53 protein-coding genes (1 of these 53 running past the window's edge) are annotated in these 57,671 nt (G+C 68.9%); 5 read left to right on the plus strand and 48 right to left on the minus strand.

Translation table 11 applies throughout. From position 1 onward, the window contains the following. On the plus strand, positions 1 to 462 hold a 462-nt coding region (locus ACWIE7_RS06790; protein WP_454068847.1), incomplete at its 5' end, for a glucose-6-phosphate dehydrogenase assembly protein OpcA. 54 nt (positions 463 to 516) lie between these two features. Beyond that, complete coding sequence (gene pgl, locus ACWIE7_RS06795; RefSeq protein ID WP_454068848.1) at positions 517 to 1,239, plus strand: 6-phosphogluconolactonase; 723 nt, start codon at positions 517 to 519, stop codon at positions 1,237 to 1,239. A gap of 129 nt (positions 1,240 to 1,368) precedes the next feature. On the opposite strand, the gene secG is transcribed toward pgl, so the two are convergent. The 41 genes from secG to ACWIE7_RS07000 form a co-directional block, all read right to left on the minus strand. Continuing rightward, entirely contained in the window at positions 1,369 to 1,602 is a 234-nt protein-coding gene (secG, locus tag ACWIE7_RS06800; protein WP_230928899.1) for a preprotein translocase subunit SecG, read from the minus strand. A gap of 126 nt (positions 1,603 to 1,728) precedes the next feature. Beyond that, entirely contained in the window at positions 1,729 to 2,514 is a 786-nt protein-coding gene (gene tpiA, locus ACWIE7_RS06805) for a triose-phosphate isomerase (protein WP_454068849.1), read from the minus strand. Positions 2,515 to 2,541: 27 nt separating this feature from the next. Then, complete coding sequence (locus ACWIE7_RS06810) at positions 2,542 to 3,759, minus strand: phosphoglycerate kinase (RefSeq protein WP_454068850.1); 1,218 nt, start codon at positions 3,757 to 3,759, stop codon at positions 2,542 to 2,544. A gap of 139 nt (positions 3,760 to 3,898) precedes the next feature. Next, positions 3,899 to 4,915: a type I glyceraldehyde-3-phosphate dehydrogenase gene (gene gap / locus ACWIE7_RS06815; RefSeq protein ID WP_344991234.1), complete on the minus strand. Its 1,017-nt coding sequence runs from the start codon at positions 4,913 to 4,915 to the stop codon at positions 3,899 to 3,901. A 119-nt stretch (positions 4,916 to 5,034) separates the two neighbouring features. Beyond that, positions 5,035 to 6,018, minus strand: a complete 984-nt coding sequence (whiA, locus tag ACWIE7_RS06820; protein ID WP_344991432.1) for a DNA-binding protein WhiA — start codon at positions 6,016 to 6,018, stop codon at positions 5,035 to 5,037. 23 nt (positions 6,019 to 6,041) lie between these two features. Further along, a complete protein-coding gene (locus ACWIE7_RS06825; RefSeq protein WP_344991231.1) occupies positions 6,042 to 7,031 on the minus strand; it encodes a gluconeogenesis factor YvcK family protein in 990 nt (329 codons plus the stop codon). 7 nt (positions 7,032 to 7,038) lie between these two features. Then, a complete protein-coding gene (gene rapZ, locus ACWIE7_RS06830) occupies positions 7,039 to 7,911 on the minus strand; it encodes an RNase adapter RapZ (protein ID WP_454068851.1) in 873 nt (290 codons plus the stop codon). Between the two features lie 4 nt (positions 7,912 to 7,915). After that, a complete protein-coding gene (uvrC, locus tag ACWIE7_RS06835) occupies positions 7,916 to 9,997 on the minus strand; it encodes an excinuclease ABC subunit UvrC (RefSeq protein WP_454068852.1) in 2,082 nt (693 codons plus the stop codon). Positions 9,998 to 10,003: 6 nt separating this feature from the next. Beyond that, positions 10,004 to 10,516: a PH domain-containing protein gene (locus ACWIE7_RS06840; RefSeq protein WP_454068853.1), complete on the minus strand. Its 513-nt coding sequence runs from the start codon at positions 10,514 to 10,516 to the stop codon at positions 10,004 to 10,006. Then, positions 10,513 to 10,989, minus strand: a complete 477-nt coding sequence (gene ribH, locus ACWIE7_RS06845; protein ID WP_230928890.1) for a 6,7-dimethyl-8-ribityllumazine synthase — start codon at positions 10,987 to 10,989, stop codon at positions 10,513 to 10,515. Before ribH ends, ACWIE7_RS06840 begins: the two co-directional genes overlap by 4 nt. After that, positions 10,986 to 12,266, minus strand: coding sequence for a bifunctional 3,4-dihydroxy-2-butanone-4-phosphate synthase/GTP cyclohydrolase II (locus ACWIE7_RS06850; RefSeq protein ID WP_454068854.1), 1,281 nt, complete (start codon positions 12,264 to 12,266; stop codon positions 10,986 to 10,988). Before ACWIE7_RS06850 ends, ribH begins: the two co-directional genes overlap by 4 nt. 75 nt (positions 12,267 to 12,341) lie before the next feature. Then, the gene (locus tag ACWIE7_RS06855; RefSeq protein ID WP_454068855.1) at positions 12,342 to 12,965 is read right to left on the minus strand and encodes a riboflavin synthase; all 624 of its coding nucleotides are present in this window, start codon (positions 12,963 to 12,965) and stop codon (positions 12,342 to 12,344) included. Beyond that, on the minus strand, positions 12,965 to 14,044 hold the full coding sequence (gene ribD, locus ACWIE7_RS06860; protein WP_454068856.1) for a bifunctional diaminohydroxyphosphoribosylaminopyrimidine deaminase/5-amino-6-(5-phosphoribosylamino)uracil reductase RibD: 1,080 nt from the start codon (positions 14,042 to 14,044) through the stop codon (positions 12,965 to 12,967). The genes ACWIE7_RS06855 and ribD overlap by 1 nt, the downstream gene beginning before the upstream one ends. A 2-nt stretch (positions 14,045 to 14,046) precedes the next feature. After that, positions 14,047 to 14,715 carry a ribulose-phosphate 3-epimerase gene (gene rpe, locus ACWIE7_RS06865; RefSeq protein ID WP_454068857.1) on the minus strand — a complete coding sequence of 223 codons (669 nt, stop codon included), beginning with the start codon at positions 14,713 to 14,715 and terminating at the stop codon, positions 14,047 to 14,049. Positions 14,716 to 14,814: 99 nt separating this feature from the next. After that, a complete protein-coding gene (locus tag ACWIE7_RS06870) occupies positions 14,815 to 16,338 on the minus strand; it encodes an RsmB/NOP family class I SAM-dependent RNA methyltransferase (RefSeq protein WP_454068858.1) in 1,524 nt (507 codons plus the stop codon). Continuing rightward, entirely contained in the window at positions 16,335 to 17,288 is a 954-nt protein-coding gene (fmt, locus tag ACWIE7_RS06875; RefSeq protein ID WP_452098911.1) for a methionyl-tRNA formyltransferase, read from the minus strand. Before fmt ends, ACWIE7_RS06870 begins: the two co-directional genes overlap by 4 nt. A gap of 2 nt (positions 17,289 to 17,290) precedes the next feature. Continuing rightward, positions 17,291 to 17,845 (minus strand): peptide deformylase, encoded by a 555-nt coding sequence (def, locus tag ACWIE7_RS06880; RefSeq protein WP_454068859.1) that lies wholly within the window; start codon positions 17,843 to 17,845, stop codon positions 17,291 to 17,293. Positions 17,846 to 17,930: 85 nt separating this feature from the next. Continuing rightward, the gene (locus tag ACWIE7_RS06885) at positions 17,931 to 19,976 is read right to left on the minus strand and encodes a primosomal protein N' (protein WP_454058434.1); all 2,046 of its coding nucleotides are present in this window, start codon (positions 19,974 to 19,976) and stop codon (positions 17,931 to 17,933) included. Between the two features lie 43 nt (positions 19,977 to 20,019). After that, positions 20,020 to 21,234: a methionine adenosyltransferase gene (gene metK / locus ACWIE7_RS06890; protein WP_452098914.1), complete on the minus strand. Its 1,215-nt coding sequence runs from the start codon at positions 21,232 to 21,234 to the stop codon at positions 20,020 to 20,022. 96 nt (positions 21,235 to 21,330) lie between these two features. Next, a complete protein-coding gene (coaBC, locus tag ACWIE7_RS06895; protein ID WP_452098915.1) occupies positions 21,331 to 22,545 on the minus strand; it encodes a bifunctional phosphopantothenoylcysteine decarboxylase/phosphopantothenate--cysteine ligase CoaBC in 1,215 nt (404 codons plus the stop codon). A gap of 26 nt (positions 22,546 to 22,571) precedes the next feature. Next, positions 22,572 to 22,856 (minus strand): DNA-directed RNA polymerase subunit omega, encoded by a 285-nt coding sequence (rpoZ, locus tag ACWIE7_RS06900; RefSeq protein WP_061228655.1) that lies wholly within the window; start codon positions 22,854 to 22,856, stop codon positions 22,572 to 22,574. Positions 22,857 to 22,946: 90 nt separating this feature from the next. Beyond that, positions 22,947 to 23,546 carry a guanylate kinase gene (gene gmk, locus ACWIE7_RS06905; protein WP_454068860.1) on the minus strand — a complete coding sequence of 200 codons (600 nt, stop codon included), beginning with the start codon at positions 23,544 to 23,546 and terminating at the stop codon, positions 22,947 to 22,949. A 7-nt stretch (positions 23,547 to 23,553) separates the two neighbouring features. Beyond that, positions 23,554 to 23,877, minus strand: a complete 324-nt coding sequence (gene mihF, locus ACWIE7_RS06910) for an integration host factor, actinobacterial type (RefSeq protein ID WP_182633042.1) — start codon at positions 23,875 to 23,877, stop codon at positions 23,554 to 23,556. Between the two features lie 418 nt (positions 23,878 to 24,295). Continuing rightward, a complete protein-coding gene (pyrF, locus tag ACWIE7_RS06915) occupies positions 24,296 to 25,147 on the minus strand; it encodes an orotidine-5'-phosphate decarboxylase (RefSeq protein WP_452098917.1) in 852 nt (283 codons plus the stop codon). Next, positions 25,144 to 28,506 (minus strand): carbamoyl-phosphate synthase large subunit, encoded by a 3,363-nt coding sequence (gene carB, locus ACWIE7_RS06920; protein ID WP_454068861.1) that lies wholly within the window; start codon positions 28,504 to 28,506, stop codon positions 25,144 to 25,146. Before carB ends, pyrF begins: the two co-directional genes overlap by 4 nt. Next, entirely contained in the window at positions 28,506 to 29,717 is a 1,212-nt protein-coding gene (carA, locus tag ACWIE7_RS06925) for a glutamine-hydrolyzing carbamoyl-phosphate synthase small subunit (RefSeq protein WP_452098919.1), read from the minus strand. The genes carB and carA overlap by 1 nt, the downstream gene beginning before the upstream one ends. Then, positions 29,714 to 30,262, minus strand: coding sequence for a PH-like domain-containing protein (locus tag ACWIE7_RS06930; protein WP_452098920.1), 549 nt, complete (start codon positions 30,260 to 30,262; stop codon positions 29,714 to 29,716). Before ACWIE7_RS06930 ends, carA begins: the two co-directional genes overlap by 4 nt. After that, entirely contained in the window at positions 30,259 to 31,575 is a 1,317-nt protein-coding gene (locus ACWIE7_RS06935; RefSeq protein WP_452098921.1) for a dihydroorotase, read from the minus strand. Before ACWIE7_RS06935 ends, ACWIE7_RS06930 begins: the two co-directional genes overlap by 4 nt. Then, entirely contained in the window at positions 31,572 to 32,513 is a 942-nt protein-coding gene (locus ACWIE7_RS06940) for an aspartate carbamoyltransferase catalytic subunit (protein WP_454068862.1), read from the minus strand. The genes ACWIE7_RS06935 and ACWIE7_RS06940 overlap by 4 nt, the downstream gene beginning before the upstream one ends. Continuing rightward, positions 32,510 to 33,100, minus strand: coding sequence for a bifunctional pyr operon transcriptional regulator/uracil phosphoribosyltransferase PyrR (gene pyrR / locus ACWIE7_RS06945; protein ID WP_452098923.1), 591 nt, complete (start codon positions 33,098 to 33,100; stop codon positions 32,510 to 32,512). The genes ACWIE7_RS06940 and pyrR overlap by 4 nt, the downstream gene beginning before the upstream one ends. 69 nt (positions 33,101 to 33,169) lie before the next feature. After that, positions 33,170 to 33,796: a transcription antitermination factor NusB gene (gene nusB / locus ACWIE7_RS06950; protein WP_454068863.1), complete on the minus strand. Its 627-nt coding sequence runs from the start codon at positions 33,794 to 33,796 to the stop codon at positions 33,170 to 33,172. 2 nt (positions 33,797 to 33,798) lie between these two features. Continuing rightward, positions 33,799 to 34,362, minus strand: a complete 564-nt coding sequence (gene efp / locus ACWIE7_RS06955; RefSeq protein ID WP_230928871.1) for an elongation factor P — start codon at positions 34,360 to 34,362, stop codon at positions 33,799 to 33,801. Between the two features lie 73 nt (positions 34,363 to 34,435). Then, positions 34,436 to 35,536 carry a M24 family metallopeptidase gene (locus ACWIE7_RS06960; RefSeq protein WP_452098925.1) on the minus strand — a complete coding sequence of 367 codons (1,101 nt, stop codon included), beginning with the start codon at positions 35,534 to 35,536 and terminating at the stop codon, positions 34,436 to 34,438. Next, positions 35,533 to 36,660 (minus strand): 3-dehydroquinate synthase, encoded by a 1,128-nt coding sequence (aroB, locus tag ACWIE7_RS06965; RefSeq protein WP_452098926.1) that lies wholly within the window; start codon positions 36,658 to 36,660, stop codon positions 35,533 to 35,535. The genes ACWIE7_RS06960 and aroB overlap by 4 nt, the downstream gene beginning before the upstream one ends. 169 nt (positions 36,661 to 36,829) lie before the next feature. Further along, complete coding sequence (locus tag ACWIE7_RS06970; RefSeq protein ID WP_454068864.1) at positions 36,830 to 37,381, minus strand: shikimate kinase; 552 nt, start codon at positions 37,379 to 37,381, stop codon at positions 36,830 to 36,832. After that, positions 37,378 to 38,592: a chorismate synthase gene (aroC, locus tag ACWIE7_RS06975; RefSeq protein WP_452098928.1), complete on the minus strand. Its 1,215-nt coding sequence runs from the start codon at positions 38,590 to 38,592 to the stop codon at positions 37,378 to 37,380. The genes ACWIE7_RS06970 and aroC overlap by 4 nt, the downstream gene beginning before the upstream one ends. A 46-nt stretch (positions 38,593 to 38,638) precedes the next feature. Further along, positions 38,639 to 39,490, minus strand: a complete 852-nt coding sequence (locus tag ACWIE7_RS06980; RefSeq protein ID WP_452099062.1) for a shikimate dehydrogenase — start codon at positions 39,488 to 39,490, stop codon at positions 38,639 to 38,641. A 16-nt stretch (positions 39,491 to 39,506) separates the two neighbouring features. Continuing rightward, positions 39,507 to 40,616, minus strand: a complete 1,110-nt coding sequence (locus ACWIE7_RS06985) for an endolytic transglycosylase MltG (protein WP_454058447.1) — start codon at positions 40,614 to 40,616, stop codon at positions 39,507 to 39,509. A 156-nt stretch (positions 40,617 to 40,772) separates the two neighbouring features. After that, positions 40,773 to 41,273, minus strand: coding sequence for a Holliday junction resolvase RuvX (gene ruvX / locus ACWIE7_RS06990; protein ID WP_295648208.1), 501 nt, complete (start codon positions 41,271 to 41,273; stop codon positions 40,773 to 40,775). Then, on the minus strand, positions 41,270 to 43,930 hold the full coding sequence (alaS, locus tag ACWIE7_RS06995; protein ID WP_454068865.1) for an alanine--tRNA ligase: 2,661 nt from the start codon (positions 43,928 to 43,930) through the stop codon (positions 41,270 to 41,272). Before alaS ends, ruvX begins: the two co-directional genes overlap by 4 nt. 127 nt (positions 43,931 to 44,057) lie before the next feature. Further along, entirely contained in the window at positions 44,058 to 45,425 is a 1,368-nt protein-coding gene (locus ACWIE7_RS07000; RefSeq protein WP_454058449.1) for a replication-associated recombination protein A, read from the minus strand. 170 nt (positions 45,426 to 45,595) lie between these two features. Between ACWIE7_RS07000 and ACWIE7_RS07005 the strand changes: the two genes are divergently transcribed. Next, on the plus strand, positions 45,596 to 46,906 hold the full coding sequence (locus ACWIE7_RS07005) for an alkaline phosphatase family protein (RefSeq protein WP_452099063.1): 1,311 nt from the start codon (positions 45,596 to 45,598) through the stop codon (positions 46,904 to 46,906). A 94-nt stretch (positions 46,907 to 47,000) separates the two neighbouring features. Here the strand turns inward: ACWIE7_RS07005 and aspS are convergent, their stop codons facing one another. Beyond that, the gene (aspS, locus tag ACWIE7_RS07010; protein WP_452098933.1) at positions 47,001 to 48,797 is read right to left on the minus strand and encodes an aspartate--tRNA ligase; all 1,797 of its coding nucleotides are present in this window, start codon (positions 48,795 to 48,797) and stop codon (positions 47,001 to 47,003) included. A 228-nt stretch (positions 48,798 to 49,025) separates the two neighbouring features. Here aspS and ypfJ point away from each other — a divergent pair, with 228 nt between their 5' ends. Next, a complete protein-coding gene (ypfJ, locus tag ACWIE7_RS07015) occupies positions 49,026 to 49,940 on the plus strand; it encodes a KPN_02809 family neutral zinc metallopeptidase (RefSeq protein WP_454068866.1) in 915 nt (304 codons plus the stop codon). Positions 49,941 to 50,009: 69 nt separating this feature from the next. Here ypfJ and hisS read toward each other — a convergent pair whose 3' ends face one another. Together hisS and ACWIE7_RS07025 are read right to left on the minus strand one after the other, a co-directional pair. Beyond that, positions 50,010 to 51,290, minus strand: coding sequence for a histidine--tRNA ligase (gene hisS / locus ACWIE7_RS07020; RefSeq protein WP_454068867.1), 1,281 nt, complete (start codon positions 51,288 to 51,290; stop codon positions 50,010 to 50,012). Between the two features lie 45 nt (positions 51,291 to 51,335). After that, a complete protein-coding gene (locus ACWIE7_RS07025) occupies positions 51,336 to 52,001 on the minus strand; it encodes an MBL fold metallo-hydrolase (RefSeq protein ID WP_454068868.1) in 666 nt (221 codons plus the stop codon). Between the two features lie 206 nt (positions 52,002 to 52,207). Between ACWIE7_RS07025 and ACWIE7_RS07030 the strand changes: the two genes are divergently transcribed. Then, positions 52,208 to 53,131: a peptidylprolyl isomerase gene (locus ACWIE7_RS07030; protein WP_454068869.1), complete on the plus strand. Its 924-nt coding sequence runs from the start codon at positions 52,208 to 52,210 to the stop codon at positions 53,129 to 53,131. A 60-nt stretch (positions 53,132 to 53,191) separates the two neighbouring features. Here the strand turns inward: ACWIE7_RS07030 and ACWIE7_RS07035 are convergent, their stop codons facing one another. The 4 genes in view from ACWIE7_RS07035 to secD are tightly spaced (at most 48 nt apart) and all read right to left on the minus strand, a layout consistent with a single transcriptional unit that may run on beyond the window. Next, a complete protein-coding gene (locus tag ACWIE7_RS07035) occupies positions 53,192 to 55,555 on the minus strand; it encodes a RelA/SpoT family protein (protein WP_454068870.1) in 2,364 nt (787 codons plus the stop codon). A gap of 48 nt (positions 55,556 to 55,603) precedes the next feature. Continuing rightward, the gene (locus ACWIE7_RS07040; RefSeq protein WP_454068871.1) at positions 55,604 to 56,161 is read right to left on the minus strand and encodes an adenine phosphoribosyltransferase; all 558 of its coding nucleotides are present in this window, start codon (positions 56,159 to 56,161) and stop codon (positions 55,604 to 55,606) included. Next, a complete protein-coding gene (secF, locus tag ACWIE7_RS07045; protein ID WP_454058735.1) occupies positions 56,158 to 57,204 on the minus strand; it encodes a protein translocase subunit SecF in 1,047 nt (348 codons plus the stop codon). The genes ACWIE7_RS07040 and secF overlap by 4 nt, the downstream gene beginning before the upstream one ends. An 11-nt stretch (positions 57,205 to 57,215) precedes the next feature. Continuing rightward, positions 57,216 to 57,671, minus strand: partial view of a protein translocase subunit SecD gene (gene secD / locus ACWIE7_RS07050; protein ID WP_454058727.1) — the end only. 1,245 nt of this gene lie beyond the right edge of the window; the window shows 456 of its 1,701 coding nt (coding positions 1,246-1,701); its start codon lies off the right edge, out of view — the gene reads right to left on this strand; the stop codon is at positions 57,216 to 57,218.

Genomic DNA, 57,671 nt, shown 5'->3' on the forward strand with positions numbered 1-57,671 from the left:
ACCGACGCGCTGGTCAAGCGTGCGGCCGGCTACTCGCCGGGCGATACCGATCTGGCGTGGGCACGGATCACCCACTGGCGGTCGCTGCTCGCCGCCACGCTGGACCGCCCGCCGTACGAGCCCATCACGGCCGCCACGGTCTGCGGTCCCGAGCGCGCCGCATCGGTCGACCTGGCCGGCGCGTGGCTCGCGTCCCGCCTGGGGATCGACGTGCACCGCGCGGTGGGTCCGTCGATGGTGGTCCTCGAGCGCGCCTCGGGATCGATCGTGCTCAAGCAGGTCAGCCCCACGGCAGCAGAACTTCACATCACCGGACACTCACCCACCCGGGTCGCCCTGGTCGGTCGTAGTATCGCCGACTGCCTGGCGGAAGAACTCAGACGCATGGATACCGACGGGGTCTACGCCGACGCGCTCGCCAACTTCGATCGGGTCATCTACACCTCGGCCTCGGTCCGCTGACGCGGATCGCGGCCACGGACAGTACGCCGAATCAAGCCCACGTCAGGAGCGCCGATGTCAGACATCCGCCATCTCGTCCATCCGGACATCGACAGCCTCGCCGCCGCCGCGGCGCAGGCCGTCACCGGCCATCTCAACGAGCGAATCGCCGCCACCGGTCAGGCTGTCCTGTCGCTGACCGGTGGGAGCGCGGGAGTCAAGACCGCAGCGGCGTTGGCCGACGCGGATATCGAGTGGGAGCGGGTCACCATCTACTTCGGTGACGAGCGATTCGTACCCGCTGACGACCCCGAGCGTAACGACGGCCAGATCGACGACGTCCTTCTCGATGAACTGGGCAGACGGCCCACGGTGCACCGCTGGCCCGCACGCGGCGCGGAGCACGACGATGTCGATGCCGCGGCGAGCGCGTTCGGCGCCGCTCACCCCATGCCCGCCGGGGACGAGACGCTGTTCGATGTGACGCTTCTCGGGATGGGGCCCGAGGGCCACATCGATTCGATCTTCCCCCATACCCCGGCGGTCGCCGAGAACGAGCGACTGGTGGTGGGGGTGCGCGACTGTCCCAAGCCGCCGCCGGAGCGGCTCACTTTCACCCTTCCAGCCGTATGCCGGTCGCGGCACGTGATCGTGGTGGCCACCGGGGACGGCAAGGCCGAAGCGGTCGCCCGCGGCATCGAGGGCGCGGATCCGGTCGACTGGCCGGTCGCGGGAGCGCGGGGCGTCGTGTCCACGACGTACCACCTGGACGGACCGGCAGCGTCGATGCTGCCGTGAGCGGGACCCGCCTAGCGCGGTAGTGCCAGAAATGACGAACGGGGCGCGTGACCTTCCGATCACGGAAGGAGACGCACCCCATTCGTTTGCGCGGGCAACCGCGCGCGGTGTGTGTCTGCGACCGGGAGGTCAGCCGAAGCGAACCACGAGCCCCATCGCGATGATGCCGATCAGCCAGAGTACGGCCACGATCACTGTCACGCGGTCGAGGTTCCGCTCCACGACGCTCGATCCGGACAGGCTCGACTGGACACCGCCGCCGAAGAGCGAGGACAGACCGCCACCCTTGCCGCGATGCAGCAGGATGAACAGCATCAACAGCAAGCTGGAGATGATGAGGAAGAGGTCCAGGGCGAGCTTCATGTAGGGATCGTGCCTCACGTCAGGTCGGGCGGTCGGATAGCGACCGCTCCAGACTACCCGGTCGGATGTTCATGGCGAATCCCGGCGCGCCCGGGCCCGAGGGCCGGACGCGCCGGGAAGGGTGTGTCAGGGCAGCGGGCCGCCGGCGGCGATCGCCGAGAGCTGCGCGAACTCATCCGGCTTGAGGGACGCGCCGCCGACGAGGCCGCCGTCGACGTCCGCCTGCTCGAGCAGTTCGCCGACGTTCGAGGCGTTGACGCTGCCCCCGTACAGAACGCGCATCTTCTCAGCGATCTCGTTGTCCGCGAGCTCGGCCAGTGCGGCGCGGATCGCGGCGCACACCTCCTGGGCGTCCGCAGCCGAGGCGGTCTTTCCGGTGCCGATCGCCCAGACCGGCTCATAGGCGATCACGGTGTCGGCGAGTTGCTCCCTGGAGAGGCCTGCGAGCGATCCCTTGAGCTGGTCGACCACGTGCGAGACGTGCTGACCGGCCTCACGGACGTCCAGCTTCTCGCCGACGCACACGATCGGGGTCAGACCGTGCTTGTGGCTGGCCGCGGCCTTGGCGGCGACGAGCTCATCGGACTCCGAGTGGTAGTCGCGACGCTCGGAGTGCCCGACCACGACGTAGGTGCAACCGAGCTTGGCGAGCATCGCCGCCGAGACCTCGCCGGTGTACGCCCCGGAGTCATGGACCGACACGTCCTGCGCGCCGTAGGCGAAACCGAGTTTGTCGCCCTCGATCACGATCTGGACGCCGCGGATATCGGTGAAGGGCGGGATGAATGCCACATCCACCTTCTCGAGGTACTTCTCGGGCAGCGCGAAGGCGACCTTCTGCACGAGGGCGATGGCCTCGAGATGATTGAGATTCATCTTCCAGTTTCCGGCGATGAGCGGGGTGCGTGCCATGTTCTCTCCTGTTGTCGACGGTCGGTGTCAGTTGCCGCGTTCGAGCGCGGTGACCCCGGGGAGTTCCTTGCCCTCGAGGTACTCCAGCGAGGCGCCGCCACCGGTGGAGATGTGGGAGAAGTTCTCCTCCCCCAGGCCGAGGGTGCGGACCGCCGCCGCGGAATCGCCCCCGCCGACGACCGAGAACGCGCCATTCCTGGTGGCCTCGATGATGGACTCGGCGACGCCGCGGGTGCCGGCGGAGAACGCCTCGAACTCGAATACGCCCATGGGGCCGTTCCAGAACACGGTCTTGGCGACGGAGAGCTTCTCCGCGAAGGCGGCGACCGACTCGGGTCCGATGTCCAGGCCCATCTTGCCGTCCGGAATCGCGTCGGCGGGCACGGTGGCGTGCGACGCGTCGGCGGCGAACCCGTCAGCGGCCACGACGTCCACGGGCAGGCTGATCACGTCCCCGAACTTGGCGAGCAGGTCCTTGCAGGTGTCGACCATCTCGTCCTGGAGAAGTGACGAACCCACTCCGTGGCCCTGCGCCGCGAGGAAGGTGAAGCACATGCCGCCACCGATGACGAGCGTGTCGACCTTCGGGGCGAGTGCTTCGATGACGGCCAGCTTGTCGGAGACCTTCGAGCCACCCAGCACGACGGCATAGGGGTGCTGCGGATCGCCCGTCAGGTCGGCCAGGACCTCGACCTCGCTCTGGACCAGATCGCCCGCGTAGGCCGGGAGCAGCTTGGCGACGTCGTAGACGGAGGCCTGGGCGCGATGGACCACACCGAAGCCGTTAGAGACGAACGCCCCGTCCTCGCCGACGAGCTCGGCCAACTCGGCCGCGAACGCGGCGCGCTCCGACTCGTCCTTGCTCGTTTCGCGGGGGTCGAAGCGGACGTTCTCGACGAGCAGCACGTCTCCGTCGGTCAGCCCGTTCGCACGCTCGCGGGCGTCGGCGCCCACCACGTCACCCGCGAGTTGCACGTACCGTCCCAGTTCGTCTCCGAGCTTCTCGGCGACCGGCGCCAGCGAGAACTCGGGATCCGCCTGGCCCCCGGGGCGTCCGAGGTGAGCGGTGATCACCAGGGCGGCACCCCCGTCCAGCAGTGCGTTGAGTGTGGGCAGCGAGGCCGTGATTCGTCCGGCGTCGGTGATGGTATTGCCGTCGAGCGGGACGTTGAGGTCGCAGCGGACGAGGATCTTGCGACCCTCGACGCCGGCCTCGAGCAGGTCCTTGAGCATGCTCACTGCCATGGGGTGGACTCCTCCGGGAGGTGCTGTGTGGTGGTCGGGGTGGTGGGTGATGCCGGACCGGGCCCGGCCGGAACGCTGTGGACGTCCCGGGGCCGGGCCCGGTGGTGGTGCTCGTGGCTCTTCTCGGTCTTCCGACCCGTCAGAGTGACTTGCCGACGAGGCCGATGAGGTCGGCGAGGCGGTTGGAGTAGCCCCACTCGTTGTCGTACCAGGAGGCGATCTTGATCTGGCCGTCGATAGCCTTGGTGAGCGGCGCGTCGAAGATCGACGAGTGCGGATCGGTGACGATGTCCGAGGAGACGATCGGGTCCTCGGTGTACTTGAGGATGCCCTTCATCGGCCCCTCGGCGGCAGCCTTGACGGCGGCGTTGACCTCGTCGACCGAGGCCTTCTTCTCGAGCTCGACCGTGAGGTCGGTGAGTGAGCCGGTGGGCAGGGGAACGCGCACGGCGTAGCCGTCGAACTTGCCCTTGAGCTCGGGAAGGACCAGGGCGACGGCCTTCGCGGCCCCGGTGGAGGTGGGCACCATGTTCAGTGCGGCGGCGCGGGCACGACGGGGGTCCTTGTGCGGGGCGTCCAGCAGGTTCTGGTCGGCCGTGTACGCGTGGACGGTGGTCATCAGGCCCTTGATGATGCCGAACTCGTCCGACAGGACCTTGGCCACCGGGGCGAGGCAGTTCGTCGTGCAGGAGGCGTTGGAGATGATGGTCTGCGAGCCGTCGTACTGGTCGTCGTTGACGCCCATGACCACGGTGAGGTCCTCGCCGGAGGCGGGGGCCGAGATGATGACCTTCTTGGCGCCACCCTCGAGGTGGCCGCGGGCCTTCTCGGCGTCGGTGAAGATGCCGGTCGACTCGACGACGACGTCGACACCGTAGTCGCCCCACGGCACGGAGGCGGGTCCCTCCTTGACGGCCAGGGCGCCGATCTTGGTACCACCAACGGTCAGCGACGAGTCGTCGAAGGTGACGTCCTTGCCGAGACGACCGAGCGTCGAGTCGTACTTGAGGAGGTGAGCGAGCATGTCGTTCGTGGTCAGGTCGTTGACGGCCACGATCTCGATGTCCGTCTTGCCTTCGGCCTTGAGAGCCTCCACCGCGCGGTAGAAGTTGCGGCCGATACGTCCGAATCCGTTGATGCCTACGCGCACGGTCACTTCGATGTCTCCTTATTGGTGGTGCGAGAACGCTGGACGTCACCGGGGCCGGGTACAGCCCGGGGACGTGACCCAGACTACCCGCCGCCGTCCGGCGCTGTGCAGGGTCCTACCGGCGGTCAGGCGTCGTCGAGCATGTCCTCGGTGACGACGGACTCGGTGTCCGGGATACCGAGTTCGGATGCCTTGCGGTCCGCCATGGACAACAGGCGCCGGATCCGGCCCGCGACGGCATCCTTGGTCATCGGCGGGTCGGCGAGCTGACCGAGTTCCTCGAGCGAGGACTGCCGGTGCTGAACCCGGAGTTCGCCGGCGGCCAGCAGGTGATCCGGGACGTCCTCGCCGAGGATCTCCAACGCCCGCTGGACACGGGCGGCCGCCGCGACGGCGGCGCGCGCGGAACGCCGCAGGTTCGCGTCGTCGAAGTTGGCGAGCCGATTGGCGGTCGCACGCACCTCGCCGCGCGAGCGGCGCTCCTCCCAGACGTCCCGGGTGGTCGTGGCTCCCATCCGGGCGAGCAGGATCCCGATCGCCTCGCCGTCGCGGATCACCACGCGGTCGCCCCCGCGGACCTCGCGGGCCTTGGCCGTCACGCCGAGTCGGCGCGCGGCGCCGACCAGGGCCATCGCAGCCTCGGAACCCGGCGCCGTCACCTCGAGGGCGGATGACCGGCCGGGCTTGGTGAGTGAGCCGTGAGCGAGGAACGCGCCCCGCCATGCGGCCTCGGCCGCGGTGACGGGGCCGCCCACGACGGCGGCCGGCAGGCCGCGGACCCCGCGCCCGGCACCGTCGACCAGTCCGAGCTGGCGGGCGAGATCGGCGCCGCGGTCGATCACCCGGATGACGAACTTCCGCGCGGCCCTGCCACCGGATCCCCCGATCGGGTGAATCTCGCAGGAGACGCCGAAAAGGGAGTCGAGCTCGGCGGCCAGGCGGTCGGCGATGTCGCCGGAGTCGACCTCCGATTCGATCACCAGGCGGCCCGACAGGACCTGCAGGGTTCCCGCGAACCTCAGGATTGCGGCGACCTCCGCCTTCCTGGTCTCCGAGCTCCCCACCGGGACCCTCACCAGTTCGGACTTGACCTGCGCGGTCAGCGACACTCCCTGCTCCTTCATTCTTGTGTTCACTCGCCCGCGGGTGCGGACGTCGAGGCGGCCAGCACGGAGGCCAGCAGGACCGGGTCGTGGACGGCCATCATGGTCCCATCCGCCCGGGTCCGCGCGATCTCCGCGGTCACGACCCGGGCCCCCAGTCCTGCGGCGGCGCGTTCGAGGTGCTCACGTTCGGTTGCGCTCAGCGGCATCCGCGGGTCGACCAGTACCGAGTCGAAGTCGATGTCGGGCGCATGCTGACGCAGGACGTGCAGGTGCTGCTCGGCGGAGAACCCGGCCGTCTCCCCCGGCTGCGGTGCGAGGTTGAGGACGAGCACCTTGGTCGCGGACGTGCGGGCCAGTGCCTCGGCGATCTCCCGGATCAGAACGTTGGGGATCACGCTGGTGAACCAGGAGCCCGGCCCGAGAACGACCAGATCAGCGGAGTCGATCGCCTCCACCACACCGGCGGCGGCAGGCGGGTCGGGCGGGATGAGCCGCACCCGGCGCACACTCCCCGGCGTGGTGGCTACCGCGACCTGCCCGATGATCGTCCGCACGACGCGCGGATCGGCCTCGAGTCCCACCACCTCCGCGGCGATGTCCAGCGCCACCGGTGACATCGGCAGGACGCGGCCGTCCACACCGAGGATCGACCGCACCGCGTCGAGAGCCTCTATCGGATCACCGAGAAGCTCCCACAGGCCCGCGAACACCAGGTTGCCGACGGCGTGCCCGGCGAGCGCACCGGTGCCCCCGTACCGGTGCTGGAACAGCCGGGTCAGACGGTCGTGTTCGTCGTCTTCCCCGGCCAGGGCGCAGAGTGCCATCCGCAGGTCGCCGGGGGGCAGGATCCCGAGCTCACGCCGTAGTCGCCCCGAGGATCCACCGTCATCTGCGACGGTGACCACCGCGGTCACGTCGTCGGCGACGAGCCGCGCCGCCCGGAGGGTGGCGGACAGTCCGTGTCCCCCGCCCAGTGCGACCAGCGACGAGACCCGTGAGGTGCTGCCCTCGGTCATGACCGACTCATTCCCGACCGAGGTCGCGGTGGCGCACGTGGACCTCGACCGCGTCCAGGGCGCTCAGGCGTCCGGCCAGCGACTCGGAGATCGCGACGCTCCGGTGTTTGCCGCCGGTGCAGCCGACGGCGATCGTCATGTACCGCTTGCCCTCGCGTCGATAGCCCTTCATGGCCAGGCGGATCATGGTCTCGGCCGATCGCAGGTACTCCTCGATCGACTCGTCGGCCAGCACATAGTCCTGCACCGGTTTGTCGCGCCCGGTGTGCGGCTGCAGTTCGGGGATCCAGTGCGGGTTGGGCAGGAAGCGCATGTCGAGCAGCATGTCGACGTCCACCGGGACGCCGTATTTGAAGCCGAAGGACTCGACGGTGAGGTGGAAGTCGAACCCGAGGTCGCCGAAGGGCGTCTCCAGCCGGTGTCGTAGGTCATGGACGCTGAGGGAGGAGGTGTCGACGACGACGTCGGCCCGGCCCCGCAGCCCCTCGAGGATCCGTCGTTCACGCACGATCCCGTCCACGAGCCCGCCGCCGGACTGCAGCGGGTGGGAGCGACGGACGTTGTTGAATCGGCTGACCAACGCCTCGTCGGAGGCCTCGAGGAACAGGATGCGGCCGCCCACGGAACCGTCGAAGTGGCCCAGCAGGTCGTCAAGGTGCTCGTCGAAACCGATGCTGCGGGTGTCGACCACCATGGCAAGTCGCTGCGGGCCGGTCTCGGATTCGCTGATCCGCTCCAGAAAGTCGCTCATGAACGACAACGGCAGGTTGTCCACCACGTACCAGCCGAACTCCTCGAGAACCTTGGAGGCCGTGCCCTTGCCGGCTCCGGACATCCCGCTGATCAGGAGCAGTTCGCGCTTGTCCCCGCCGTCGACCATCGTGTCACCTCGCATCGTCTGTGCCGTTCTGATCGGTCCCGCCCTCGCTCTGTGCGGTCGAGTCTGTCACGTCGGCGGCGGCCGTGTCCGTGTCCCGGGCATCGGCGCCGAGCACCGAGCGTATGGCGGCCGCGACGCCGGGGCCGATCCCGGGTACCGCGCACAATTGCTCGGTCGAGGCCTTCCGCAACGCCGAGACGGTGGGGAACGCCTCCGTCAGGGCTGCACGGCGCGAGGGGCCCAGACCGGGGACGTCGTCGAGCACCGAGGCGGTCATCCGCTTCGATCGTGCGCCGCGGTGCGCCCGGATCGCGAAGCGGTGCGCTTCGTCGCGGAGTCGCTGCAGCAGGAACAGGCCCTCACCGTGTCGGGGGAAGATCACGGGGTACTCCTCGCCGGGGAGCCAGATCTCCTCGAGGCGCTTGGCGATTCCGATCACCGGTACGTCGTTGACCCCGAGTTCTGACAGCACCTCGGCGGCGGCTTCGACCTGCGGCCGCCCGCCGTCGACGACGTACAGCTGCGGTGGGTAGGCGAACCTCCGCGCCGGGGTCGCTTTCGCATCGGGGCCGGACTCGTCGTCGACCGGGCCGTCGGTCTCGTCGGGGGTGAGAGCGGGGTCCTCGTGGTGACGGCGGAACCGTCGCCGGGTCACCTCCGCGATACTGCCGACGTCGTCCGACCGGCCGTCGCCGGCGGCCTCTCGGATCCGGTAGAGCCGGTAGTCGCTCTTCCGCGCCATGCCGTCCTCGAACACCACCAGCGAGGCCATCACGTCCGTTCCCTGGATGTGCGAGATGTCCACACATTCGATCCGTAGCGGCGCGGAATCGAGCTCGAGAGTCTCCTGGATCTCCTGCAGCGCGGCGGAGCGGGCCGTGAGGTCCCCGCTCCGGCGGAGCTTGTGCTGGGTGAGCGCTTCGACGGCATTGCGATGGACCGTCTCGGCGAGGGCACGCTTGTCCCCGCGCTGCGGGATCCGCAGTGACACCCGTGAGCCCCGCAGACCCGACAACCAGTCGGTCAGCTCGTCCGAGTCCTCGGGCAACGCCGGCACGAGTACCTCGCGGGGTACGGCCGCGGCGATATCACCGGACTCGGCGGCCTCGGCGAGATCCGCCTCGCCGCCGTAGAACTGCGCGAGGTAGTCGGAGACGACACCCGGGACGGCCTTCTGTGCGTCGAAATGCCCCTCGTCGTCGACACCATGGGAGTGTTCGACGACCCAGCCGCGCTGGCCACGGATTCGTCCCCCGCGGACGTGGAACACCTGAACCGAGACCTGGAGCTCGTCTGCCTCCACGCCCACCACATCCGCATCGGTGCCGTCACCGAGGACGACAGCCTGCTTCTCCATCGCACGTCTCATCGCCCCGAGGTCGTCGCGCAGGCGGGCGGCCCGCTCGAAATCCAGATCCGCGGAGGCGTCGAGCATCTGCTTCTCGATCCGGCGCATGATCGCGTCGGTCCGGCCGGCCAGGAAGTCGATCAGTTCGTTGACGATCTCGCGGTGCTCGTCCGGGGTAACCCGGCCGATGCAGGGGGCCGCACACTTGTCGATGTACCCGAGCAGGCAGGGCCGTCCGAGCTGCGCCTGACGCTTGTACACCCCCGCCGAACACGACCGCACCGGGAAGACCCGCTGCAGGGTGTCGAGGGTGTCACGGATCGCCCAGGCGTGGGAGTAGGGCCCGAAGTAGCGGGTGCCGGGACGGCGCGGGCCCCGGTAGACGAAGGCCCTCGGAACCTCCTCGCCCACGGTCACGGCGAGCATCGGGTACGTCTTGTCGTCGCGGTAACGGACGTTGAACCGCGGGTCATACTTCTTGATCCAGGTGTACTCGAGCTGGAGCGCCTCTACCTCTGTTGAGACGACCGTCCACTGGACGCCGGCCGCCGAGGTCACCATCTGCCGGGTCCGTGGATGCAGCAGCGTCAGGTCGGCGAAGTACGAGCCGAGTCGACTGCGGAGGTTCTTGGCCTTGCCCACATAGATGACACGACCGTGCTCGTCACGGAACCGGTAGACCCCCGGTTCCGTGGGGATGGAACCGGGGGCCGGACGGTAGCTGCGCGGGTCGGCCACTGCGGATCAGCGGTCTGCGACGGTCTCGGGGTCGGCCGCGGACGGCTTGTGCGCGTGGACGACCTCGCGGAGGCGGGCCATGGCCGTCACCCCGTCAGCGCCGTCAACAGTCTGGATCGCCCAGATCCCCACGTGCTCGTAGGCCGGTAGCTCGAGCCGCGGCCAGTAGCTCGAGCGGGGGAAGGTGAGCCCGACGACGTCCTCCCACGGCCACAGACGCGAACGCAACGGGCCGGTGATCTCCACACCGGGAGCGCCGGCACGGACACGGATGCGGAGCAGGGTGAGCAGCACCCCGGCGAAGATGAACCCGGTCACCACGAACGCGAGCTGGTCCGGAACGCCGACCGTCACGCCGGTGTCGCCCCGGACGAGGATGACTGCCCAGATGACATGGACGATGACGATCACGACGGCGAGCCCGACGACGATCTGGCGCATACGCGCTGGGCGGTGGTCGAATTCCCAGGTGTCGGCCGCGCTGGCCGCGGCGTCTCCGCCCGTGGACTGTCCGCTCATCGCCCGCTCCTGAGGTCCCGGAGCACGACGGCGGAGCCGAGCGCCGCGGCGACGGCCTCTCCACCCTTGTCCTCGACGGCTCCCTCGTGACCATCACGATCGCGGGCCTGCTGTTCGGTGTCGGTCGTGAGCACGCCGTGGGCCACCGGGGTGGACTCGTCGAGCGCGATGCGGGTGAGTCCGTCCGTCACGGACCCGCAGACATAGTCGAAGTGGGGGGTCTCGCCCCGGATGACGACGCCGAGCGCCACGACGGCGTCATGTGTCCGGGCGAGCTCCTGGGCCACCACCGGCAGCTCCACCGCGCCGGTCACTCGGGCCACGGTCACCGCGGCCCCCGCAGAGCCCGCCACGTCCAGTGCCCGATCGAGCAGCTGGGTGCAGATCTCGTCGTGCCAGGTCGCGGCGACGATGCCGAGCCGCAGTCCCTGAGCATCGGGGATCACCAGCTCAGGCCTACCGCTGCCGCTCATCGCAGATCCTCTCCGTCGTGGTCGGTTCCGGGTGCATTGGTCGGGGTCTCGCCGAGCTCGTCGTCGAGTCCCTCGAGCAGGTGCCCCATGCGGTCGCGTTTGGTGCGCAGGTATCGAAGGTTCTCCGGGGTGACCGCCGTGGGCGTCGGAACCCGCTCGACGACCTCCACGCCGCCGGCGCGGAGCGCGTCGGCCTTCGCCGGATTGTTGGTCATCAGGCGCACCCGGCTGACACCGAGGTTACGCAACATCTGGGCGGCGAGGCTGAAGTCGCGGGCGTCGGCCGGCAGACCGAGATCGAGGTTCGCGTCGACCGTGTCGCGGCCCTCGTCCTGCAGTTGGTAGGCGCGGAGCTTCTGGACCAGGCCGATACCCCGGCCCTCGTGACCGCGCATGTAGAGCACCACCCCCCTGCCCTCCTCGCAGACCGCGGCTACCGCGGCGTCGAGCTGGGGCCCGCAATCGCAGCGCAGTGAGTGGAAGACGTCCCCGGTGAGACATTCGGAGTGGATCCGCACGGACACCGGTTCGTCGCCCGTGATGTCGCCGGCCACCATCGCCACGTGCTCGACACCGTCGAGGACGTCGCGGTACCCGTGCGCGGTCATGGTGCCGGACGGGGTCGGGATGCGGGCGGCGGCCTCGTGCACGATCTGGATCTCGTGCGCCCGGCGCCACGCCTGGAGCGCCTCGATGGTGATCAGCGCCAACCCGTGTTCATCGGCGAACCGTCGGAGCTCGGGGGTGCGGGCCATGGTCGTGGGATCGTCCTCGGACACGAGTTCGCAGATCACTCCGGCCGGGCGCAGCCCGGCGAGCCGCGCCAGGTCCACGGCTGCCTCCGTGTGACCCGGGCGGGTGAGCACACCGCCGGGCCGGGCGCGCAGCGGGACCACGTGGCCGGGCCGGGTGAAGTCCCCCGGCACGGTCTCGCCCGACGCGAGCAGCCGTGAAGTGCGGGCACGGTCCGAGGCGGAGATACCGGTGGACACGCCTGTCCGGGCATCGACGGTCACCGTGTAGGCCGTGTCGTGACGATCCTCGTTGATGGCGCGCATGGGCGGCAGGTCGAGCCGCAGACAGTCCTCGGCCTCGAGCGCCACGCACACGTACCCGGACGAGTACCGGACGAGGAAGCCCATGAGCTCCGGGGTCGCGAGTTCGGCGGCGAAGATCAGGTCGCCCTCGTTCTCCCGGTCCTCGCTGTCCACGACGACCACGGCCTTCCCCGCCGTGATGTCGGCGATGGCGCGATCTATGCCGTCGAAGATGGTCACTGCTTCGGGTACTCCTGTGTCTGATCGTGTCCCGCGCGTCGGCCGCGGGCGCGGGCTCAAGTATGGCGCATCAGGTCAGCCGGCCCCGCCACCGCGTCCACCGAGCAGCCTCTCGACGTACTTGGCGAGCACGTCCACTTCCAGGTTCACCGTGTCTCCTGCGGCCAACGCCCCGAGGACGGTCGCCTCGAGCGTCGTCGGGATGAGGGACACCTCGAACCACGGCTCGGTAGCGCCGGCGTCACTGACCGCGGAGACGGTGAGCGAGGTCCCCGAGACCGTCATCGACCCCTTCTCCACCACGTACTTCGCGAGCGCGGCCGGCAGCGAGAAGCGGACGACCTGCCAATGCTCGTGCTCGACCCGGCTGAGAAGCTCACCGGTGCCGTCGACGTGCCCCTGCACGATGTGGCCACCGAACCGGGCGTCGGCGCGCATCGCCCGCTCGAGGTTGACCCTGTCGCCGGGGGCGAGCGCCCCGAGCGCGGTGCGGTCGAGGGTCTCCGCCATTACGTCGGCGTCGAAGGTCTCGCCGGGGGCGTGTTCGGTGACCGTGAGGCAGACACCGTTGACGGAGATCGAGTCGCCGTGCCCGGCATCCGAGGTCACGACCGGTCCCCGGATCCGCAGGCGTGCCGAGTCCCCCATCCGTTCGACGGATTCCAGCGTGCCAAGCTCCTCGACGATTCCGGTGAACATCAGCGGGGTCCTTCCGTCTGCGCGGCAGGTGATGCCGCGGTGTGTCGATCTGTGGTCATCCGCAGGTGCACGTCCACGCCCAGTGTCCTGGACTCGAGCACGGTGAAACGGTGCGCCTCGAGGAGGGTGGTGACCCCGGCCCCGGCCACCGCGGGCAGCCCGTCGCCGAGCACGAGGGGCGCCAGGTACGCGTCCACCTCGTCGACCAGCCCGGCCGCGAGGAACGCCCCGGCCAGGTGCGGGCCCCCCTCGATCAGGACGTGCTGGACGTCACCGAGCATGTCCAGCGCCGCGCCCGGGTCCCGCGTCGCCAGGTGGCGGAACCGCCCGTCGGTGCCGCGCACCCGGGCATCCCGGGGTACGTCCGTGAGCCCCATGACGACGCGGAGTGGTTGCCGTGGGGCGGGCGTGCCGTCGTCGAGGCGGGCGGTCAGTGCCGGGTCGTCGGCGCGGAGCGTCCCTGACCCGACGACGACGACGTCCATCTCCTGCCGTCGGGCGTGTGCGTGTCGCCTGGCCTCGGGCCCGGTGATCCACATGCTGCTCCCGTCGGCCGCGGCCACTCTACCGTCGAGGCTGGCCGCGTACTTCCAGGTCACGAACGGCCGGCCCCGGGACTGCCGGTGGAGCCACGCCTTCAGTGGGCCCGACCGGGCGGCTGCCGTCTCGTCGTCGTCGACGAGTACGGCCTCGACTCCCGCCCGCCGCAACGTCTCCGCCCCGCCGGCCGCATCAGGCGTCGGATCCGGCACCGCATACACCACCCGGGCGATCCCGTCCTCGATCGCGCGCGTCGTGCAGGGGCCGGTACGGCCGTGATGCGAGCAGGGTTCGAGCGTGACCACCAACGTCCCGCCCCGGGCCCGGGGCCCGGCTTCTTCGAGCGCCACGACCTCGGCGTGCCGACCTCCCGCGGCCTCGGTCGCGCCGCGTCCGACGATCGCACCGGCGGCGTCGAGCACCACGGCACCCACCGGGGGATTGGGCGTCGAGATCCCGAGCGCCGACCGCGACACCGCCAAGGCGTCGGCGAGTGCCGCCCGCTCGCGTTCCCGGCCCGCGCCCGGGGATCCAGCCATGGTCACCCCCGGGCGCCCAGAGCCTCCGCGCGCAGGGCCTCGACCTTCGCGTCGGGGTCGGGCGCGCCGTAGACGGCCGACCCGGCGACGAAGACGTCGACTCCCGCCGCGGCGCTCTCACCGATCGTGGCGGAGTCGATCCCGCCGTCGATCTGGATCAGCACGTCGAGCCCACGACGATCGATCTCCGCACGCAGGGTGCGCACCTTGTCGAGCATCTCGGGCATGAACTTCTGGCCACCGAAACCGGGCTCGACGCTCATCACGAGAACCAGGTCGACATGGTCGAGAAGCTCCAGGTAGGGCTCGACCGGGGTGCCCGGCTTGAGGGAGATCCCCGCCCTGCAGCCCCGCGCGTGCAGCAGCTCGGCCACGCCCGCGGGGTCGTCGGTCGCCTCCACGTGGAAGGTGACGTTGAACGCGCCGGCGTCCACGTAATCGCCGACCCAGCGGGCCGGGTCCTCGATCATGAGGTGGCAGTCCATCGGCTTGTCCGTCACCGCGCCGACCGCCTTGGCGACCGGCGCGCCGAAGGAGAGATTGGGGACGAAGTGGCCGTCCATCACGTCGACGTGGATCCAGTCGGCGGAAGGGATCCGCTCGATCTCGCGGTCGAGACGGGCGAAGTCGGCGGACAGGATCGACGGCGCGATGAGCGGCTGGTACGACATGCCGTCCAGTCTAGGCCGCGCGTACGGCTGCTTCGATTCTCGCCCGCTGCCCGTGCCCGGAAGAGGCGTCCGTGCTGTCGCTCAGCCGAACGCCCCTGATCAGCCGACGCGGCGCAGCGCGGCCATGAACATCGCGTCCGTCCCGTGCCGGTAAGGCCAGAGCTGGGCCCACGGCCCGGTACCGAGACCCTCGATCGGCTCCACACAGATCCCGGCCAGCACCTCCTGCACGTCGAGCGTCTCCACGTCCGCCCGCCGCCCCGCCTCGCGGACCACCGACACCGTCTCCGACAGGTGCGGCGAACACGTGGCGTACAGCACCACCCCGCCCGGCCGGACCAGATCCAACGCCGAGTCGAGGAGCGCGCGCTGCAGCGACACGAGCTCGGGAACGTCCCCCGCGGTCTTGCGCCAGCGCGCCTCGGGACGACGACGCAGAGCCCCCAGCCCCGAGCACGGTGCGTCCAGGAGCACGCGATCGAACCCCGGCTCGAGCCCCGGCTTCCGGCCATCAGCGGTGTGCACCGTGACCGGGAGATCCTTGGTCGCCTCACGCACCAGACCGGCACGGTGCTCGGACACCTCCACCGCGGTGAGTGAGGCGCCTTCGATCTCCGCCAGCGCCCCGAGTAGGACGGCTTTACCGCCCGGGCCCGCGCACAGGTCCAGCCAACGCCCGCCGTCCTCGCCGAGGACCGGCAGCCCGGCAGCGGCCAGCGCGACGAGCTGGCTCCCCTCGTCCTGTACCGCGGCCATGCCCTCGCGGACGGCGTCGAGGGATCCCGGATCCCCGGAATCCAGGTGCACGGCGTACGGAGACAGCCGCCCTTCCCGTCCGCCTGTCACCAGTGCCAGCTCCTCGCCGGTGATCGCACCCGGGCGCGCGGCCAGATGAACCCTGGGCCTCGCGTCGTCCGCCGCCAACAGTTCGGGAAGCTCACCTGCCGCGGAACCGAGTGACTCGGCGAAGGCCCGGGCGATCCACTCCGGGTGCGCCGTGCCGATCGCCATCCGGGCGATCGGATCCGCCACCGCCTCCCGGAGGGCGTCGATCCACTCCTCGGTCGTGCGCGCCGCGATCTTGCGCAGAACCGCGTTGACGAATCCGCCCGCGCGGCCCAGACCTTCGGTCCGCGCGGCTTCCACGGTGGTGTCGACCGCCGCGTGGGCACCGATTCGGGTGAACAGCAGCTGGTACGCACCGAGCCGGACCAGGTCCAACACGGGAGGGTCGATCTCGTCGACGGAACGTGACGCCGCGAGTGCGATGATGCGGTCGAGTAGGCCCTGCGCACGCAGGGTTCCGTAGGTGAGCTCCGTCGCGAGGGCGGAGTCCCTCGCGTCCAGCCGGGCCCGGCGCAGTTCGGCCGGGAGGGCGAGGTTCGCGTACGCGGAGCGTTCCCGCACGGCGGTCATGACCGCCAGCGCGACCGCCCGGGCGTCGGGGCGGGGCGCCTGCGGCTGCGGACGCTTGTTCTGGCCCGGACCCTGCGGCCCCCGCCGACCGTGCGCGCTGTCCCGTCGAGTTCCCTGACCACCGGCGCCGCCGCGTGGACGCTGTCCTGAGCCCTTGCCGCGGCCCCGAGGCGACTGTCCCCGGCCGCGTGAATCGTCGGCGCTCATTCGAACACCGTCCCGGACTCGAGCCGTGCACCGCGCGCCCAGTCCAGCGCGTCCATCATCTTTTTACCCGGAGGCTGCACCTTCTCGATGAGAATCGGGGCCGACGCTGTCCCCACGAGGAACGCTCGCTTGCCCCACCGGATACGTCCCGGTGCGAGCGAGGATTCGAGCCCCAGGGCCTCGATCTCGGTCTGATCGGCCGGGCGCGCGACCCCGATCTTGACGCGCTCACCCCCCATGGTCGTCCACGCGCCCGGAGCCGGGGTCACGGAGCGGATATGACGATCCACCGCGATGGCCGGATCCGTCCACCGCACGCGGGCGTCAGCGACGGTGATCTTCCCCGCGTAGGACACGCCGTCCTGCGGTTGCGGCTCGGCGCGCAACCGCCCGGCCTCGATTCCGTCGAGGGTGGCCAACAACAACCCGGAGCCCGCATCGGCCAATCGGCCCAGGAGCTCCCCCGCCGTGTCGCGCGGCCGGATGGTCTCGGTCATGGTCCCCAGCACCGGCCCGGTGTCCATGCCCTCGTCGAGTCGGAAGGTCGTGGCACCGGTGACCTCATCCCCGGCCGCGATCGCGGCGTTCACGGGGGCAGCGCCCCGCCAGGCCGGCAGTAGGGAGAAATGGAGGTTGATCCACCCATGCGTGGGGATCTCGAGCACCGGCCGGGGCACGAGGTGGCCGTAGGCGACCACAGGTGCCGCATCCGGAGCCAGTTCTCGGAGACGCTCACCGAACTCGGGGTCGCGGGCACTGGGAGGTGTCAGGACCTCGATGCCCGCGGCATCCGCCGCCGCAGCGACGGGGCTGCGGGAAAGACCCCGTCCCCGCCCAGTCCTGGCGTCCGGCCGGGAAACAACCGCCACCACTTCGTGTGCATCGCTGTCCAACAGCGCCCTGAGCGAGGGGACCGCCACCTCCGGCGTCCCGGCAAAGACGAGCCGCATGATTATCTCGCCCCCGTCGTCTCGGACAGTTGATCATGGACAACGCCCGCGCTGATCCCGGCACTGCCGAACCAGGAGGACGAGCGGATCTGTGCCATGGCCGACCTCCTCTGCTCGGGAGCGAGGCGCTGGAGGAACAGGATCCCGTCGAGGTGATCGGTCTCGTGTTGGACGGCCCTCGCGAGGATGCCGTCGGCCTCGAAGCTCACCGGCCGGCCATGGAGGTCCCGGCCTCGCGCTCGCACGCGGGCGAATCGCTCCGTCGGCTCGGACACCCCGGGGATCGACAGGCACCCCTCGTTCACGTGGGTCCTGTCGTCAGCGATCGGCTCCCACTCCGGGTTGACGAGATGTCCTTCCCGGCCTCCACAGCTGTAGACGAACACCCGGATGGACAACCCGATCTGTGGGGCCGCCAGCCCGGCGCCGTCCTCGTGGCGGACGGTGTCCATCAGGTCCGTCACCGCCCGCTCCAACCTGTCATCGAAGGACGTGACCGGGTCGGTCGGAGTCCGGAGTACCGGGTCGCCGAAGAGCCGGACGGGAAGGACGGGCATGCGTATCTGGTCTCCTCGCGAGCACTGGTGGTGGTGACGGTCCATTCTAGGGGTAATCCAGCCGACCGAACGAGCGCCGGTACGGTCAACCGATGTGGACTGGGTCCAGCCGCACACGGACCGGCTCTGAACTGCGCCTGCCGGATCGACCGACCACGAACGCCCGCACCTCCGTGACGACCACGGGGAGGTCGGCGGGAGGGATCCGTAGCAGTAGTCGTTCCGGATCCTCGATCTGCTCCTGACCCGGAAGCTCCTCACCCTCAGGGAGGTCCACCGGGCCCAGTACCTCGACACGATCGATGAGCCGGAAGCCATCGAGGAACTCGGAAAGCGCGGTGGCCGGGCCGTCGACGGCGATCATGTGCACCGCCGGCGGGAACCCCACCTCGGCCCGGTCCGCCAGCTCACGCTCCGCCCAGGCCTGCGGAGCCCATCTCACCAGCGCCTGCGACACCGGCGATTCGGAATCCGCCGACAGAAAGACCCGGCCACCTTCCTCGGCGGGGCGGACCAGGCCCGCCGCGCCGATCCAGAGCCTCAGTGCCTTCTGGACCGCACGCAGGTCAGGCCTGCCTAGCAGGGCCCACGAGTCGAGTAGTAGCGCGGCCCCGTACCCACCCTCGGCGACCGGTTCAGCCCCCGGGGTCGACACGATGATCGCAGGGGCGGCGGGGACGGAATCGAGGGTCTCTCCTCCCCTGCTCGTCCGCACCCTCACCCCCGGGAACATCCGTCCGAGTTCCTCGGCGGTCCTTCCGGCGCCGACCACGCCGGCACGAAGTGCCCTGGACCCGCACGCGACGCACCGGAATCCGGTCTCCGGTGCGCCACACCAACCACACGCGAGATCCACCGGCCCGTAGACCTCGTCCATGCGGCCGGCCCTGACGGGGCCGTTGCACCGTCGGCACCGCGCGGGCGCACGACATGAACCGCACAGCAGGGTGGGAATGTATCCCTTACGCGGAACCTGGACCAGCACCGGCGCATCCACGTCGATCGCCTCCCGCGCCATGGTGAGCGCGACGGCCGGCAACCTGGTGCGACCCCCGGCCACGTCCCTCGCCTGGATCGGATCGGCATCGGTCACCGCGGTGACGCGCGGAGCGAGTTCCCTGATGAGACCCGTCCGCGGACGTACCTCGTGGGCCCAGCCCGACCGGACGTACTCCGCGACCTCCGGCGTCCGGTCGACAGAACTGAACATGAGCGGGGTCTCGTCGAGAAGTGAACGCTGAACCGCCACCTCACGCGTATGCGGATACGGCGCCCGCGGTTCGACGAAGGAATCGTCGCCGTCATCGTGCAGGACGATCAGACCGAGTTCCGGAAGCGGGGCGAACACCGCGCTCCGGGTGCCCACGACGATTCGCGCATGCCCCCGGGTCGCCCTCAGCCAGCGCCGGTAGCGCGCGGAAGGGCCGACACCCGCGGACAGGTCCGCGACGAGATCCCGGCCGGCCGCTCCTCCCCCCACGGCCGCCCGACACGCCTCCGTTAGACGGTCGACATCCCGCTGGTCCGGAACGATCAGCAGAACCTGCAGGCCCCTGCGTCTGACCGAGTCCGCCAGTGACGCCAGAGCCGTGGCCCAATCCCGGCCGGGCGGGGCCGTCCATACCGCTCGCGCGGGGATCCCGGCGGTGGCGGCTTCGAGGAATCTGGTGACCATCGGGTGGTCGTCCCAGCCTTCGGGGAGCTCGACCGGGCCCGTGGTCACCCCGAGCGGCTCGAGGGGCTCCGGCACGGACTTCTCCGCGGCGGCGTGTCGAGGAGGGACCGCCAACCGGATGACATCCGAACGCATGCCCATCCACCGGCGCGCGACCGCCTCCACCAACCCGAACAACGCGGGCGTGAGCACAGCCTCCGGCGAGACGACGCGCTCCAACCACGCCAACTCACCCCGATGCTCCGACTCCTCCGACCGCGCGATGACGAATCCATCGACCAACCGACCGGCGAAGCGAACCCTTACACGCGTGCCCGGCAGGGCCTGCCCCGTCAGGGACTCGGGCACCAGATAGTCGAACTCGCGGTCCAGATGCGGCACCCCGAGCAGAGGCAGGACCCGGGCCACCGGGGCGTCAGCCGCCGGGGCCCGGGTCGCTGGCCGTGTGGTCGTCACGTACGGGATCCTCGCATCCCGTTACGACAGACGAGAGGTCGAGTCAGAGTCCTGCGGCCTTACGCAGCTCGTCGACACGATCGGTCCGCTCCCAGGGGAGGTCGATATCGGTACGGCCGAAGTGCCCGTAGGCAGCCGTGGGTGCGTAGATCGGCCGCTTGAGGTCCAGATCCCGGATGATCGCACCCGGACGGAGATCGAACACCTCGGACACGGCCTGCTGGAGCGTGTCCAGGGAGACCTTCTCGGTCCCGAACGCCTCGACGAACAGGCCGACCGGAGCGGCCTTGCCGATCGCGTACGCGACCTGTACCTCGACACGCTCGGCCAGCTCGGCGGCGACGATGTTCTTGGCGACCCAACGCATGGCGTACGCAGCCGACCGGTCCACCTTGGACGGATCCTTGCCCGAGAACGCGCCGCCCCCGTGGCGGGCCATTCCGCCGTAGGTGTCGACGATGATCTTGCGGCCGGTCAGGCCGGCGTCACCCATCGGCCCGCCCAGGACGAACCGGCCGGTCGGGTTCACCAGGAGCCGGTAATCGCTCTGGTCGATCGCCAGGGCGGCTTCCTCTGCCAGTACGGGCTTGATCACATGCTCGGTCAGGTCGTCGCGAAGCGTGGTCTCCAGATCGATCCCGTCCGCATGTTGGGTCGAGATCACGATCGTGTCGAGCCGGACCGCCTTGTCGCCGTCATACTCGACGGTGACCTGGGTCTTGCCGTCCGGACGCAGGTAGGCCAGAGTGCCGCTCTTGCGAACCTCCGTCAGGCGGCGCGACAGTCGATGCGCGAGCGCGATCGGCAGCGGCATCAGCTCAGGGGTATCCGAGCAGGCGTAACCGAACATCAGACCCTGGTCACCGGCGCCCTGACGCGCGATCTCGTCCTCGACGGACTCCACCGAGGTGCGGGCCTCGTGTGAGGTATCCACTCCCATCGCGATCTCGGGCGACTGTTGTCCGATCGAGATCGAGACACCACAGGAGATGCCGTCGAAACCCTTGTCGGACGAGTCGTAGCCGATCTCGACGATCTTGTCGCGAATCAGCTGGGGGATCTCGACGTACCCGGTGGTCTTGACCTCGCCGGCCACATGGACCTGGCCGGTGGTGACCATCGTCTCCACGGCCACCCGGGCCGCCGGATCCTGCTCCAGCATCGCGTCCAGAATCGCGTCTGAGATCGCGTCACAGATCTTGTCCGGGTGCCCCTCGGTCACGGACTCGCTGGTGAACAGCCGACGTGCCTGCGTCACAGTGATTCTCTCTTCCATCGTCGGATCGCGTGCGGTCGTCGCCGACCGCGTGAGAACAGACTAGTCGGTGCGTCCCACGTCACTGCGCGCGGTCCGTCAGCGGGACCGTTCCACCACCGCGTCGAGGATGCGCCCGGCGAGGACGTCCTTGCTCGCGCGGTCGACGAGTATCTCCCCGCCGTCGGAATCGAGAATCCAACCCCCGTTGTGGTCTCTGCCGAATGTGGTGTTCCGACCGACCTCGTTGACGACGAGGAGGTCGCACCCCTTTCGCGCCAGTTTCGCCCGACCGTGCTCGAGGACGGACCCGGACGCGTCACCGGTCTCCGCGGCGAAACCGACGAGCAGACACGAGGTGGGCACCTCGCCGCGGCCGCGCGCGGCGACGAGATCAGCGAGGATATCGGGGTTGCGCTCGAGTCGGATCTCGGCCGGTTCCGCGCCGGTCCCCTTCTTCAATTTCGATTCCGACACGTGACTGGGCCGGAAATCGGCCACAGCGGCCGCCTTGATCACGACGTCGGCCGTGGCTGCCGCGCGCAGCGTCTCTTCGCGGAGCTCGCGGGCCGATTCGATCCGCACCTCGGTGACCGCGGGCGGTGTCGGGAGGTCCGCGGAGGTCACCAGTGTCACCTCGGCGCCCCGGGCGACCGCGAGTGCCGCCAGCGCATGTCCCTGTTTTCCGGAACTGCGATTGCCGAGGAATCGAACCGGGTCGATCTCCTCACGCGTCCCGCCGGAGGTGACGACGATGTGTTTTCCGGCCAGGTCCCAGGGAAGCGAACCACCGTCGAGAAGCAACCGCGCCAGTCGGGCGATGTCGGCCGGCTCGGGCAGCCGCCCCGCGCCGGTATCCGCTCCCGTGAGTCGGCCGCGGGCCGGGGGCATCACGTGGAGTCCGTCTCCGCGCAGGGTCTCGACGTTCCGCTGCGTCGCCGGGTGCTCCCACATCTCGGTGTGCATCGCCGGAGCGAGCAACACCGGGCACCTCGCGGTCAACAAGGTGGAGGTGAGCAGATCATCAGCGCGTCCGGACGCCGCACGGGCCATCAGGTCCGCCGTCGCAGGGGCGATGACGACCAGATCGGCCTTCTGCCCCAGGGCGACGTGCCGGACGGAGGGAACATCCGAGAACACACCGGTGGACACCGGGTTCCCGGACAGTGCCTCGAAGGTGGCGGCCCCGACGAAGTTCAGGGCCGCCTCTGTGGGGACGACGTCGACGTGGCAACCGGACTCGGTGAGGAGCCTGATGAGGCCACAGGCCTTATAGGCGGCGATCCCGCCTCCGACGCCGACGACGACACGCATCGCGCGTCTGTCGTCCCCCTCGGGGGTCACTCGCCCTCGGCGCAGTCGAGAAGGTCGGAGTGGAGTTCGCGCAGGGCGATGGTCAGGGGCTTCTCGTGGAGACCGGGATCGACGAGCGGTCCGACGTACTCGAGGATCCCCTCTTCGATCTGGTTGTAGTACGAGTTGATCTGCCGAGCGCGCTTCGCGGCGAAGATCACGAGTGCGTACTTGGAGGACGCCCGCTCGAGAAGCTCATCGATCGGGGGGTTGGTGATGCCGATCGGGGTGTCGTACAGCGGGGTGGCCGCTGCGGCTTCGGTGGTGGCCACTATGGGTTCTCCTCTGGGTACAAGCCTGGGTGATGCGGGAAGTTTCGGCCCTGGCCCGGGCCACACTGACGTGGTGCCCGGGCGACGGCACTAGCCGACCAGCAATGATACCAATTGATCGACTGCGGTCTCGAGTTCGTCGTTGACGACGACCTCGTCGAACTCGCCGCGAGCGTCCATTTCGACCTTCGCGGTCTCGAGGCGGCGCGCCACGACCTCGTTCGGCTCCGTGCCGCGACCGCGAAGCCGCTGCTCGAGTTCCTCCCAGGACGGCGGGGCCAGGAAGACCGTTCGCCCCTCCGGGATCGACTCGCGGATCTGGCGGACGCCTTCGAGGTCGACCTCGATGAGAACCGGCCGTCCCGCCTCCAGTGCCTCGTGGACCGGTTCGGCGGGGGTGCCGGACAACTGGAGTCCTCGATGGATCTCCGCCCACTCCAGCATGCGGCCCTCGGCAACGGCGTCCCGGAACTCGTCCGTCGACACGAAGAAGTAGTCGTGCCCGTGGACCTCACCGGGGCGCGGGGCCCGGGTGGTCATCGAGACGCTGAAGTAGAGATCCGAGACGCGCTCGCGAAGGCGGGCTACAACGGTTGACTTGCCGACAGCGGAGGGGCCGGCCAAGACGATCAGCCGGCCCCTCATCGCCGTCGGCTCCGGGTTGTTCGCCCCGGGCGACGGTGTGTTCATGCGTCGATCAGTCGACCGTGAAGTCGAACCGCTCGAGCAGCGCGCGGCGCTGGCGGTCACCGAGACCACGCAGGCGACGCGTGGGCGCGATCTCCAGCTCGGTCATGATCTCCTGAGCCTTGACCTTGCCGACCTTGGGCAGAGCCTCGAGCAGCGCCGAGACCTTCATCTTGCCGAGGATCTCATCGGTCTCAGCGTCCTTGAGCACCTGCTTGAGGTCGGTGCCGCCGCGCTTCAGGCGCTCCTTGAGCTCAGCCCGGGCACGACGGGCCGCAGCCGCCTTCTCCAGAGCAGCAGCGCGCTGCTCATCGGTCAACTGGGGAAGGGCCACAATTCCTCCGTCTCGTTCGTGTGTGTCTCATGACTCACGCGGATGTCCAAGGTAGGACACCAGCGTCTGGTGTGCGGTGACCGTCCCCGGCGCGTCCGCGGGCTGCGGATCGTTCCGGAAGCGGGCGCTCCCTCGTGCTCACCGTACCCGGGCGGTACCGCCTCCCTGACGGAGCCGGCGACCGCATCGGGCCTGATGACCTCAGCAACAGTACGCGGCCGGTTGGCCGTGCACCCGCACGGGGTCCCGTGTGGAACCCTGCCTGACATGCGGTTTGACGTTTTGAGGTTAGAGGCAGACTAGCCCTGCGTGCTCGTGGATGCGACTCGAAACGCCTGAAAAATGCAGTCGATGATCTCCTCGACGCCCCGGCGGTCGTTACCGCTGTGAGAGGTGGGTACCGAGAGGAAAACGGTGCTCAGGGGGCGTCGGCAAAGCTGAACTGCCCCGAGAGATCCGTGACGACAGCGCGCATCGCGCCGACGTCGGGGCCCGCCCGCAGGACGTGCCGGGAGACGTTCACCAGGGTGGCGGGCAGTGCCGGGCCGGCGATCCGTCGCACGTCCGCGAGTGTGCCCCCCTGCTCCCCCACCCCCGGCATGAGAACCGGGCCGCGGAGCCGCTCGAGGACGGGTGGGTCCGCGACGGTCGCACCCACGACGACGCCGAACGAACCCACGTCATCCGGGAACGCACCGGTGTTCCGACGCCCGATCTCGTCGACCACCGACTGCGCGACGGTGCCGTCCGTCCCCACCGCACCCTGGAGCCCGCCGGCCTCCGGATTGGACGTACGTGCCAGCACGAACAGCCCGCGCCCGGTCGAGGCCGCGGCGTCGAACGCGGCATCCAACGACCCCACGCCGAGATAGGGCGACACGGTGAGCGCGTCACACGCGAGCGGTGATCCGTCGGCGAGCCACGCCCGGGCGTATCCCGCCATGGTGGACCCGATGTCGCCACGCTTGGCGTCGGCGACGGAGAGGGCTCCCGCGGTAGTGATCGAGGAGAGCACCTCCTCGAGCACGGCGATACCAGCGGAACCGTGCTCCTCGAAGAACGCCACCTGGGGCTTGATCGCGGGGACGAGGTCGCCGAATGCCTCCAGCGCGCGTCGGGAGAACTCGGCGACGCCGGCTGGGCCCACCCCCAACCCCCAGGCCTCGAGCAGCGCCGGGTGCGGATCGATTCCCACGCACAGGTTCCCGCGGTCGGCGACTGCGGACCGGAGGCGAGCACCGAACGAGGCCCGGGGGTCGGTTTCGGTCATCGCGTGGCGAACCACGAGTGCAGCTGCTGCAACGGGCTGACCGCCACGTCGCCCTGACGCATCGCCTCGATGCCGTGCACTGCGGCGGTGGCACCCTGAACGGTGGTGACGCACGGGACCCGGCGTGAGATCGCAGCGGAACGGATCTCGTAACCGTCCGCGCGCGTGCCGCCCGTCGACGAGGCGATGTTCAGGATCAGGTCGACCTCGTCCGCGTTGATCCGATCGACGATGGTCCGAACCGGCCCACCGTCGGCGTCGACCGGTCCCGCGCCCGACTCGGTGAGCTTCGCGACGGTCTCGCACGCGATCCCGTATCGGCGGAGCATCAGAGCCGTGCCCTCGGTGGCCAGGACGGTGAACCCGAGAGCCGCGAGGCGCTGGGCCGGGAACACCATCGAACGCTTGTCGCGGTTGGCGACGGAGACGAAGACCGTGCCCGACGTCGGCAGGACGCCCTCCGCGGAAAGCTGGCCCTTGGCGAAGGCCACGGCGAAGTCCGGGCCGATTCCCATGACCTCGCCGGTGGACTTCATCTCAGGACTGAGGAGGGAGTCCACGGTGTTCCCCTCCGGGGTGCGGAAACGGTTGAACGGCAGAACCGCTTCCTTGACCGCGACAGGGGCGTCGGAGGGCAGCGAGCCACCGTCGCGGTCCGCGGGCAGCAGACCTTCCGCACGCAGGTCGGCGATCGACTCGCCCATCATGATGCGCGCGCACGCCTTGGCCAGGTGGACACCCGTCGCCTTCGACACGAACGGCACCGTGCGGCTGGCGCGCGGGTTCGCCTCGAGGACATACAGGATGTCGTCCTTGATCGCGTACTGGACGTTCATCAGACCCTTGACGCCGATTCCGAAGGCGAGTGCCTCGCTCGAGCGGCGAACCCGGTCGATGTCGTCCTGACCCAGGGTGATGGGCGGGAGCGCACACGCGGAGTCGCCGGAGTGGATCCCGGCCTCCTCGATGTGCTCCATGACGCCCCCCAGGTAGACCTCGGTGCCGTCGCACAGCACGTCGACGTCGATCTCCACCGCGTCATCGAGGAAGCGGTCGACCAGGACCGGACGGTCCGGGCTGATCTCGGTGGCGCGATCGATGTAGGACCGGAGCGAGTCCTCGTCGTACACGATCTCCATCCCACGTCCCCCGAGGACGTACGAGGGACGGACGAGCACCGGATAGCCGATGTTCCCGGCGATCTCGGTGGCCTCGTCGGCGTTGATGGCGGTGCCGAAGGCGGGCGCCGGCAGGCCGGCCTTGACGAGCACCTCGCCGAATTCACGGCGGTCCTCGGCGAGGTCGATGGCGGACGGGCTGGTCCCGACGATCGGAACGCCCGCGTCCTCGAGTTGCGCGGCGAGACCCAGAGGCGTCTGGCCGCCGAGCTGGACGAGCACGCCGGCCACGGTCCCGGACTCCGACTCAGCGTGGTAGACCTCCATGACGTCCTCGAACGTCAGCGGCTCGAAGTACAGACGGTCGGCCGTGTCGTAGTCGGTGGAGACGGTCTCCGGGTTGCAGTTGACCATGACCGTCTCGTAGCCGGCCTCGGAGAGTGTGAGCGCGGCGTGGACACACGAGTAGTCGAACTCGATGCCCTGGCCGATCCGGTTGGGGCCGGAGCCCAGGATGATGACCTTCTCGCGCTCGGTCTGCGGGGCCACCTCGGACTCGGCCGCCGGGTCCAGTTCGTAGGTCGAATAGTGGTACGGCGTCTTCGCCTCGAATTCGGCCGCACAGGTGTCGACCGTCTTGTAGACCGGTCGGACCCCGAGCCGGTGACGCAGCCGCTGAACCCCCTCGGCGCCGGCGAACTCAGGACGGAGCGCCGCGATCTGGGCATCGGAGAGGCCGTTGTGCTTGGCCCTGCGCAGAAGGCTCTCATCGACGACCGGGGCGTCGACGATCTCGCGGCGGAGGGCGACGAGCTCCTCGACCTCGTACAGGAACCACGGGTCGATCGACGAGGCCTCGTAAACCTGCTCGACCGTGGCACCCAGGCGCAGCGCGAGCTCGACGTCGTACATGCGGCCCTCGGTCGGGCGACGCAGGTCGTCGAGAACAGCCGCCACGTCCGTGGACCGACCCGGGGCGATCGCTTCGTCGGTCAGGGTCCAGAATCCGGCGGCCTTGGTCTCGAGCGAGCGCATGACCTTCCCCAGCGCCTCGCGGTAGTTGCGTCCCAGGCTCATGGCCTCGCCGACCGACTTCATCGTGGTGGTCAGCGTGTCGTCGGCTCCGGGGAACTTCTCGAACGCGAAGCGCGGTGCCTTCACCACGACGTAGTCGAGGGTGGGCTCGAAGCTCGCAGGAGTCTCGCCCGTGATGTCGTTGGTGATCTCATCCAGCGAGTAGCCGATGGCGAGGCGCGCCGCGATCTTCGCGATGGGGAATCCCGTGGCCTTGGAGGCCAGTGCCGACGAGCGGGACACACGCGGATTCATCTCGATCACCACGAGACGGCCGTCCACCGGGTTGATCGCGAACTGGATGTTGCACCCGCCGGTGTCCACGCCGACGGCGCGGAGGATGTCGATACCGATGTCCCGCATGTTCTGGAACTCGCGGTCGGTGAGCGTCATCGACGGCGCGACGGTCACCGAGTCACCGGTGTGGACACCCAGCGCGTCCACGTTCTCGATCGAGCAGATCACGACGACGTTGTCCTTGTTGTCGCGCATGAGCTCGAGCTCGAACTCCTTCCACCCGAGGATCGACTCCTCGATGAGGACGTTCGCGGTCGGCGAGGCCGCGAGGCCGCCGCCGGCGATCCGCTCGAGGTCGTCCATGGTGTAGGCGAGGCCCGAACCGAGGCCGCCCATGGTGAAGGACGGACGCACGACGACCGGCAGTCCGAGCTCGGCGACGGTCGCGTGGACCTCCTCCATGGTGTGGCAGACCGCGCTGCGGGCGGACTCCCCACCGACGCCGGCGACGATGTCCTTGAACATCTGACGGTCCTCGCCCCGGTTGATGGCCGGGATGTCGGCGCCGATGAGCTCGACGTCGTGCTTGGCGAGGATCCCCTGCGCATCGAGCTGCATCGCGGCGTTGAGGGCCGTCTGACCGCCGAGCGTCGCCAGGACGGCGTCGACGGGGTGCCCCTCGGCCGCTTCCTTGGTGAAGATCTTGTCGATGTACTCGGGGGTGATCGGCTCGACGTACGTGGCGTCGGCGAACTCCGGGTCGGTCATGATCGTGGCCGGGTTCGAGTTGACCAGCGTGACCCGCAGGCCCTCGGAGCGCAGGACACGGCAGGCCTGTGTGCCCGAGTAGTCGAACTCGCACGCCTGCCCGATGACGATCGGGCCGGAGCCGATGACGAGGACGTGGTTGATGTCTGTGCGGCGGGGCATCAGAGGGCGCCCTTTCTGGTGTCTGCGGACCCGGCGACGGACGAACCGAGCAGGTCGACGAAGCGGTCGAAGAGGTTGGCGGCGTCACGTGGGCCGGCCGCGGCCTCGGGGTGGTACTGGACGGAGAACGCACTGCCGTCGGCGAGAGCGACGCCCTCGACGGTCCCGTCGTTGGCGCAGATGTGCGTCACCTTCGCCGATCCCCACGGCGTCTGCCAGGTCTCGGACTCGGGTGCACGGAGCGCGAAACCATGGTTCTGCGAGGTGATCGCCACGTTGCCGGTGGCTTTCTCGATCACCGGGATGTTGGTTCCCCGGTGGCCGAAGCGCATCTTGTAGGTCTCCAGGCCCAGTGCGCGGCCGAGGATCTGGTTACCGAAGCAGATGCCGAAGAACGGGATGCCCTGGCTCAGGACCTCTTTGGTCAGGTGCACCGCGGCGTCGGCGGTCGCGGGGTCGCCGGGCCCGTTCGACAGGAACACGCCGTCGACGTCCAGGTCGAGCACATCCGCCAGCGTCGACGAGGCGGGGATGACATGGACCCGCACACCGCGCTCGGCGAGCATCCGCGGGGTGTTGGACTTGATTCCCAGATCCAGCGCGGCAACCGAGTAGCGTGCCTCGCCCTCGGCCGGCTCCACTACATACGCGTTCTCCGTGGTGACCTCGTCAGAGAGGGACGCCCCGGCCATGGATTCCTGCGCACGCACGGTCGCGACCATCGACTCGTCATCGGCCAGGTCCTCACCCGAGAAGATGCCGGCCTTCATGGCGCCCCGGTCGCGGATGTGTCGTACGACCGCGCGGGTGTCGATGTCGGCGACGCCGATGATCTCCTGGGCGATCATCTCGTCCTCGAGGGTGCGCTCCGCGCGGAAGTTCGAGGCGCGTCGCGATAGATCGCGGACGACCAGGCCGGACACCCAGATCCGACCGCCTCGGTCCTCGCCGTCGAGGAGCGACTCGCCGTCCTCGTCGTTCCAGCCGGTGTTACCGATCTGGGGTGCGGTCGTCACGACGATCTGCCGGCAGTACGACGGGTCCGTCATCGTCTCCTGGTAGCCGGACATCGCCGTGGTGAAGACAGCCTCGCCGAGCGTGGTGCCGCGAGCGCCGAAGGCGGTGCCGCGATGGATGCGACCGTCCTCGAGGACGAGCGCGGCGGGCTCGCGTGCTCCTGGCTTCGCGGGCGTGTTGTTCTGCGATGTCACTGCTTCTCCTCGGTGGTGGAGGTCGGGGTGTCGGTCCGGTCGGAGGGCGCGGCGTCACCGCGGAGCGCCTCCCAGCGCGGATAGCTGTCTTTGTCGTCGGCCCGGAATCCCGAGTCGATGACCGTGCGTCCTCCTGGTGCGGTGACCTGCCACCGGGCGGCGAGGATGCCTCCGCCGGGGACGGTCTTGTTCGCCAGCGCGGAGGTCCGGCGCACGCCGATCAGGTCGGCGCGGGGAATCCACACCACGTCGGTGGCGAGTTCGAGGAGAAGCCCGTCGGTGTATGCCGTGAGGGTCGCGGCCGAACGGTGCCCGAGCGGTGGGCGCGCGATCCTGGCCTGCCAGTCCCCGGCCACCGTGCTGCCGACGTAGACGCCGGTCAGCGGTCCCAGCACCACGGCGCCGGGATCGGCGGGGGGCTGCGGTAGCGAGTCGAACAGGCCCGCCTGTGACCGGCTGCGGTTGCGCCATCCCAGCGTCATCAGGCCGATCAGGAGGAGCAGCAGGACGATCATCACGAGCGCTGTCCAGAAGTCCTGGTTCATGCGAGTACCTTCCCGTCGCGGCTGGTCATGCGCCCGTGGTAGACGGTGCCCACCACCCTCGCCGCGAATGTCATCCCCTCGTAGGGGGTATTGGCGGACAGGCTGGCGAGGTCCTCGCCGATCACCGTCCAGGAGGAATCGGGGTCGACGACGGCGAGGTTTGCGGGCTCCCCCACCTCGATCGGTCGCCCCTGGTCGGTCAGACCGGCGATCTCGGCGGGCCGGACGCTCATGACGCGGGCGAGATCACGCCAGGTCATGTCGCCGGTGTCGATCAGAAGTGCGGCGACGATCGGGAGCGCGGTCTCGAGGCCCAGCATTCCCGGGCGGGCCGCGGCGAACTCACAGCACTTCTCCTGTGCTGCGTGGGGTGCGTGATCGGTCGCGACGCAGTCGATGACCCCGGAAACCAGCGCCTCGCGGAGCGCGCGGGCATCGTGTGCCTCGCGAAGCGGGGGGTTGACCCGGTAGACGCCGTCGTAGGTCTCCAGCCGCGAGTCGTCCAGCAGTAGATGATGGGGGGTGACCTCGGCGGTGATCGAGATCCCCTGGGATTTCGCCCACGCGAGCAGTTCCACCGTCCCGGTTGTCGACGCGTGACAGATGTGCACGCGCGCGCCGGCGTCCCGCGCCAGAATCGCGTCACGGGCGACGATGGATTCCTCGGCGGACCGGGGCCAGCCGGTGAGACCGAGGCGAGCCGCGGTCGGGCCCTCATGTGCGACGGCGCCACGGGTGAGCCGCGGCTCCTCGGCATGCTGGGCTATGAGGACACCGAGCCCGGCCGAATACTCGAGGGCCCGACGCATCACCAGCGGGTCGTATACGCACATGCCGTCGTCCGAGAAGATCTTGACCTTCGCCGCACCGTCGGCCATCTGCCCCATCTCTGTGAGCTGCTCGCCCTTGAGTCCGACGGTGACCGCTCCGACGGGATGGACGTCGCACAATCCGACCTCGCGCCCGATCCGCCACACGGAGTCGGTGACCGTCTGGTTGTCCTGAGGTGGCTGAGTGTTGGCCATCGCGAAGACGGCGGTGTAGCCGCCCAGTGCTGCGGCCGCGGAACCCGAGGCGATGGTCTCGGTGTCCTCGCGGCCCGGCTCGCGCAGGTGCGTGTGCAGATCGACGAAACCCGGGAGGAGGACCGCGCCGTCGAGATCGTGGACCTCCGCGTCGGCGGGGGGCCCCTCGCCGGCGCCGGGCCCGAGCGCCGCGATGTGTCCGTCCCGGATGAGGACGTCTACGGGGTCCCCCTCGCCGTAGGGACGGACCCGACGCAACAGCAGGGTCGGGGATTCGGGGACGGTCACTCGGTGGTTCCTTCCATTCCGACGAGAGTGTGGAGGAGAACAGACATGCGGAGGTGGACGCCGTTGGTCACCTGCTGGAGGATCGCCGAGGACGGGGCATCAGCCACATCGAAGCCGATCTCCATCCCCCTGACCATCGGCCCGGGGTGCAGGACCACGACATCCTCGCCCAGCCGAGCGGCGCGAGCGGGTCCCAGCCCGTAGCGCACCGCGTACTCGCGGGCGGACGGGAAGAACCCGCCGTTCATCCGCTCGGCCTGGACCCGGAGCATCATCACCGCGTCTGCACCGGCGAGTTCGACGTCCAGATCGGTGGACGCGCGGACGGGCCAGCCGTCCACGCCCACGGGCAGCAGGGTCGGCGGGGCGACGAGGACCACCTCGGCGCCGAGAGTTGACAGGAGCAGTGCGTTGGAGCGGGCCACGCGAGAGTGGAGGATGTCCCCGACGATCACGACCCGACGGCCCTCGATGCCCCCCATCCGCTCCCGGAGGGTCATCGCATCGAGGAGAGCCTGGGTCGGATGCTCGTGCATCCCGTCACCGGCGTTGATCACCGACGGCCCGACGCCGCCCGGAGACACCCATCGTGCGATCTGCGTGGACGATCCGGAGGCCGGGTGCCGCACGATCAGTGCGTCGGCGCCGATCGCCGTGAGGGTCAGGGCGGTATCGCGCAGTGATTCGCCCTTCTGCACAGAGGAGGCACTTGCCGACACGTTGATGACGTCGGCGCTCATCCACTTGCCGGCGGTCTCGAACGAGACGCGCGTCCGGGTGGAATTTTCGTAGAACACCGTGAGCACGGTCTTCCCGCGCAGGGTCGGAAGCTTGCGCACCTCGCGGCCGAGGAGCGTCTCTTTGAGCCTGCCGGCTTCGTCGAGGATCGACAGCGCCGTGTCCCGGTCTAGCTCGGCGGCGGAGAGCAGGTGCTTCATCGGTTCTCCTCCGGGACGGGGCGCCGGAGTACCACCGCGTCGGCCCCGTCGATCTCGCTCAACTGCACCGACACGCCCTCCTCCCGCGACGTGGGGACGTTCTTGCCTACGTAGTCCGCCCGGATGGGTAGTTCGCGGTGGCCCCGGTCGACCAGCACGGCCAGCTGGACGCGGGCGGGGCGGCCGAGATCCCGCAGCGCGTCGAAGGCCGCGCGGATCGTCCGCCCAGAGAACAGGACATCGTCGACGAGGATGACGGTCGCGCCATCGATGCCCTCGGCGGGAACCCTGGTCGGGTTCATCGGCCTGTGCGGACCGCCGGCCAGATCGTCGCGGTACAACGTGACGTCGATCGATCCCGCATGGACGGCGACTCCGCTGAACTCGCGGATTCGATCCGCCAGCCGGGCGGACAGTGGAACGCCGCGCGTGGGAATGCCGAGCAGGACGACGGAGCCCGCATCCGGGGAGTCCGCGGCGGTACGTTCAATGATCTGATGGGCCAGGCGGGACACCGTCCTGGCCACGTCTTCGGACGTGAAGAGTGACACCGAGTTCGCGTTCGTATCCGAACCTTCAGCGCTCACCGATCACCACCTCCTTGTCCGCCTCACTGGACGGCTCGTTAAAGGGATAGTTTTCGATACCGAACTCTATCAGTCCGCGGTCCCCGCTCCCGGCTCGGTGGAAGTGGCCTCCGACACGTCCTTCGACACCTCGGTATCCGCTTCCGCAGTATCCTCTGCCGACTCTGCCGACCCGACCGACTCGGACGCCGACGCCGACGCCGCACCCGACGATGACCCCAGCACCGAGACCGCCTGCTCGGCAGCCCGGATGTGCTCGGCGAGGCCGGCGATCCGGTCCAGGACGGCATTGACGTACGGCACCGACTTCTCAGCCGACAGATCCGACACGAGCAGAACCGACTGATCGATCACGATGGCCGATTCGACCTGCTCGGTCCCGAACAGCAGCTCCCATGCGCCTGCACGGAGCACGGCACGGTCCACCGCGGGCAGACGCTCGAGCGTCCACTCACGTAGGTGCTCGGAGATCATCGAATCGAGCCGGTCCAGGCGCTCGGCGACGCCTGCCACGATCTCCATGGTGAATGGTGCGACATCGTGGAACTCCTGGGAGTCCTCGCCCATCCGGCGACGCTCCTCAGCGAGTTCGACGACATCGGCATCGCGCAGCTCCGCCTCGAACAGGAGCGAGACGGCACGCCTGCGCGCCCGGTACCGGGACCCCCGGCTCCGGTGATCGACCTCTTCCGCCATGATCAGTCGTTCACCCGGCTGAGGTAGTGGCCGTCACGGGTGTCGATGCGCAGCTTGTCGCCGGTGTTGATGAACAGCGGAACCTGGACCTCGGCACCGGTCTCGAGGGTCGCCGGCTTGGTGCCGCCGGTCGACCTGTCACCCTGCAGGCCCGGATCGGTGTGCTGGACGACCAGGTCGACCGCGACCGGCATCTCGGCGAACAGCGGCAGGCCCTCGTGCATCGAGACCTGGACGCTGGTGTTCTCGAGCAGGAAGCGCGCGCCGTCCCCCATCACGACCGGCGAGACGTTGATCTGCTCGAAGTCCTGCTCGTCCATGAGGACGTAGTCCTCACCATCGCGGTACAGAAAAGTCATGTCCCGGCGGTCGACGGTGGCGGTCTCCACCTTCACGCCGGCGCTGAACGTCTTGTCGATGTTCTTGCCGGAGACCACGTTCTTCATCTTGGTCCGCACGAACGCCGGGCCCTTGCCGGGCTTGACGTGCTGGAACTCGACGATCTGCCACAGCTGGCCCTCCTCTTTGAGGACGAGACCGTTCTTGAAGTCGGCGGTGGACGCCATGGTGGGTACTCCTTCGAAAGTCGTCCGCGGGCGGCCGGGAGAGCTGCCTCGCGGATAGTCGTGGATCTGGCCCTCAGAGAACGCTGAAGGCCTTCGAGGTAGTCGTCAGGGACCTGCCGCCACCGCCGCTGACGGCCACGGTGTCCTCGATTCGGATCCCGCCGAGGTCCGGAAGGTAGATTCCGGGCTCGATGGTGATCACATCGCCGTCGGACAGTGTACTCGTGGACCTGCTGGACACAGCGGGCGCTTCATGCACGTCCAACCCCACACCGTGCCCCAGGGAGTGACCGAAGTAACCGCCGTAGCCCGCGGAGTCGATGATGCCGCGGCTGACCGCGTCCAGATCCGAGCAGGCGATCCCCGGCCGGACGGCCGCCACACCGGCGAGTTGCGCCTCCAGTACGACGGCATAGGCGTCGACGAGTCGGCCCGGTGCCTGTCCCAATGCCACGGTCCTCGTGCAGTCAGACGAATATCCCCCGACCATCGCGCCGAAGTCGATCACCACGAGTTCGCCGTCGGCGAGCAGACGGTCTCCGGGGACATGGTGCGGGTGCGCGCCGTTGGGGCCACTCGCCACGATCGTCTCGAACGCGACGCCGTCGGAACCCGCGCGGCGCATGGCGTGCTCGAGGTCGGCCGCCACGTCGCGTTCGCTCCGACCGGCTGCGATCGCGCCGCTGGTCAGCAGGTGCGTCCAGGCGTCATCAACGACACCACAGGCTCGTTCGATGAGGGCGACCTCGGAGTCGTCCTTTCGCCGACGGACCTGCTCGACCACGCCACTGGTCTCGATCACCCCGGTGTCGGGGGCGCCGACGTCCGCCATCGCCCGCCGCAGCGCGGAAGCCGCCGTCAGGGTCAGCTCGTCCGCCTCCACCGCGAGCGGTGCATCAGCCGGACCCCGGCGACGGCCGAGCACACCGCTCACGTACTCGCGCGAGATCACGTGTCCGACATCCGGGGCCTGTTCCACGACCTGCAGTTCGTACCGCGAATCCGTGCACAGCACCGCCCCCCCGTCGGTCTCGACCAGGACCGCCCCGCCCGAACCTCGGAAACCGGTCAGATAGGCGATGTTGCGTGGATCGGTGACCAACAGAGCGGTGGCACCGGTGTCCACCAGTGCTGCTCCGACCGCCTCCCTCCGGTCCGCGAACCGCCCGGTCACAGCAGGATCCCCCCGCCGCTCGGCTTCCGGCCCTCTGAAATGGCGGCGTAGGCGGCGGTCATCAGCGTGGGGTCCGGTGCCTCCATACGTGAGGGCCGCGCCAGCCCGTCGAGAACGACCAGTCGGAGGAAGCCGGAGTGGTTCTTCTTGTCTCCGGCCATCAGTTCGAGAAGGCGCGGGAACGCGTCCTCGTCATAGCCGGTCGGCAGACCGATCGAGGACAGGATCGACCTGTGGCGATCCGCCGTCGCATCGTCCAGCCGCCCGGCCAGTCGGGCCAGTTCGGCCACGAAGCACATCCCGACGCTGATCGCGCCACCGTGCCGCCACCGGTACTGCTCGCGCCGCTCCACGGCATGGCCCAGGGTGTGCCCGTAGTTGAGGATCTCGCGGAGCCCGGATTCCTTCAGATCCTGGCCGACTACGTCCGCCTTGACCTGGACGCTGCGGCGGATGAGGTCGACGATGATCTCGCCGCCCGGGTCTAGTGCGGCCTCGGGGTCCGCCTCGATGAGATCGAGGATCTCGGGGTCCGCGATGAAGCCGCACTTGACGACCTCGGCCATTCCCGAGATCAACTCGTTGCGCGGAACGGTCTCCAACGTCGCGGTGTCGATGAAGACCGCAGCCGGCTCGTGGAAGCTGCCCACGAGGTTCTTCCCGGCGTCGGTGTTGATGCCGGTCTTTCCTCCGACAGCCGCGTCCACCATCGCCAGGAGCGTGGTGGGGATGTGGATGACGCGCACGCCACGCATCCAGGTGGCGGCGACGAACCCGGCGAGATCGGTGGCTGCGCCGCCGCCCAGGCTGACGATGGTGTCCTTCCGGTTCACCCCGATCTGCCCCAACACGTCCCAACAGAACCCCGCCACGGCGAGATCCTTGCCCGCCTCGGCGTCGGGGATCTCGATGCGGTGTGCGTTGACGCCCGCCTCCTCGAGCTTCTCGCGGACCGCCTCGGCGGTCTGTGCCAGCGGGGGCTGGTAGAAGATCGCGACCGTCCGAGACGCGGAACAGGCCTCGATGATCTCGGGGAGCAGGCCACGCCCGATGACGACCGGGTACGGGGACTCCGAACGCACCTCCACGACTACGGGCTCGTTGGTGTTCGATTCGTGGTTCATCTGCAGCTCCCGCTCGTCGCTTGTCGCCGTCTCCGGCTCGTCTCAAGGTGAATATGTGGGCCCCGGCGGTCCCGGGCCGTCGCCCTCCGGACAGTTCGCCGACCCGGCCCGTTCCCGATGCTCCACCCGGGCCCCACGCCCAGGCTAGGGGGAATGGCCGGGCGCACGGTCACGGTTGCCGGCTTCTCCGCCTCGGATGCGGGTCACCGGACTCGAGTCTGTCGACGATGTCCGCCACCACCTTGCCGGAACTACGGCGCTCCGAGCTGACCGTGGTCCACGCGACCTCGCGGTACAGGGGTGAGCGCTCCGTGAGCAGCGCCTGGTAGCGAGCGGTCGCGTCGCCACCCGCGAGAAGCGGCCGGCCCGGCCCACGCGATCGCCGGACGCCCTCGGCCACACCGATGGTCAGGTGCACCACCTTCAGGCCCCTCAGCCGATGTCGCGTCGCCTCGGAGAGCACCGCGCCACCGCCGAGGGACAGGACGCCGTCGAATGATTCGAGAGTCTCGCCGATGACGCGCTCCTCGATGCGACGGAACTCCGGCTCCCCGCAGGTCGCGAAGATATCGGGGATGGAGCGGCCCTCCGCGTCCTCGATCAGGTGATCGGCGTCGCGGAAGGGGACGTCGAGGCGGCGTGCCAGCTTCCGTCCGATGGTCGTCTTGCCGGCACCGGGCGGCCCCACGAGCACGGCGACCGGTCGTGCCGGGACGCTCATGCCTGGTCCGTCGTCCAGTTCAGACGCTCGGCCACCGCGGCACGATACCCCTCGACGTTCCGGCGGGTCTCGCCGAGCGAATCGCCACCGAACTTCTGGAGCACGGAACGGGCAAGCACCAGCGCCACCATCGACTCGGCGACCACACCTGCGGCCGGGACGGCGCAGACGTCGGAACGCTGGTGAATCGCGGTCGCAGCGGATCCGTCCGCCATATCCACGGTGCTCAGCGCGCGCGGAACAGTGGAGATCGGCTTCATGGCGGCGCGCACCCGCAGCGCCTGCCCGTTGGTCATGCCGCCCTCGAGACCACCGGCACGGTTGCTGCGACGCTCGACGCCGCCGGCGCCCCGGTCCATCTCATCGTGGGCGACACTTCCGCGGCGACGGGCGGTCTCGAAGCCGTCACCGACCTCGACGCCCTTGATCGCCTGGATGCCCATGAGCGCACCGGCGAGTTGGGCGTCCAGGCGCTCCTCCCCCGACACATGGGATCCAAGGCCGATGGGTAGACCGTGGACCACCACCTCGACGACACCGCCGAGCGTGTCACCGGCCTTCTTGGCCGCCTCGATCTCGGAGATCATCGACTCCCCCGCCGCAGCGCCGAACGCCCGCACGGGGCTCGCGTCGATCGCCTCGAGGTCGGAGAAACCGGGCTCGGCACCGACGTAGGGATCCGAGGCGCCGATCGAGATCACGTGGGAGAGCACCTCGACGCCCAGCACGTCGCGCAGTACCGCGCGCGCCACCGTGCCGGCGGCGACACGGGCCGCGGTCTCCCGGGCGCTGGCGCGCTCGAGAACCATCCGGGCGTCGTCGAAGTCGTACTTGAGCATTCCGGAGAAATCGGCGTGGCCGGGACGCGGACGGGTCAGGAGCGCTGCCCGCGCCTTGTCATCGATCGACTCGGGATCGACCGGGTCGGCGGACATGATCTGCTCCCACTTCGGCCATTCGGTGTTTCCGACCTCGATCGCGATGGGCGAGCCCATCGTGCGACCGTGTCGCACACCGCCGAGGACGCGCACCGCGTCGGCCTCGAATTTCATCCGCGCGCCACGGCCGTACCCGAGACGACGCCGCGCAAGCTGCGCAGCGATCTCCTCGCTCGTCACCTCCACGTCGGCGATGACGCCCTCGATGATCGCCACGAGGGCCTGGCCATGGGATTCTCCGGCGGTGGTCCACTTCAGCACGTCGCCGATCATCCCATGACCTCGTGTGCCCAGGCACATCAGGCCCGCCGGAGGGGCCTCACCGGCCGAGTGCCTCCGCGAGAGCGGCGGCCATCTGGTCTCGAGGTGCGGGCAGCCCGGTAAACAGTTCGACCTGACCGAAGGCCTGATTGAGCAGCATCACGTCCCCGCCCACCACCGGGATCCCGGCTGCGGCGGCAACGGCGCCGGCGGCGGTGGGCCACGGGTCGTACAGCACGTCGAACAGTCGATGCGAACGGGAGACCAGATCGACGATCTCCCTGACGCCCGGCTCGGGAACAGTGTTGACCAGGACGTCGGCGTCCGCGATGGCCGCGGGCAGCGACGCGTCGCGGAGGAGAACCGTGGTCACCTCCAACCCGAGTTCGCGCCCACAGTCGGCGGCGGGGCCGGAATTGTCCCGGCGTGAGGCCAGGACCACCCGGTTGGCACCCATGGCGGCCAGGCCCGCCAGGACCGGCCGTGCGGTCCCGCCCACCCCGAGAACGACCGCCGACGGCGAGGCGGGCAGGTCACCGAACGCGGCGAGCGCGCCCGTCACGCCGTCGACGTCCGTGCAGTCGGCGAACCAGCCGCCGTCCCGCCGGACGAGCGTATTGGCGCTCCCCACGATCCGAGCGCGTTCGCTCACCGCCGAGGCGTATTCCAGCGCCGCGAACTTCCCCGGCATGGTGACCGAGTAGCCGATCCGATGACCGGGTGAGTCGTCGACGACGGCAGGGAGCATCGCCTCGTCGCAATCGATTCGCTCGTACGTCCAGCCCGCCAATCCGAGGGCGCGGTAGGCCGCTCCGTGCAGGACCGGTGACAGAGAATGATCCACGGGGTGGCCGAGGACCGCTGCAGACCGCGGCCCCCCCGGCGCGACCGGGCCGCCGCCCGCCCCGATGACGTCGGGCGGCAGCTCAGCGCCCACTTGCCAGGACCCCGTTCGCGATGGCCTCACTCTGGTTGCGTTCGTGCTCCGGGTAGTCGTCGGCGAACCTGGTCGTGCCCTGCATGTCGACCGTGACGAAGTAGAGCCAGGCACCTTCGGCCGGGTTCTCCATCGCACGCAGCGCATCGAGGCCCGGCGAGCCGATGGGGCCGTACGGCAGCCCGTCCATCGCGTAGGTGTTCCAGGGCGTGGCCGCCGCGCGGTCGTCGTCGGTCGTGGCGATCTCCTGATCGGCGAGCGCATAGTTCACCGTCGAGTCGAACTGGAGCTGCATCGGCTCGGCCAGACGGTTGAGGATGACCCGCGCCACCTTGTCGAAGTCCTGGAGAGTGCCCTCCTTCTCGACGAGCGAGGCCGAGGTCAGCAACTGGTACGGCGTCAGACCGATCCTCTCGGCGGACGGAGTCAGGCCGGTGGCGTCGTAGGACGCCGTGGAGGACTCGATCAGCTGCCGGAGGATCTCCGCGGGTTCGCCGTGCGGATCGATGTTGTGCACGCCGGGCGACACCAGTCCCTCGAGGCGACGTACCGGATCGGGAGCCGCCTGGACCTCGTTGATCGCCCAGGCCGGGACCCCCAGCGCAGCGGGGTCGATCTGGACCGCGGCGTCCACGATCTCCTGCGGCTGTCGGCAGGCGGGCTCGCTGTCCGGCGAATCGAGGTCACGGGTACACGTCGCGTCCGCGATCAGGGTGTATATCCCCTTCTCCGTACCACCACCGACGACGACGGTGTCAAGAAGACGGCCACCGGGCTTGACGTCGATGAATCCGACACGGTTCTCCGGATCCGACAACGCCTCCACCGCGGCGGCGGCACTCATCTTCTGCTGCACCTGGTAGTAGCCCGGCTGTATGCCCTCTACAGGCGTCCCGGTGGCCGCGGCGGTGAATGCCCGCGTGCTCGCGATGGCGCCGACGTCGTAGAGGCGGTCACCCACCATGCCCAGTGAATCGCCGGCCTCGACATGCAACAAGGCGTTCCCGGTGCCCGAGCCGTCGAAGTCCGGAGCCGCACCGGTCTGGTTGTTGATATTGCGGAATGCCATGAACCCGAATGCCAGGACCACTCCGATCACGGCCGCCAGGAGGAGGAACCGGGTGGTACCCCCCGTGCGTGGTCGTCCTCGTGCCGCAGACATCATGCTCCTCGGTCAGGGATTAGAGGGAGCTGTCCCGCGGACAGCATCGTGCTCGGCGGCGAGTTTATCCAGCCCGCAGGTGCGACGCGCCGATCACCCTCGGGCGCGCCGCGACTCGATCCAGGCCTGGAGCAGGACCACGGCCGCCGCCTGATCGATGACATCGCGCTGTTTCCTGGTGTTTCGGCCGGCTCCATGGAGCGCGGCCCCCGCGGTCACCGTGGTGAGCCTCTCGTCCACGAACTCCACCGGCAGCCCCGGGGACGACGTGGACAGAGCAGCCACGAACGAGCGGGCCATCGCGGTGGAGGCGGTCTCCCGCCCCTTCAGCGAGGTCGGTAGTCCGACCACCACCCCGACCGCGTCGTACTCCTCGACGAGGTCGGACAGACGGCGGATCTCCGCCCCCCAGCCCGGGTCCCCGTCGACGACCCGGATCGTCTCTACAGGAGTGGCGAGGATCCCGTCGGGGTCGCACGAGGCGACCCCGATCCGGGCGGTCCCCACGTCGAGACCCACCCGGCGACCCCGCGTCCATCCCGCCGCCGGCGTGACGTCGCTCCCGCCGACCGGGCCGTGGCCGGCGGCACTCACACGGCGTCCTGTACAGCGGTGCGCAGCGCCGCCACCGCAGCGTCGATCCCGGTCGGATCAGTACCCGCGCCCTGGGCCATGTCGGGCTTTCCTCCGCCGCGGGCCCCGATCGCCGGGGCGATGGCCTTGACCAGGTCGCCGGCCTTGAGACCCCGCTCCTGCGCGGTCTTGGTGACGGCGATGACGAACGGCACCTTCCCCTCGCCCGGAGCCGTGAGCAACACGACGGCGGGCTCGGAGCCGAGTCGACCCTTGAGGTCGGAAGCGAGCGTCCGGAGATCGCCGGCAGCGGCCCCCGGCGCGTTATGGGCGAGGAAGCGGACCCCGCCCAGATCCTCCGCAGCGGCGGCGAGGCCCGCGGCCTGGGCGGTGAGCTGGGCGGCACGCAGCGCATCCAGCGACTTCTCGGCCTCACGCAGTCTCGCGGCCAGCGCCGCCACGCGATCCGGCACCTCGTCGGTGGGAGCCTTGAGCGACGCGGCGAGCCCGGACACGAGCGCCCGCTCCTTCGCCTGGTGGCGGTAGGCGTCCATACCGACGAAGGCCTCGACGCGACGGATGCCGGAGCCGACGGATGACTCACCGAGCAGGCTCACCGGGCCGATCTGCGCCGAGTTCGCCACGTGGGTTCCACCACACAGCTCCATCGAGAACGGCCCGCCGATCTCGACGACCCGGACCTGAGACCCGTAGTTCTCCCCGAACAGGGCCATCGCACCCATCCGCTTGGCCTCGTCCAGCGAGGTCTCCACCGTGTTGACGGTGTAGTCCGCATCGACGGCGGTGTTGGTGACCTCCTCGACCTGCGCGAGGACGTCGGAGGGAATCGAGCCGCTCCAGTTGAAGTCGAACCGCATGTACCCGGGCTTGTTCAGCGAGCCCGCCTGCACGGCCTCCGGCCCGAGGATCTGGCGCAGCGCGGCGTGGACGAGGTGGGTGGCCGAATGGCCCTGGGTGGCGCCCTTGCGCCAGTCCCGATCGACCGCGGCGGTGACGAGCTGCCCCGCCTCGGCCTGTCCGGCGGTCACGACGCCCTTGTGAACCCAGAGCTTCTTACCGATCTTCTGCACATCGTCGACGCGCATCTGGAAACCGGCGGTCGAGATGAGCCCGCGGTCGCCGATCTGCCCGCCCGACTCCGCATAGAACGGGGTGCGGTCGAGCAGGAACTCGACCTCGTCGCCCTCGCTCGCCACCGGCACGGAGACGCCCCTGGAGACGATGCCCAGCAGCGTCGCCTCGTCGGACAGGTCCGTGAACCCGGTGAAGACGGTCTCCCCGGCGTCGAGGAAGTCCCGATACACCGACAGGTCCGCGTGCGCATGCTTCTTGGCCCGCGAATCTGCCTTGGCCCGGGCACGCTGCTCGGCCATGAGTGACCGGAATCCGTCCTCGTCCACCTCGAGGCCCGCCTCGGCCGCCATCTCCAGCGTGAGGTCGATCGGGAATCCGTGGGTGTCGTGCAGGGCGAATGCCTGGCTTCCCGAGAGGACCGCGGCGCCGGAACCGCGGGCGTCCTCCGCCGCGCGCTCGAACAACTGGGTGCCGGACTCGAGAGTCTTGAGGAACGCCGCCTCCTCGGCCACTGCGATCCGCTCGATGCGGTCATAGCCCGCGATCGTCTCCGGGAACGAGGGGCCGATGGCGTCACGGACGGTCGCCATGAACTCGGCCATCGTCTCCGTGGACGCCCCGAGCAGGCGGACAGAGCGCACGATGCGACGAAGCAGCCGGCGGAGGATGTACCCGCGGCCCTCGTTGCCCGGCGTGACCCCGTCGGAGATCAGCATGTACGCGGTGCGCGCGTGATCGGCGATCACACGGAACCGCACGTCCGCGGCGCCGTCCACGCCATACCTCGCGCCCGACAGGCGCTCGGCGGTGTCGATCACCGGGCGCAGCAGGTCGGTCTCGTAGACGTTCTCCACCCCCTGGAGAAGGAACGCGACGCGCTCCACGCCCATGCCGGTGTCGATATTCTGCTTGGGCAACGGCCCGAGGATCTCGAACGCGTCCTTGCCGGTGCCCTCGCCGCGCTCGTTCTGCATGAACACGAGGTTCCAGATCTCGATGTACCGGTCCTCGTCCGCCTCCGGGCCGCCCTCGACCCCGTACGCCGGCCCGCGGTCGTAGAAGATCTCCGAGCAGGGACCGCAGGGGCCCGGGACGCCCATCGACCAGTAGTTGTCCGCCATCCCACGACGCTGGATCCGGGCCTCCGTCAGACCGATCACATCACGCCAGATACCGAAGGCCTCGTCGTCGTCGAGATAGACGGTGACCCACAGCAGAGCCGGATCGATCCCGAACCCGCCCTCGTCGACGGGCGTGGTGAGCAGCGACCACGCGTGGCGGATCGCCCCCTCCTTGAAGTAGTCACCGAAGGAGAAGTTGCCGGCCATCTGGAAGAACGTGTTGTGACGCGTGGTGATGCCGACCTCCTCGATGTCGAGGGTGCGCACACACTTCTGGATGGATGTCGCCGTGGCGTAGGCGGGGGTCTCCTGCCCGAGGAAGTACGGCTTGAACGGGACCATGCCCGCGTTCACGAACAGCAGATTGGGATCGTCGAGCACCAGCGACGCACTGGGGACCTCGGTATGTCCGGCCTTGACGAAATGGTCGAGAAAACGGCGCCGGATCTCATGGGTCTGCACTGGGAAGCCTCGCTGGGGTCTACGAAAGGACGTATCGGTCGACTCCCCAGACTACCGCTGACGCCGAGAACGACCGAGATGCCCGGTGCCGCGGCCGGCAAAGCCGTGTGCGCCCGGCTTCTCGGCCCTACGACCCGCCCCGGGTGATCGAACGCAGCCTGGCCAGGCGGGCCGCGAGTTCACGCTCATGGCCGTGACCGCTCGGCGCGTAATAGTCCCTGCCCACCAGTTCGTCGGGCGGATACTGCTGCGTGGCGACACCGGCCGGTGCATCGTGTGCATACCGGTACCCCACCCCGTTGCCCAGGCCCTTCGCGCCCGCATAGTGCCCGTCCCGCAGGTGCTTGGGAACCTCACCCACTCCCCCCGCCCGCACGTCGGACATCGCGGCATCGATCGCGGAGATGATCGCATTGGACTTGGGCGCCGTCGCGAGGTGAACCGTCGCCTGGGCCAGGGCCAGGCGGCACTCGGGCAGGCCGACCTTCTGGACGATCTCCGCGGCCGCGGTGGCTGCCAACAACGCCGTGGGATCGGCCATCCCGATGTCCTCGCTCGCGTGCACCATCAATCGGCGGGCGATGAAACGGGGATCCTCGCCGGCGACCAGCATGCGGGCGAGATAGTGCAGCGCGGCATCCGCGTCGGACCCGCGGATGGACTTGATGAACGCGCTCGTGACGTCGTAATGCTGGTCACCGTCGCGGTCGTATCGCACTGGGGCCGAATCCAGGCTCAGCTCCACGATCTCCGGCGTCACCGAACCGTCCTCCGCGGCGCCGGCGGCGGCCTCGAGGATCGTCAGACTACGACGGGCGTCCCCTCCGGCGAGGCGGACGATGTCAGCGACCGCCTCGTCCGTGACGTTTACCTGCCCGCCCAGACCTCGCTCGTCCGCCACCGCGCGACGCAGTACGGTCTGCACCCCCTCGTCGTCGAGTCCCCGGAGCTCTGCGATGAGCGATCGACTGAGCAACGGGGCGATCACCGAGAAGTGGGGGTTCTCCGTGGTCGCGGCCACCAGTAGAACGATCCCGTTCTCCACGGCGGCCAGGAGCGCGTCCTGCTGACTCTTGGAGAACCGGTGCACCTCGTCGATGAACAGGACGGTGCGTTGACCGTGGATCTGGCGGGTCCGGGCGTCGTCGATCACCGCACGGACGTCCTTGACCCCGGCGCTCAGCGCTGACAACGCCACGAAATGCCGACCCGACGTGCTCGCGACCAGGTTCGCCAGAGTCGTCTTACCGGTGCCCGGCGGGCCGTACAGGATCACCGACGAGCCACCGCGGCCCTCGACCAGGCGTCGAAGCGGCGAGTTGTCCCGCAGCAGGTGGTCCTGACCGATGACCTCCTCGAGCGCACGTGGCCGCATGCGGACGGCCAGCGGTGCCGAGGGGTCGACGACCCGCCCCCCGCTGAGCGGGGAGCCGGAACCCGTCCCGGCCGCTCCGGGCGACCCGGGCGTGGCGAACAATCCGGCCTCGTCAGTCACACGGTCAGGTTACCGGGCCGCTCCGACACGCCGCGTCCACGTGCCCGACAGGTGAACGTTGGTCCAACTATCGGGCGGAACGCTTCCGCAGATGACGCCTATGCGCTTGACTGGAGCATCGGATCGGTGACCCCATGTTCACCAGTGACAGGAAAGCCAGCGGCGAGACCATGTGCCAGATCGATCGTCACCATTCCCCCCGGGACCTCACGACCATCACGCGGCGAACCGCCCTCGCCGCAGGCGGTGCCGGGTTGCTCGCCGCGGTCGGTGCGACCGTCCTCGGTACGCCGGTGAAGGCGTGGGCCCGACCCACTCGCCCGGTGGCCGACGACCTGGACCTGTACGTGATCGTCACCGACGGGATGAACCCGGGCGAACTCAACCCCGCCCAGGCGCCCACGCTGAACCGGTGGGCCGAGCACGGCACGCGATACACCTCGGCGCAGGCCCACATGATCGCAGAGACGCTCCCGAACCACGCCGCGATGATGACCGGGGTCTTCCCTGAGCGCAACGGCGTGCCCTCCAACAGCATCTGGGACCACGCGGCCGGTGAGGACCGGACGATGGACCGGGTCGATGACATCACCTACCCGACCGTTCTGGAGCGGGTCCGGGTCGAGGCGGGCCTGACGACCGCGAGCGTGCTGAGCAAGGACTACCTGCACGGCATCTTCTCCGGCCGGGCCTCTGTGCAGTGGGCACCCTTCCCGCTGGTGCCCATCACCGATCACTCGTTGGACGAGTTCACGGTCGAGGCGCTCAAGCGGACGGTGACCGACCACAACCCACGGTTCACGTTCGTCAACCTCGGCGACATGGACCGGTTCGGGCACATGGACCTCACCGGTTACTCCCTCCGCGCCGCGCGGAACCAGGCCGTGTGGAACTCCGACCACAAGCTCTACCAGTTCGAGCGCTTCCTGCGGGACACCGGACGCTGGGAGCGTTCGGTGATCATGGTCCTGGCCGACCATTCCATGGACTGGTCGGTGCCGGAGAACGTCATCAGCGCCCAGGGCGCACTCGATGCCGACCCGGCGCTGCGTGGACGCTTCGGGATCGCCCAGAACGGGGGCGCCGACACCTTCACGTTCCTCGGCGACCCGGCCGAGCGCGACGCCGCGCTGGCCCGACTCCGGCAGGTGGTCGCCGGGATCCCGGGCGTCAAGAGCCTGTACGACCCCGCCGATCTGCGTCTCGGCGACCGCGCCGGAGACCTGGTCGCCACCTGCCACCCGGGTTGGCGCTTCTCCGACCCGACGCCGCTGTCCAACCCGATCCCCGGCAACCACGGTCACGAGGTGACGTTGCCGATCCCGTTCTTCATCAGCGGTGGCCACCGGATGGTGCGCCACGGCCAGGTGATAGACCGCCCGGTCACCACCCGCGACGTGGCCCCGACGGTCGCCCACCTCTTCGGTCTGAGCCACGACGACATGGACGGCTCCCCGGCGGTCGAGGCCTTCGACCTCTGATAGCAGCGAGGCCGCCCGAATCCCGCGGTAGACGACGAACCGCCCGCCACCCGGGGCGACCGGGTGGCGGGCGGTTCGTTTCCAGGCTGCCTGGTCAGGATTCGACGGGAGCCTGAGCCTGCTGACCCCGCGACGCGGGCCTGGCGTCGATCCCCGACTCCTTGCGTTGCTGGGTGGTGATCTCGGCCGGCGCATCGGTGAGCGGGTCGATCCCGCCGCCCGACTTCGGGAACGCGATCACGTCGCGGATCGAATCGGTGCCGGCGAGCAGAGCGCAGATGCGGTCCCAACCGAACGCGATGCCGCCGTGCGGCGGGGCGCCGTAGGAGAAGGCGTCCAGGAGGAAGCCGAACTTCTCCTGCGCCTCCTCCTGCGTGATGCCCATGACGCCGAACACCCGCTCCTGGATGTCCTTACGGTGGATGCGGATCGAGCCACCGCCGATCTCGTTGCCGTTACACACGATGTCGTAGGCGTAGGCGAGAGCTGATCCCGGATCCGTGTCGAAGGTGTCGAGGTGCTCGGGCTTGGGCGAGGTGAACGCGTGGTGCACCGCCGTCCAGGCGCCGGAGCCAACGGCCACGTCGCCGGCAGCGGTGGCGTCGTCGGCCGGCTCGAACATCGGGGCGTCGACCACCCAGGTGAAGGCCCACCTGGTGGGGTCGATCAGACCGAGCTTGTCGGCGATCTCGCCACGCGCCGCGCCCAGAAGGGCCCGCGTGGTCTTGACCGGACCGGCGCCGAAGAAGATGCAGTCTCCCGGCTCCGCCCCGACGTGCGCGGCGATACCGGCACGCTCCGAGTCCGAGAGGTTCTTGGCCACGGGGCCGCCGAGCTCGCCGTCCTCACCCACGAGGATGTACGCGAGGCCCTTGGCTCCGCGCTGCTTGGCCCACTCCTGCCAGGCGTCCAGCTGACGACGCGGCTGCGACGCCCCGCCCTTCATCACGACGGCGCCGACATACGGTGCCTTGAAGACCCGGAACGGGGTGTCCGCGAAGAACTCGGTGCATTCGACGAGCTCGATCTCGAAACGCAGGTCCGGCTTGTCCGAGCCGTAACGACGCATCGCCTCCTCATAGGTCATACGGGGAATAGGGGTCGAGATCTCGTAGCCCGCGGTCGCCCACACGGCCGTGAGGATCTCCTCGGCCAAGGCGATCACATCGTCCTGGTCGACAAAGCTCATCTCGACGTCGAGCTGGGTGAACTCAGGCTGCCGGTCCGCGCGGAAATCCTCGTCGCGGTAGCAGCGGGCCAGCTGGTAGTACTTCTCCATCCCGGCCACCATGAGGAGCTGCTTGAACAACTGCGGAGACTGCGGGAGCGCGTAGAAGGTGCCCGGCTGCAGGCGTGCGGGAACCAGGAAGTCGCGGGCGCCCTCGGGAGTGGACCGCGTCAGGGTCGGGGTCTCGATCTCGACGAAGTCATGCCGCGCCATGACACCACGGGCCGCGGAGTTGACCTTCGAGCGCAGACGCAACGCGGCACCCGGGCCCTCGCGGCGTAGATCGAGGTAACGGTGACGCAGGCGCGCCTCCTCCCCCACCTCGTCATCGAGCTGGAACGGGAGCGGGGCGGCCTCGCCGAGGACCTCGAACGAGGTCACGTCGATCTCGATCTCACCGGAGTCGAGGTTGGGGTTCTCCGAGCCCTCCGGGCGACGATCCACCACGCCGGTGACGGCGACACAGAACTCGTTGCGGAGACGATGGGCCCGCTCGGCGACCTCCTCGGATCGGAAGACCACCTGGCAGACGCCGGAGGAGTCGCGGAGATCGACGAAGATCACCCCGCCGTGGTCCCGGCGGCGCGCCACCCACCCGGCCAAGGTGACGGTGGCCCCTGCATCGGCGGCTCGGAGCTGGCCGGCGGAATGGGTGCGCAGCACTACGGTGGTCCTCTCGTCGGGGAAGCAAAGTGTGTTCGATGAGCCAGGGGACGGTCGACGACGCCGACAGTCCGCCGCCAGCCCGGACGCACAACAGTCTACGTCCACCACCCGGATAGGCCCGTGCCGGCTGCACACGGGGTGTACCGCGCAATAGTGTGAGGCCGACAGCGCGGGGTGGCGACGGCTCGGAAGACCGGGCGGCCCACGCGAGGGAGGGCGGAGGCCATGACATTCAGGCAGGGCGGCCGGCTGGACACCAGCGGTGTGTCAGGTGGTGGCCGAGGAGGTCGGGGCGGTCGGGGGGTGGCGATCGGTGGCGGTGTCGGCGGCATCGTTGTCGTCGTCATCGCCCTGTTCCTCGGCGTGGACCCGGCCCAGCTGGGCCTGACCGAAGGCGGTTCCGACGAACAGGGTCAGAATTCCTCATCGGCGGAGCAGTTCCAGACGCACATCGATCAGTGCGATCTCCAACAGGCGAACTCCGACACCATCTGCCGGATCGTCGCCACCACCGAGAGTCTCGAGGACGTCTGGACCGCCGAGTTACCCGCCCAGGTCGGCATGAACTGGGGCCAACCCCATACCAACATCTTCACCGGCCGCATCAACACCGGCTGCGGCGCCGGCTCCTCCGACGTCGGGCCCTTCTACTGTCCCGCGGACCAGGAGGTCTACATCGACCCGGCGTTCTTCGACGACGTCCTGGTAGGGCGTCTCGGCGGTTCACCGGACGGCGCGGCCCAGATGTACGTGGTGGCACACGAGTTCGGCCATCACCTGCAGACCATGCTCGGCGACATCCGACGATCTCAGCAGGATCCACGCGGCCCCTCCTCCGGCGCGGTACGCGTGGAACTGCAGGCCGACTGCTACGCCGGGCTGTGGGCGCACTACGCCACGTCCACCCCCGCGCCAGGAGGGCAGCAGCCCCTCCTCGAGAGCCTGACCGAGCGGGACGTCGAAGCGATCATCCAGACCGCGGAGGCGATCGGCGACGACCACATCCAGAAGTCCGGCGGCGCACGCGTCGATCCGGGCTCGTGGACCCACGGCTCGTCCGAGATGCGTCGGCAGTGGTTCGTCACGGGTTACCAGCAGGGGTCCGTGGCCGACTGCGACACGTTCAGCGCGCAGCTCTGAACGAGGTGGTTCTCAACGACGTGGCGCCGCCTGCTCTGCCGCGGAGGCAGCGCAGGCGGCCACGCATCGTCAGTCGTCGAGCAGTCCACGAACGTGATCGACCACCGAATCGAGCGGAACCGAGTGCTGCTCCCCCGTCGACATGGTCTTGACCACGGCGGTCCCCGCGGCGAGTTCGTCCTCGCCCACGACGATCGTCACCGCCGCCCCGGACCTGTCGGCGGCCTTGAAGGAGCCCTTCATCCCGCGGTCCCCGTAGGCCATGTCGGCGCGTACCCCGCCCCGACGGAACTCCGCGAGTACCGGCACGAGCGCCGACTTCGCCGCGGCGCCCAGGGCGACCCCGTAGACGTCGACCCTGCCGCCGGCCGTCGGATCGAGGCCCTCCGCCTCGAGCGCGAGTATCGTGCGGTCCACGCCGATCCCGAACCCGATCCCGGACAGGTCCTGGCCGCCCAACTGCGCCATCAGACCGTCGTAGCGACCGCCACCGCCGATCCCGGACTGTGCGCCGAGACCGTCATGAACGAACTCGAACGTGGTCTTGGTGTAGTAGTCCAGTCCCCGCACCATGCGGGGGTTGACCACGTACGGCACGCCGAGCGCGTCGAGATGGGCACGCACCGACCCGAAGTGCTCCGCGCTCGAGTCCGACAGGTGATCGATCATCAGCGGCGCGTCCTCGAGCTGGACGCGGACCTCGGGACGCTTGTCATCGAGAACGCGGAGCGGGTTGATCCGGGCGCGCTCGCGGGTGGCCTCGTCCAGCTCCAGCCCGGCGAGGAAGCCCTGGAGCCGCTCCCTGTACTCGGGGCGGCACGTGTCGTCGCCCAGTGAGGTCAACTCCAAGCGGAACCCGGTCAACCCGAGCGAGCGGAACGCCTCGTCAGCGACCGCGATCACCTCGGCGTCGAGCGCCGGGTCGTCCACACCGATGGCCTCGATCCCCACCTGCTGCAGCTGGCGGTAGCGGCCGGCCTGCGGACGCTCGTAGCGGAAGAACGGACCCGCGTAACAGAGCTTCACCGGCAGCTGCCCGCGATCCAGGCCGTGCTCGATCACCGCGCGCATGACGCCCGCGGTGCCCTCCGGTCGCAGAGTCACGCTCCGCCCGCCCCGGTCGGAGAAGGTGTACATCTCCTTGGAGACCACGTCGGTGGACTCGCCGACGCCCCGCGCGAACAGGGTCGTCTCCTCGAAGACGGGCAGCTCGATATGACCGTAGCCCGCCCTCCGCGCCGCCTGCGTGATCGCGTCCCGTACGGCGACGAACGCCGCCGACGTCGGCGGCACGTAATCGGGCACGCCCTTGGGCGCCTTGATGGCGGTCTTCTTCTGGCTACCGGTCACGGGTCGAAAATCCTCGGCTCTCTCGTAATGCAGGGATGGCGGTTGCTACAGGTCTCGCAGGAACGGGTTCGAGCGCCGCTCACGACCGACCGTGGTGGACGGGCCGTGCCCGGGCAGGACCACGGCGTCGTCGTCCAACACGAGGAACTTCTTCGCGATGGACTGCATGAGCACGTTGGTGTCCCCGGCCGGCAGGTCGGTTCGGCCGACACCGTCCTGGAACAGCACGTCACCACCGAGGGCCACCATGCGAGGCCCCTGCTCGCTCTCCACCAGGATCCTGAACGACACCGAACCCGGACTGTGCCCGGGGACATGGTCGACGTCGAAGACCATCGAACCGAATGTCAGGGTGTCACCGTCGAATACTTCGATCACCTCGGCGGGCTCGGTGAACTCCGCGCCCTTGAGCATCGCCGACAGGTCCAGAGACAGTCCCTTGGCCGGATCCGACAACATCTCCCGGTCATCCGGGTGGATGTAGGCGGGCACCCCGTAATGATCGGCGACCTGCTGCGCGTTCCAGATGTGGTCGAGATGACCGTGGGTCAACAGCACGGCCCGGGGCCGCAGACCCGCCTCGGAAACCTGCTGGCGGACCTGCGCTTCGGAATCCTGACCCGGGTCCACGATCACGCAGTCCCCGGAATCGTCGGACACGATGTAGCAGTTGGTCTGGAACATCCCCGCGGGGAAACCGACGATCTGCACGTCACGTACTCCTCTTCTCGCATCACCCACGACGTGTGACGCGGAGCTGGGGGCCAACGGACCGCGACACCGGAGTGGTGTTCGGTCATCTCAGCCCGACCTGGTAGACAAGGACCCTGGGCTGGAGCGTCACGGCTTCCCGCGGGAAGTCACCTAGGACGATCCAGCCGACCGTTCCAGCCTAGTCCAGGTACCCAGGAGGGTCTGTGTCCACCAACCAGGAACGTCGAGCCGAGGCACGCCAGCGCCTGCGCGAGCAGATGGAGGCCCAGGCACGCCGTGAGAAGCAGCTGAAGATCGCTGCGGCCGCCGTGGTGGTCGTGGTGCTCCTCGGGATCGTCGGCTTCGTGGTCTGGAACAAGGCTGAGGAGGCCCGCGCCGAAGAATACGCGGCGAACTGGATCACCTGCGAATACCCGGAGGACACGGCGGCGCCGGAGAAGATCGACCCCGCCGAGTATGAGGACCAGGGGCCCGAGGTCGTTGCCGAGGTCGAGCGGTTCAACGAGCAGGTCGACGAGATCGGTGAGAGCAAGCGCGACGGCGAGGCGCCCACCGGGGACCAGCCGCGTCGAGGTACCGCAGAGATCACCATCACCACCAACAGCGGGGAGATCCCGCTCCTGCTCGACCGCGAGGGCGCCCCGTGCAACGTCGCGAGTTTCGTCTCCCTGTCGGAGCAGGGTTTCTTCAACGACACCGAATGCCACCGTCTGACCGTCGCCGAGGAGAGCGCGGCCCTGTCCGTCCTACAGTGTGGCGACCCGACCGGCACGGGCCTGTCCGGGCCGGGATACACGGTGGTCGATGAGCCGCCCACCGATCTCGCCGTGGCCGACGACGGCTCGGGGATGTCGGTCTACCCGCGCGGCACGGTCGCCATGGCCAAGTCGCAGGCGCCGAACAGTGCCGGTAGCCAGTTCTTCCTGGTCTACGAGGACTCGATGCTCCCCGCCGAGTACACGGTCATGGGAACGATCAGTGAGTCCGGCCTCGAGGTACTCGACGAGATCACCGACGCGGGCGTGAAGAGCAATGACCCGTCGAATGCCGACTACCAACGGCCGAAGAGTGCTGTCGAGATCGAGAAGGTCACCGTCGGTGCCCAGGAGGGCCTGCCTGAAGAGTGATCGGGCGCCGGAGACAGGACGGTCCCCAGCTTCCACGCTGGAGACCGTCCTTTTCTCTTCTCAGTTCGAGGTCATCCGGCTGACGTCGAAGACACCCTCCACCCGCCTGACGGCGCCCAGGACGTGACCCAGGTGTTTGGGATCGGCCATCTCGAACGTGAATCGGGAGATCGCCACCCTGTCATCGCCGGCGGTCTGCACCGACGCGGACAGGATGTTGACCTTCTCGTCGGCGAGGACCTTGGTCACATCCGAAAGCAGGCGATGACGATCGAGGGCCTCCACCTGGATCGCCACCAAAAAGACCGCGCCGGGCTGTGGTGCCCACTCGACCTTGACGAGCCGCTCGGGTTCACGATGTAGATCGGAGGCATTGGTGCAGTCGGTCCGGTGAACACTGACCGTGCCGCCCCGGGTGATGAAACCCAGCACCTCGTCACCGGGAACCGGCATACAACACCGAGCGAGTTTCGCGTGGACGTCCTCGACACCACCGACCAGTACGCCGGCGCCCGCAGGCGCGGATCGACGCGGGGCGATGGTCTTGTCCCGCGACCTGTCGGCGAGTTCCTCGGTGACCTCATCCACACCTCCATGGGCTGCGACGAGTCGTCCGATGACGGTCTTCGCAGAGACGTGATGTTCGCCGATGGCCGTGTAGAGCGCGGTGACGTCGGCGAAGCCGAGCTCGCGGGCCACGCCGGCGATCGTCTCGTTGGAGAAGACGCGGTGAACGGGAACGCCGCCGCGTCTGACCTCACGGGTGATGAGGTCTTTGCCCCTCTCCAGAGCCTCCTCGCGGCGCTCCTTGGCGAACCACTGCCGGATGGAGCTCTTGGCCCGGCCGGAGACGACGAACTTCTGCCAGTCGAGGCTCGGGCCGGCGTTGGGGTCCTTGGAGGTGAACACCTCCACGACCTCGCCGTTCTCGAGAGGCCGTTCGAGGGCCACGAGCTTTCCGTTCACGCGCGCACCGATACACCGGTGTCCGACCTCGGTGTGCACGGCGTAGGCGAAATCGACCGGCGTCGCACCCACCGGAAGGTTCACCACGTCCCCCTTCGGGGTGAAGACGAAGATCTCCTTGCTGGTCATCTCGAATCGCAGCGAGTCGAGGAACTCACCGGGATCCGCGGCCTCTCGCTGCCAGCTCAGCAGCTGGCGCATCCACGCCATATCGTCGAGTTCGGCCTGGTCGCCGTGGTGCTTGCCCCGCGTCTCCTTGTACCGCCAGTGCGCCGCGATGCCGTACTCGGCATTTCGGTGCATCTCGTGGGTGCGGATCTGGATTTCGAGCGGTTTGCCGTCCGGGCCGATCACTGTGGTGTGCAGAGACAGGTAGACGCCGAACCGGGGCTGCGCGATGTAGTCCTTGAACCGACCCGGCATGGGCTTCCACGTGGAGTGGACGACACCGATCGCCGCATAGCAGTCCCGCACGTCCTCGCACAGGACGCGGATGCCGACCAGATCGTGGATCTCGTCGAACTCACGACCGCGGACGATCATCTTCTGATAGATCGACCAGTAGTGCTTCGGACGCCCCTCCACCGTGGCCTCGATATGGGCCTTCTCCAGCTCTGCGTTGACGCGCCCGATCACTGTACCCAGGTACACGTCCCGGCTCGGCGCGCGATCGGCGACCAGCCGGACGATCTCCTGGTACTTCTTGGGTTCCAGGATCGCGAATGCGAGATCCTCGAGTTCCCACTTGATCGTGGCCATTCCGAGCCGATGCGCCAGCGGCGCGATCACCTCGAGCGTTTCACGGGCCTTCTTGACCTGCTTCTCCGGCGGGAGGAACCGCATCGTCCGCATGTTGTGCAGCCGGTCCCCCACCTTGATCACCAGCACACGGGGATCGTGCGCCATCGCGATGATCATCTTGCGGATCGTCTCCGCCTCCGCGGCTTCGCCGAACTCGACCTTGTCGAGTTTGGTCACGCCGTCGACGAGGTGCGCGACCTCGCCGCCGAAATCCGTGGACAGCTGCTCGAGCGAGTAGTCGGTGTCCTCCACGGTGTCGTGGAGCAGGGCGGCCACGAGTGTCGTGGTATCCATCCCCATCTCCGCGCAGATGGTCGCGACGGCGAGCGGGTGGGTGATGTAGGGGTCGCCGGACTTCCGGTAGACGCCTGCGTGCTGCTTGTCGGCCAGCGCGTAGGCCCGGGCGAGTAGGCCGACGTCGGCCTTCGGGTGGTGGACCCGATGGACCCGGACCAGCGGCTCGAGCACCGCGGGCGTCGACGTGATGGCCAGACCCGACGTCAGGCGCCGAGCCCAGCGAGCCCTCACCCGACGACTCGCCGACGGCTTGGTGCCCGGGATCACCGGTAGCGGCTGGGTGGTGGGTTGCGGCTGTCCGGCCGCGCCCTCACGTTCCCCGCGGCCGGTCTGAGCCGCGGGGTCCGGTCGTTGCGTCATTCCCGCCTCCTCCCTGAGCATCGAAGTGCCGCGCCCAGCGGCCGGGTGTTACGCGACCGTGAGGCAGGTCAGCGATGTGTCGGCCAGTCTATCCCGACCCCCGAGACCCGGGACCTCGAGAACGACGGAGAGACCGGCGACGATCGCGCCGCAGTCGTTCAGCAGACCGACTGCCGCGCTGAGCGTTCCTCCGGTCGCCAGCACATCGTCGACGACGAGAACGCGCTTACCGCTGAGGTCGAGGCCGTCAGCGGGCAGTTCGAGGGTCGCAGCCCCGTACTCGAGCTCGTAGGACCGCGAATGCACCGGCGGGGGTAGCTTCCCGGCCTTCCGTATCGCGAGCACACCGGTGTGCAGACGTATGGCCACCGCACCGGCGAGAAGGAAGCCTCGCGCGTCCAGCCCCGCGACATAATCGATGGATCCGACCTCGTGTCCTGCGGCCAGCCCACGCACGACCGCGTCGAAACCCTCGGAATCCGCGAGGACCGGGGTGAGGTCACAGAACTGGACGCCGGCGGAGGGAAAGTCCTCGACGCGGCGCATCAGACGTTCAACAGCTGAACTGATCGCCGGGGAGACAGTTGTCAGGGGGGACTCGGTCATGCGAGCGCTTCCGCCTTTTCACGTCGGGCCAGTACCTTCGTCGTCTGGCGCTTGATCTCGGGGTCGCGTTGCTTGAGCGTCACCAGGAGCGGTGTCGCGAGGAATACCGACGAGAAGGTACCGGTCACGATACCGACCATCTGCACGATCGCCAGATCCATGAGGGTGCCCACGCCCAGGATCCACACCGCGATGATGACGAGCGCGAGGAGCGGAAGGATGCCGATGACGGTGGTGTGAATGGACCGCATGAGTGTCTGGTTGACACCGAGGTTCGCTTCTTCGGCATACGTGCGACTAGCGGTGTGTTTGAGCCCGCGGGTGTTCTCCTCGACCTTGTCGAAGACGATCACCGTGTCATACAGGGAGAATCCGAGGATCGTCAGCAATCCGATCACGGTGGCGGGAGTTACCTCGAATCCGACGATCGAGTAAATCCCCGCAGTGGTGATCATGTCGAAGAGCAGGGCCACGATCGCGGCCGTCGCCATCTGCCACTCGAATCGGAAGGCGATGTAACCGAAGACGATCACGAGGAACACGGCAAGCGCGATCAGGGCCTTCTGGGTGACCTGGCCGCCCCAGCTCTCGCTACGCGCGGAATCGCCGATGGCCTCCACCGACGTCTCGCCGGCCGCGGTGACGGGCTGGAACTCCTCGAACATCGCGTTCTTGGTGGCCGCGATCTCGTCCGTGGTCAGGAAGCGGGTTTCCACCTCGACGATCCGTGCATTGCCCGTGCCGACGATCTGCACCATCTCGGGCTCTTCGCCCAACGATTCCTCGACCACCGCGGCGACGCGGTCCTTGTCGATCTCGCCGGCGGGCATGGTGAGTTTCGTGCCGCCGGCGAAGTCGATGCCGAAGCTGAAACCACGTAGCAGGATGCTCGCGAGACAGACCGCGACGATCACCAGGGTGAGGACGTAGAACCTACGACGGTTACCGACCACCTCGAACGCACCGGTGCCCGTGTAGAGACGGTTGAACAGACTGTCATTCGAGTCATGCTCTGCCGGGGCGCCGTCGCCGGGCGTGGCCATGGTGGACGTGCTCATCGGCGCTCCTCCTCGTCTTCGGTGCCGGGACGGCCCGGGGTTCCGGTGGCCGTGGCCCCGTCGGGCCCCTGGATCGTGGCGGTGACGCCCCGTCCACGGGTCTGCTCGGCCTTCTTCTCCTCGCGACGCTCGATACGCCGCCGTTCAGCGGCGGCGGCCTGCAGGTTCGCCATGCGACCCATACCGTTGGCCCAGGGCTCGGAGAAGACGTCCTTGGTCGAGGCCAGGTAGACCAACGGCCACGTCACGGTGAAGGCCACGAACACATCCATGACGGTCGTCAGACCCAGAGTGAACGCGAACCCGCGCACCTCGCCGCTGGCAAGCAGGTAGAGGACCACCGCGCCGATGAGGCTGACCATGTTTCCGGTGACGATCGTCCGGCTCGCGCTCTTCCATGCTCTCGGAACGGCCGATCTGAATCTGTGTCCGTCCCGGAGTTCGTCCTTGAT

This window comes from Dietzia sp. NPDC055343 (assembly GCF_053645265.1).

Coding starts and splice junctions, on each gene's coding strand:
- pgl (WP_454068848.1), top strand. CDS start 517: ATGTCAGACATCCGCCATCTCGTCCATCCGGACATCGACAGCCTCGCC.
- secG (WP_230928899.1), bottom strand. CDS start 1,602: ATGAAGCTCGCCCTGGACCTCTTCCTCATCATCTCCAGCTTGCTGTTG.
- tpiA (WP_454068849.1), bottom strand. CDS start 2,514: ATGGCACGCACCCCGCTCATCGCCGGAAACTGGAAGATGAATCTCAAT.
- ACWIE7_RS06810 (WP_454068850.1), bottom strand. CDS start 3,759: ATGGCAGTGAGCATGCTCAAGGACCTGCTCGAGGCCGGCGTCGAGGGT.
- ACWIE7_RS06825 (WP_344991231.1), bottom strand. CDS start 7,031: ATGACCGAGGGCAGCACCTCACGGGTCTCGTCGCTGGTCGCACTGGGC.
- rapZ (WP_454068851.1), bottom strand. CDS start 7,911: ATGGTCGACGGCGGGGACAAGCGCGAACTGCTCCTGATCAGCGGGATG.
- ACWIE7_RS06840 (WP_454068853.1), bottom strand. CDS start 10,516: ATGAGCGGACAGTCCACGGGCGGAGACGCCGCGGCCAGCGCGGCCGAC.
- ribH (WP_230928890.1), bottom strand. CDS start 10,989: ATGAGCGGCAGCGGTAGGCCTGAGCTGGTGATCCCCGATGCTCAGGGA.
- ACWIE7_RS06855 (WP_454068855.1), bottom strand. CDS start 12,965: ATGTTCACCGGAATCGTCGAGGAGCTTGGCACGCTGGAATCCGTCGAA.
- ribD (WP_454068856.1), bottom strand. CDS start 14,044: ATGGCTGGATCCCCGGGCGCGGGCCGGGAACGCGAGCGGGCGGCACTC.
- rpe (WP_454068857.1), bottom strand. CDS start 14,715: ATGTCGTACCAGCCGCTCATCGCGCCGTCGATCCTGTCCGCCGACTTC.
- ACWIE7_RS06870 (WP_454068858.1), bottom strand. CDS start 16,338: ATGAGCGCCGACGATTCACGCGGCCGGGGACAGTCGCCTCGGGGCCGC.
- fmt (WP_452098911.1), bottom strand. CDS start 17,288: ATGCGGCTCGTCTTTGCCGGGACGCCGGAGGTGGCGGTCCCCTCGCTC.
- def (WP_454068859.1), bottom strand. CDS start 17,845: ATGCCCGTCCTTCCCGTCCGGCTCTTCGGCGACCCGGTACTCCGGACT.
- coaBC (WP_452098915.1), bottom strand. CDS start 22,545: ATGCGTGTCGTCGTCGGCGTCGGAGGCGGGATCGCCGCCTATAAGGCC.
- gmk (WP_454068860.1), bottom strand. CDS start 23,546: ATGAACACACCGTCGCCCGGGGCGAACAACCCGGAGCCGACGGCGATG.
- pyrF (WP_452098917.1), bottom strand. CDS start 25,147: ATGACCGAAACCGACCCCCGGGCCTCGTTCGGTGCTCGCCTCCGGTCC.
- carB (WP_454068861.1), bottom strand. CDS start 28,506: ATGCCCCGCCGCACAGACATCAACCACGTCCTCGTCATCGGCTCCGGC.
- ACWIE7_RS06930 (WP_452098920.1), bottom strand. CDS start 30,262: ATGAACCAGGACTTCTGGACAGCGCTCGTGATGATCGTCCTGCTGCTC.
- ACWIE7_RS06940 (WP_454068862.1), bottom strand. CDS start 32,513: ATGAAGCACCTGCTCTCCGCCGCCGAGCTAGACCGGGACACGGCGCTG.
- nusB (WP_454068863.1), bottom strand. CDS start 33,796: ATGGCGGAAGAGGTCGATCACCGGAGCCGGGGGTCCCGGTACCGGGCG.
- efp (WP_230928871.1), bottom strand. CDS start 34,362: ATGGCGTCCACCGCCGACTTCAAGAACGGTCTCGTCCTCAAAGAGGAG.
- aroB (WP_452098926.1), bottom strand. CDS start 36,660: ATGAACCACGAATCGAACACCAACGAGCCCGTAGTCGTGGAGGTGCGT.
- ACWIE7_RS06970 (WP_454068864.1), bottom strand. CDS start 37,381: ATGAGCGTCCCGGCACGACCGGTCGCCGTGCTCGTGGGGCCGCCCGGT.
- aroC (WP_452098928.1), bottom strand. CDS start 38,592: ATGATCGGCGACGTGCTGAAGTGGACCACCGCCGGAGAATCCCATGGC.
- ACWIE7_RS07005 (WP_452099063.1), top strand. CDS start 45,596: ATGTGCCAGATCGATCGTCACCATTCCCCCCGGGACCTCACGACCATC.
- ypfJ (WP_454068866.1), top strand. CDS start 49,026: ATGACATTCAGGCAGGGCGGCCGGCTGGACACCAGCGGTGTGTCAGGT.
- ACWIE7_RS07035 (WP_454068870.1), bottom strand. CDS start 55,555: ATGACGCAACGACCGGACCCCGCGGCTCAGACCGGCCGCGGGGAACGT.
- ACWIE7_RS07040 (WP_454068871.1), bottom strand. CDS start 56,161: ATGACCGAGTCCCCCCTGACAACTGTCTCCCCGGCGATCAGTTCAGCT.
- secF (WP_454058735.1), bottom strand. CDS start 57,204: ATGGCCACGCCCGGCGACGGCGCCCCGGCAGAGCATGACTCGAATGAC.